64 protein-coding genes, 1 tRNA gene, 1 pseudogene and 2 CRISPR repeat arrays (1 of these 68 cut by a window edge) are annotated in these 57508 nt (G+C 33.9%); of the genes and pseudogenes, 56 read left to right on the forward strand and 10 right to left on the reverse strand.

Going from position 1 to position 57508, the window contains the following annotated elements; translation table 11 throughout:
* Nucleotides 1-273 precede the first annotated feature (273 nt).
* From ACQKMI_RS22740 to ACQKMI_RS22755, 4 genes are all read left to right on the forward strand, one after another.
* Nucleotides 274-609: a hypothetical protein gene (locus tag ACQKMI_RS22740; protein WP_427492631.1), complete on the forward strand. Its 336-nt coding sequence runs from the start codon at nucleotides 274-276 to the stop codon at nucleotides 607-609.
* Nucleotides 599-1102 carry a single-stranded DNA-binding protein gene (locus ACQKMI_RS22745; protein ID WP_427492633.1) on the forward strand — a complete coding sequence of 168 codons (504 nt, stop codon included), beginning with the start codon at nucleotides 599-601 and terminating at the stop codon, nucleotides 1100-1102. Before ACQKMI_RS22740 ends, ACQKMI_RS22745 begins: the two co-directional genes overlap by 11 nt.
* Nucleotides 1103-1161: 59 nt before the next feature.
* Nucleotides 1162-2208, forward strand: coding sequence for a DUF6094 domain-containing protein (locus ACQKMI_RS22750; protein ID WP_427492635.1), 1047 nt, complete (start codon nucleotides 1162-1164; stop codon nucleotides 2206-2208).
* A gap of 62 nt (nucleotides 2209-2270) precedes the next feature.
* Complete coding sequence (locus ACQKMI_RS22755) at nucleotides 2271-3008, forward strand: hypothetical protein (RefSeq protein ID WP_427492637.1); 738 nt, start codon at nucleotides 2271-2273, stop codon at nucleotides 3006-3008.
* Nucleotides 3009-3450: 442 nt separating this feature from the next.
* Here ACQKMI_RS22755 and ACQKMI_RS22760 read toward each other — a convergent pair whose 3' ends face one another.
* Nucleotides 3451-3939: a hypothetical protein gene (locus ACQKMI_RS22760; protein WP_427492639.1), complete on the reverse strand. Its 489-nt coding sequence runs from the start codon at nucleotides 3937-3939 to the stop codon at nucleotides 3451-3453.
* 452 nt (nucleotides 3940-4391) lie between these two features.
* On the opposite strand from ACQKMI_RS22760, the gene ACQKMI_RS22765 reads away from it, so the two are divergent.
* The 14 genes from ACQKMI_RS22765 to ACQKMI_RS22830 all read left to right on the forward strand — a co-directional run bounded on the left by ACQKMI_RS22765 (nucleotide 4392) and on the right by ACQKMI_RS22830 (nucleotide 14648).
* Nucleotides 4392-7655: a helicase-related protein gene (locus ACQKMI_RS22765; RefSeq protein ID WP_427492641.1), complete on the forward strand. Its 3264-nt coding sequence runs from the start codon at nucleotides 4392-4394 to the stop codon at nucleotides 7653-7655.
* A gap of 5 nt (nucleotides 7656-7660) precedes the next feature.
* Nucleotides 7661-8203 carry a hypothetical protein gene (locus ACQKMI_RS22770; RefSeq protein WP_427492643.1) on the forward strand — a complete coding sequence of 181 codons (543 nt, stop codon included), beginning with the start codon at nucleotides 7661-7663 and terminating at the stop codon, nucleotides 8201-8203.
* A gap of 225 nt (nucleotides 8204-8428) precedes the next feature.
* Nucleotides 8429-9103, forward strand: a complete 675-nt coding sequence (locus tag ACQKMI_RS22775) for a hypothetical protein (protein ID WP_427492645.1) — start codon at nucleotides 8429-8431, stop codon at nucleotides 9101-9103.
* Nucleotides 9104-9105: 2 nt separating this feature from the next.
* Nucleotides 9106-9609, forward strand: a complete 504-nt coding sequence (locus ACQKMI_RS22780) for a hypothetical protein (protein ID WP_427492646.1) — start codon at nucleotides 9106-9108, stop codon at nucleotides 9607-9609.
* Between the two features lie 160 nt (nucleotides 9610-9769).
* On the forward strand, nucleotides 9770-10117 hold the full coding sequence (locus ACQKMI_RS22785) for a hypothetical protein (protein WP_427492651.1): 348 nt from the start codon (nucleotides 9770-9772) through the stop codon (nucleotides 10115-10117).
* A 79-nt stretch (nucleotides 10118-10196) separates the two neighbouring features.
* Nucleotides 10197-10493, forward strand: coding sequence for a DUF2325 domain-containing protein (locus ACQKMI_RS22790; RefSeq protein WP_323650209.1), 297 nt, complete (start codon nucleotides 10197-10199; stop codon nucleotides 10491-10493).
* 15 nt (nucleotides 10494-10508) lie between these two features.
* Entirely contained in the window at nucleotides 10509-10646 is a 138-nt protein-coding gene (locus ACQKMI_RS22795; RefSeq protein ID WP_427492653.1) for a hypothetical protein, read from the forward strand.
* A 12-nt stretch (nucleotides 10647-10658) separates the two neighbouring features.
* Entirely contained in the window at nucleotides 10659-11375 is a 717-nt protein-coding gene (locus tag ACQKMI_RS22800) for a hypothetical protein (RefSeq protein WP_427492655.1), read from the forward strand.
* Nucleotides 11376-11696: 321 nt separating this feature from the next.
* A complete protein-coding gene (locus ACQKMI_RS22805) occupies nucleotides 11697-12845 on the forward strand; it encodes a S8 family peptidase (protein WP_427492657.1) in 1149 nt (382 codons plus the stop codon).
* Between the two features lie 163 nt (nucleotides 12846-13008).
* Entirely contained in the window at nucleotides 13009-13650 is a 642-nt protein-coding gene (locus ACQKMI_RS22810) for a sigma-70 family RNA polymerase sigma factor (RefSeq protein ID WP_427492659.1), read from the forward strand.
* Nucleotides 13647-13808: a YvrJ family protein gene (locus tag ACQKMI_RS22815; protein ID WP_427492661.1), complete on the forward strand. Its 162-nt coding sequence runs from the start codon at nucleotides 13647-13649 to the stop codon at nucleotides 13806-13808. Before ACQKMI_RS22810 ends, ACQKMI_RS22815 begins: the two co-directional genes overlap by 4 nt.
* 6 nt (nucleotides 13809-13814) lie before the next feature.
* Nucleotides 13815-14072 carry a helix-turn-helix domain-containing protein gene (locus ACQKMI_RS22820; RefSeq protein WP_427492663.1) on the forward strand — a complete coding sequence of 86 codons (258 nt, stop codon included), beginning with the start codon at nucleotides 13815-13817 and terminating at the stop codon, nucleotides 14070-14072.
* A gap of 98 nt (nucleotides 14073-14170) precedes the next feature.
* Nucleotides 14171-14241: transfer RNA gene (locus ACQKMI_RS22825), tRNA-Cys, on the forward strand.
* 161 nt (nucleotides 14242-14402) lie between these two features.
* Nucleotides 14403-14648, forward strand: coding sequence for a glutaredoxin family protein (locus ACQKMI_RS22830; RefSeq protein WP_427492665.1), 246 nt, complete (start codon nucleotides 14403-14405; stop codon nucleotides 14646-14648).
* A 286-nt stretch (nucleotides 14649-14934) separates the two neighbouring features.
* On the opposite strand, the gene ACQKMI_RS22835 is transcribed toward ACQKMI_RS22830, so the two are convergent.
* From ACQKMI_RS22835 to ACQKMI_RS22845, 3 genes are all read right to left on the reverse strand, one after another.
* Nucleotides 14935-15117, reverse strand: coding sequence for a hypothetical protein (locus ACQKMI_RS22835; protein WP_427492667.1), 183 nt, complete (start codon nucleotides 15115-15117; stop codon nucleotides 14935-14937).
* 91 nt (nucleotides 15118-15208) lie between these two features.
* Complete coding sequence (locus ACQKMI_RS22840; protein WP_427492669.1) at nucleotides 15209-15952, reverse strand: hypothetical protein; 744 nt, start codon at nucleotides 15950-15952, stop codon at nucleotides 15209-15211.
* A 127-nt stretch (nucleotides 15953-16079) separates the two neighbouring features.
* Nucleotides 16080-16232, reverse strand: a complete 153-nt coding sequence (locus ACQKMI_RS22845) for a hypothetical protein (RefSeq protein ID WP_427492671.1) — start codon at nucleotides 16230-16232, stop codon at nucleotides 16080-16082.
* 38 nt (nucleotides 16233-16270) lie between these two features.
* Between ACQKMI_RS22845 and ACQKMI_RS22850 the strand changes: the two genes are divergently transcribed.
* On the forward strand, nucleotides 16271-16672 hold the full coding sequence (locus ACQKMI_RS22850; RefSeq protein ID WP_427492673.1) for a hypothetical protein: 402 nt from the start codon (nucleotides 16271-16273) through the stop codon (nucleotides 16670-16672).
* 674 nt (nucleotides 16673-17346) lie between these two features.
* Entirely contained in the window at nucleotides 17347-17976 is a 630-nt protein-coding gene (locus ACQKMI_RS22855) for a hypothetical protein (RefSeq protein ID WP_427492675.1), read from the forward strand.
* Between the two features lie 206 nt (nucleotides 17977-18182).
* Here the strand turns inward: ACQKMI_RS22855 and ACQKMI_RS22860 are convergent, their stop codons facing one another.
* Nucleotides 18183-18770, reverse strand: a complete 588-nt coding sequence (locus tag ACQKMI_RS22860; protein ID WP_427492677.1) for a hypothetical protein — start codon at nucleotides 18768-18770, stop codon at nucleotides 18183-18185.
* Nucleotides 18771-18798: 28 nt separating this feature from the next.
* On the reverse strand, nucleotides 18799-20022 hold the full coding sequence (locus ACQKMI_RS22865) for a hypothetical protein (RefSeq protein WP_427492679.1): 1224 nt from the start codon (nucleotides 20020-20022) through the stop codon (nucleotides 18799-18801).
* A 192-nt stretch (nucleotides 20023-20214) separates the two neighbouring features.
* On the opposite strand from ACQKMI_RS22865, the gene ACQKMI_RS22870 reads away from it, so the two are divergent.
* The 3 genes from ACQKMI_RS22870 (at nucleotide 20215) to ACQKMI_RS22880 (ending at nucleotide 23182) form a co-directional block, all read left to right on the forward strand.
* Nucleotides 20215-21450, forward strand: coding sequence for an AAA family ATPase (locus ACQKMI_RS22870; RefSeq protein WP_427492762.1), 1236 nt, complete (start codon nucleotides 20215-20217; stop codon nucleotides 21448-21450).
* Nucleotides 21450-22097, forward strand: coding sequence for an HNH endonuclease domain-containing protein (locus ACQKMI_RS22875; RefSeq protein ID WP_427492681.1), 648 nt, complete (start codon nucleotides 21450-21452; stop codon nucleotides 22095-22097). Before ACQKMI_RS22870 ends, ACQKMI_RS22875 begins: the two co-directional genes overlap by 1 nt.
* Before the next feature lie 236 nt (nucleotides 22098-22333).
* Complete coding sequence (locus ACQKMI_RS22880) at nucleotides 22334-23182, forward strand: hypothetical protein (protein WP_427492683.1); 849 nt, start codon at nucleotides 22334-22336, stop codon at nucleotides 23180-23182.
* 409 nt (nucleotides 23183-23591) lie between these two features.
* On the opposite strand, the gene ACQKMI_RS22885 is transcribed toward ACQKMI_RS22880, so the two are convergent.
* Both ACQKMI_RS22885 and ACQKMI_RS22890 read right to left on the reverse strand, forming a co-directional pair.
* On the reverse strand, nucleotides 23592-24131 hold the full coding sequence (locus ACQKMI_RS22885) for a PadR family transcriptional regulator (protein ID WP_427492685.1): 540 nt from the start codon (nucleotides 24129-24131) through the stop codon (nucleotides 23592-23594).
* Nucleotides 24132-24213: 82 nt separating this feature from the next.
* Entirely contained in the window at nucleotides 24214-25395 is a 1182-nt protein-coding gene (locus tag ACQKMI_RS22890; RefSeq protein WP_427462954.1) for a YhgE/Pip domain-containing protein, read from the reverse strand.
* A gap of 642 nt (nucleotides 25396-26037) precedes the next feature.
* Here ACQKMI_RS22890 and ACQKMI_RS22895 point away from each other — a divergent pair.
* From ACQKMI_RS22895 to ACQKMI_RS22910, 4 genes are all read left to right on the forward strand, one after another.
* Nucleotides 26038-26352, forward strand: coding sequence for an ArsR/SmtB family transcription factor (locus ACQKMI_RS22895; RefSeq protein WP_291754431.1), 315 nt, complete (start codon nucleotides 26038-26040; stop codon nucleotides 26350-26352).
* Between the two features lie 41 nt (nucleotides 26353-26393).
* The gene (locus ACQKMI_RS22900; RefSeq protein ID WP_328203623.1) at nucleotides 26394-27077 is read left to right on the forward strand and encodes a DsbA family oxidoreductase; all 684 of its coding nucleotides are present in this window, start codon (nucleotides 26394-26396) and stop codon (nucleotides 27075-27077) included.
* A complete protein-coding gene (locus ACQKMI_RS22905; RefSeq protein ID WP_370048527.1) occupies nucleotides 27064-27711 on the forward strand; it encodes an MBL fold metallo-hydrolase in 648 nt (215 codons plus the stop codon). Before ACQKMI_RS22900 ends, ACQKMI_RS22905 begins: the two co-directional genes overlap by 14 nt.
* A gap of 203 nt (nucleotides 27712-27914) precedes the next feature.
* Nucleotides 27915-28151 carry a DUF896 domain-containing protein gene (locus ACQKMI_RS22910; RefSeq protein WP_427492687.1) on the forward strand — a complete coding sequence of 79 codons (237 nt, stop codon included), beginning with the start codon at nucleotides 27915-27917 and terminating at the stop codon, nucleotides 28149-28151.
* Nucleotides 28152-28500: 349 nt separating this feature from the next.
* On the opposite strand, the gene ACQKMI_RS22915 is transcribed toward ACQKMI_RS22910, so the two are convergent.
* Nucleotides 28501-29628, reverse strand: coding sequence for a tyrosine-type recombinase/integrase (locus ACQKMI_RS22915; RefSeq protein WP_427492689.1), 1128 nt, complete (start codon nucleotides 29626-29628; stop codon nucleotides 28501-28503).
* 359 nt (nucleotides 29629-29987) lie between these two features.
* Between ACQKMI_RS22915 and ACQKMI_RS22920 the strand changes: the two genes are divergently transcribed.
* From ACQKMI_RS22920 to ACQKMI_RS23045, 26 genes and pseudogenes are all read left to right on the forward strand, one after another.
* Nucleotides 29988-30365, forward strand: a complete 378-nt coding sequence (locus tag ACQKMI_RS22920; protein ID WP_427492691.1) for a hypothetical protein — start codon at nucleotides 29988-29990, stop codon at nucleotides 30363-30365.
* Between the two features lie 163 nt (nucleotides 30366-30528).
* On the forward strand, nucleotides 30529-31941 hold the full coding sequence (locus ACQKMI_RS22925) for a DNA cytosine methyltransferase (RefSeq protein ID WP_427492693.1): 1413 nt from the start codon (nucleotides 30529-30531) through the stop codon (nucleotides 31939-31941).
* The gene (locus tag ACQKMI_RS22930; RefSeq protein ID WP_427492695.1) at nucleotides 31931-32236 is read left to right on the forward strand and encodes a hypothetical protein; all 306 of its coding nucleotides are present in this window, start codon (nucleotides 31931-31933) and stop codon (nucleotides 32234-32236) included. Before ACQKMI_RS22925 ends, ACQKMI_RS22930 begins: the two co-directional genes overlap by 11 nt.
* Nucleotides 32237-32287: 51 nt before the next feature.
* Nucleotides 32288-32491: a hypothetical protein gene (locus ACQKMI_RS22935; protein ID WP_427492697.1), complete on the forward strand. Its 204-nt coding sequence runs from the start codon at nucleotides 32288-32290 to the stop codon at nucleotides 32489-32491.
* Between the two features lie 47 nt (nucleotides 32492-32538).
* Complete coding sequence (locus tag ACQKMI_RS22940; RefSeq protein WP_427492699.1) at nucleotides 32539-33000, forward strand: hypothetical protein; 462 nt, start codon at nucleotides 32539-32541, stop codon at nucleotides 32998-33000.
* Nucleotides 33001-33729: 729 nt separating this feature from the next.
* The gene (cas6, locus tag ACQKMI_RS22945; RefSeq protein ID WP_427492701.1) at nucleotides 33730-34467 is read left to right on the forward strand and encodes a CRISPR-associated endoribonuclease Cas6; all 738 of its coding nucleotides are present in this window, start codon (nucleotides 33730-33732) and stop codon (nucleotides 34465-34467) included.
* 12 nt (nucleotides 34468-34479) lie between these two features.
* Nucleotides 34480-36189, forward strand: coding sequence for a type I-B CRISPR-associated protein Cas8b1/Cst1 (cas8a1, locus tag ACQKMI_RS22950; protein ID WP_427492703.1), 1710 nt, complete (start codon nucleotides 34480-34482; stop codon nucleotides 36187-36189).
* A complete protein-coding gene (gene cas7i, locus ACQKMI_RS22955) occupies nucleotides 36182-37060 on the forward strand; it encodes a type I-B CRISPR-associated protein Cas7/Cst2/DevR (RefSeq protein WP_427492705.1) in 879 nt (292 codons plus the stop codon). Before cas8a1 ends, cas7i begins: the two co-directional genes overlap by 8 nt.
* Before the next feature lie 12 nt (nucleotides 37061-37072).
* The gene (cas5, locus tag ACQKMI_RS22960) at nucleotides 37073-37810 is read left to right on the forward strand and encodes a CRISPR-associated protein Cas5 (RefSeq protein ID WP_427492706.1); all 738 of its coding nucleotides are present in this window, start codon (nucleotides 37073-37075) and stop codon (nucleotides 37808-37810) included.
* 42 nt (nucleotides 37811-37852) lie between these two features.
* Nucleotides 37853-40069 (forward strand): CRISPR-associated helicase Cas3', encoded by a 2217-nt coding sequence (gene cas3 / locus ACQKMI_RS22965; protein WP_427492708.1) that lies wholly within the window; start codon nucleotides 37853-37855, stop codon nucleotides 40067-40069.
* A 98-nt stretch (nucleotides 40070-40167) separates the two neighbouring features.
* Nucleotides 40168-40983: a CRISPR direct-repeat array (repeat unit 29 nt; unit sequence GTTTTTCATCAACTAAGTGGAATGTGAAT).
* 185 nt (nucleotides 40984-41168) lie between these two features.
* Nucleotides 41169-41407: pseudogene (gene cas2 / locus ACQKMI_RS22970) on the forward strand (CRISPR-associated endonuclease Cas2).
* A 183-nt stretch (nucleotides 41408-41590) separates the two neighbouring features.
* Nucleotides 41591-42796: a CRISPR direct-repeat array (repeat unit 29 nt; unit sequence GTTTTTCATCAACTAAGTGGAATGTGAAT).
* A gap of 650 nt (nucleotides 42797-43446) precedes the next feature.
* Complete coding sequence (locus tag ACQKMI_RS22975; RefSeq protein ID WP_427492710.1) at nucleotides 43447-44547, forward strand: C39 family peptidase; 1101 nt, start codon at nucleotides 43447-43449, stop codon at nucleotides 44545-44547.
* A 704-nt stretch (nucleotides 44548-45251) separates the two neighbouring features.
* Nucleotides 45252-45476 carry a hypothetical protein gene (locus ACQKMI_RS22980; RefSeq protein ID WP_323650275.1) on the forward strand — a complete coding sequence of 75 codons (225 nt, stop codon included), beginning with the start codon at nucleotides 45252-45254 and terminating at the stop codon, nucleotides 45474-45476.
* Nucleotides 45477-45530: 54 nt separating this feature from the next.
* The gene (locus tag ACQKMI_RS22985; protein ID WP_323650276.1) at nucleotides 45531-45749 is read left to right on the forward strand and encodes a hypothetical protein; all 219 of its coding nucleotides are present in this window, start codon (nucleotides 45531-45533) and stop codon (nucleotides 45747-45749) included.
* 56 nt (nucleotides 45750-45805) lie between these two features.
* Nucleotides 45806-46537 carry a DUF2786 domain-containing protein gene (locus ACQKMI_RS22990; protein WP_323650278.1) on the forward strand — a complete coding sequence of 244 codons (732 nt, stop codon included), beginning with the start codon at nucleotides 45806-45808 and terminating at the stop codon, nucleotides 46535-46537.
* A gap of 74 nt (nucleotides 46538-46611) precedes the next feature.
* Nucleotides 46612-46881, forward strand: coding sequence for a hypothetical protein (locus ACQKMI_RS22995; RefSeq protein WP_323650279.1), 270 nt, complete (start codon nucleotides 46612-46614; stop codon nucleotides 46879-46881).
* A gap of 133 nt (nucleotides 46882-47014) precedes the next feature.
* Entirely contained in the window at nucleotides 47015-47293 is a 279-nt protein-coding gene (locus tag ACQKMI_RS23000; RefSeq protein WP_323650281.1) for a hypothetical protein, read from the forward strand.
* Nucleotides 47294-47340: 47 nt separating this feature from the next.
* On the forward strand, nucleotides 47341-48060 hold the full coding sequence (locus ACQKMI_RS23005; protein WP_427492713.1) for a thermonuclease family protein: 720 nt from the start codon (nucleotides 47341-47343) through the stop codon (nucleotides 48058-48060).
* Between the two features lie 18 nt (nucleotides 48061-48078).
* Nucleotides 48079-48297 carry a hypothetical protein gene (locus ACQKMI_RS23010; protein ID WP_323650282.1) on the forward strand — a complete coding sequence of 73 codons (219 nt, stop codon included), beginning with the start codon at nucleotides 48079-48081 and terminating at the stop codon, nucleotides 48295-48297.
* On the forward strand, nucleotides 48297-49265 hold the full coding sequence (locus ACQKMI_RS23015; RefSeq protein ID WP_427492715.1) for a hypothetical protein: 969 nt from the start codon (nucleotides 48297-48299) through the stop codon (nucleotides 49263-49265). The genes ACQKMI_RS23010 and ACQKMI_RS23015 overlap by 1 nt, the downstream gene beginning before the upstream one ends.
* A 58-nt stretch (nucleotides 49266-49323) precedes the next feature.
* On the forward strand, nucleotides 49324-49464 hold the full coding sequence (locus tag ACQKMI_RS23020; protein ID WP_427492717.1) for a hypothetical protein: 141 nt from the start codon (nucleotides 49324-49326) through the stop codon (nucleotides 49462-49464).
* Between the two features lie 169 nt (nucleotides 49465-49633).
* Nucleotides 49634-49846: a DUF2187 family protein gene (locus tag ACQKMI_RS23025; protein ID WP_323650286.1), complete on the forward strand. Its 213-nt coding sequence runs from the start codon at nucleotides 49634-49636 to the stop codon at nucleotides 49844-49846.
* A gap of 376 nt (nucleotides 49847-50222) precedes the next feature.
* Nucleotides 50223-50591 (forward strand): hypothetical protein, encoded by a 369-nt coding sequence (locus ACQKMI_RS23030; RefSeq protein ID WP_323650287.1) that lies wholly within the window; start codon nucleotides 50223-50225, stop codon nucleotides 50589-50591.
* A gap of 341 nt (nucleotides 50592-50932) precedes the next feature.
* Nucleotides 50933-51976 carry a hypothetical protein gene (locus ACQKMI_RS23035; protein WP_427492719.1) on the forward strand — a complete coding sequence of 348 codons (1044 nt, stop codon included), beginning with the start codon at nucleotides 50933-50935 and terminating at the stop codon, nucleotides 51974-51976.
* A gap of 778 nt (nucleotides 51977-52754) precedes the next feature.
* The gene (locus tag ACQKMI_RS23040; protein WP_427492721.1) at nucleotides 52755-53414 is read left to right on the forward strand and encodes an EcsC family protein; all 660 of its coding nucleotides are present in this window, start codon (nucleotides 52755-52757) and stop codon (nucleotides 53412-53414) included.
* A 364-nt stretch (nucleotides 53415-53778) separates the two neighbouring features.
* Nucleotides 53779-53943: a hypothetical protein gene (locus ACQKMI_RS23045; protein ID WP_427492723.1), complete on the forward strand. Its 165-nt coding sequence runs from the start codon at nucleotides 53779-53781 to the stop codon at nucleotides 53941-53943.
* A 336-nt stretch (nucleotides 53944-54279) separates the two neighbouring features.
* Here the strand turns inward: ACQKMI_RS23045 and ACQKMI_RS23050 are convergent, their stop codons facing one another.
* Nucleotides 54280-54831, reverse strand: a complete 552-nt coding sequence (locus ACQKMI_RS23050; RefSeq protein ID WP_427492725.1) for a hypothetical protein — start codon at nucleotides 54829-54831, stop codon at nucleotides 54280-54282.
* Between the two features lie 144 nt (nucleotides 54832-54975).
* On the opposite strand from ACQKMI_RS23050, the gene ACQKMI_RS23055 reads away from it, so the two are divergent.
* From ACQKMI_RS23055 to ACQKMI_RS23065, 3 genes are all read left to right on the forward strand, one after another.
* Nucleotides 54976-55416, forward strand: a complete 441-nt coding sequence (locus tag ACQKMI_RS23055; RefSeq protein WP_427492727.1) for a hypothetical protein — start codon at nucleotides 54976-54978, stop codon at nucleotides 55414-55416.
* A gap of 429 nt (nucleotides 55417-55845) precedes the next feature.
* Nucleotides 55846-56523 (forward strand): response regulator transcription factor, encoded by a 678-nt coding sequence (locus tag ACQKMI_RS23060; RefSeq protein ID WP_374967274.1) that lies wholly within the window; start codon nucleotides 55846-55848, stop codon nucleotides 56521-56523.
* A protein-coding gene (locus ACQKMI_RS23065) for a sensor histidine kinase (protein ID WP_427492729.1) crosses the window boundary here: on the forward strand, nucleotides 56520-57508 show its 5' portion. The gene runs 16 nt beyond the window's last position; 989 of the gene's 1005 nt are visible here — the first part of the coding sequence; its start codon is at nucleotides 56520-56522; its stop codon lies off the right edge, out of view. The genes ACQKMI_RS23060 and ACQKMI_RS23065 overlap by 4 nt, the downstream gene beginning before the upstream one ends.

Genomic DNA, 57508 nt, shown 5'->3' on the forward strand with positions numbered 1-57508 from the left:
ATTTTAATCGAACTTTATTCAAAAGCTACACTTAAATCGAAAACTACGATGATTTGTAGACAGAATAATCCACCTATGGTAACATGAGTGTATAAGTTTTTATGTATTTAATTAGTCAATTTGATTTCTCGAATTCGACGGAGAATGTATTGTACAAGCCTTTGGGCATTTCATGATTAGACGTATTGTGTCTACTCTTGCAAATGTTCAAAGGCTTTTTTGCGTTCATTAGATAAAAAAACTTTGAAACTTTGAAAAGAGGAGAGATTTATTATGTTACAAAAAATCGTATTTGCTTCAGAGGATATTAGAAATATTATTACAGGAGCAGAACAAAATTATCGAGTAGAACTACGTATAGGAAATGGACAACGAGAATTTTTCGCGTTAAAAGCCTGTACTAGGAATGATGCTATTAAGGAAGCGGAAGAAATCGCATGTGCAGTCGCTACAGCTAAACAAAAATCTGTTATGTACCGTTTGCCATCTGGTGATTGGATTATAGCTGGTGCTAATACAAATGGCTCAGTAAAAGGAATGCGAAAAATAAAAGAAATGATTAACAAATTCTTCTATGTTGACGAGGAGGACACTCAATATGATAAATAATAGATGTGTCTTCATAGGTCGATTAACTAAAGATGTAGAAGTTAAGGTAAAGAACAATAAAAAGTATGCAAAATTCCAATTGGCAGTAGACAATGGGAAAGAGAAATCAACAGGCAATAAAAGAAAGGCGACTTATCCTTCTATTACAGCATTTGATAAAATCGCTGAATTTTTAGGTCAATTTGGAAAGCAAGGAACAATGATTGCTGTAGAAGCCAAATTAGAAACTGGTTCTTACGAAGAAGGTGGAAGAAAAGTATATACTAATGATTTTATTGTTACTGCTTATCCGTTCTTAGCTGGCGGAGGAAATCAGGGACAACAATATAATCAGAATCAACCGCCATTACAGGGTAGTGGTAATCAACCACCTTGGGGTAATACACAACCAGGATATCCTGGCAATCCACCGCAGCAGCATTTTGCTAATCAGCCACAATGGCCAAATCAAAATCCGCCGCAAACATACCCTAATCCACAACATGGTTATTAATAAGACTTGAAGGGCTTTGCATAGCAAAGCTCTTTTTTTTATTTAAAGGAGGAGACAATATGTCGCACATTGGAAATAAATTAAGAGCCGGTTACTTTGCTACACCAATATCACAAGGTAAATTTGTTAAAGAATTATTAGAAATGCCAAATGAAACAACAATTTTTGATCCTACATGTGGAGAAGGGCTAATACTGGAGTATATTGCTGCAGATAAAGCCGTTCAAACATACGGAGTTGAAATAGACAAATCAAGAGCGATGGAAGCGGGAAAGCGTTTAGATGTTTGTCTGCAGGCGCCAATTGAAAGCTGTGTCATTAGTAATAATTTCTTTGGAGGTATATGGTTAAATCCACCATATGACTATTCCATCAAGGGATTTAGTGATGATACAACGGAACGGAAAGAGTACACAGAGTTGCTTCGTGGTACGCGTTATCTCAGAAGCGGGGGTGTAATGATCTATATCATCCCTAGTTACCGCTTCGCAGATGCAAAAATAGCAAGGTTCTTAGCTACTCAATTCGAAAAAGTAGCGTTAGGCCGTTTTAGTGATGAGGATTATTACGATTTTTCTCAATGTGTATTCATTGGAATAAAGAAACAGGCAAAGACTAAACTCTTTTCACAGAAAATGTTTGAATACTTACAAAGCCTGCAAGATGATGAGTTCGTACTAAACGAAGTACCAACTCTAGAGCAGTTAGTACAGAGCGGAAAAAGATGGATATTACCGCATACTCCACTAATTGCACCTACATTCTATACAAGGCTAGAAAGTAAAGAAAACTTTATTCCACTTATTCGTGAAAATAAAGGGTTTCAAGCTTTTAAAGAGCGTTCTAAACCGCGAGATATCCGCTTAAATGGGCAACCAATACTTAATATATCTCAAGGTCAGATGGCTTTGTTATTAGCATCTGGTATGGTTAATGGCGTTGTAGGCGAGGGCGAGCATTTACACGCTTTGCAAGGGTTAGAGAATGTTACTGTAGAGCATGAAAAAGAAGAGAGTGAAAATGGTGTTATGCATATCTCACGTACTAAACGTAGCGTGAGTATAAAGGTGCTTACTCCGTCAGGCGAAGTCTATAAATTACAATAGACTGTTCAAGTGATGCAGTGAATGACTTTAAAATGGATATGTATATAAAAGGAGAGTTAATTATGATCTTTTCACATGAAATTATTCCAGAGGCAGCAAAACAATTAAAATTAGGTGTTTTCAAAAGAGTTGCAGTTAGAGAAGAATTATGGGCTTTAAATAAAGTGAGATTCTATAACCGCCAACAAGAAGACAACGGATATGTTGAGATTATAACGTTTTATAACAATAAGCGTAACGAGGCAGGTAACTTCATAGAAAGTTTGCATGTATATTTCAGAGGGACTTTAGATGACTTAAAAGTTTGCGCATATGCTACATCTTCAAACGTAAGTGTTCACCAAGGTACTCGAATTAGTGATTTAAAGAATCCTACCAAAATCGGGGAAGTAACAACTACGTTTAATGAAATTGCCACAGTATTAGAGCAGTTTATATTAGATGCACAGAAGGTATTAAACATCGAATTGGATAGAAAAATTGATTCACGATTCGAATCTACGGTTCAATTTCTTATAGATACTTACGGTGGTAAAGATAATGATCTAGAATCTATGACAGTTCACTTTGCTGTACATTCACCGTCGGTTTCGATTATTTGTGAAACAGGTTGGGGAAATGATTTCCACTTTACAGTTAGTAAAGATAAGAAAAAAGCATCTATGAAGATTGTTATTGATGCACGTGAACTTTCTTCAGATGATCCAAAGACCTATAGAGAAACTGTAGATATCCAAGGAAATGACTTCATAACAGCATATAAAGAATTTTTTTATGAGTGTAATTTTATTAGGGAATGAACTAATAATAATTGCTATTAGAGAGAAATACTTAACAAAATAGTATTGTATTTTTTTATATTAAAAATCCTAACAAACCATTTTATTCCTATCGAAAACATGATAGAATAAGATTCTCCCTGGGCAAAACCCAGAGGAGGTGTATGCATGATGTGGAAAATCCGACTTGTGATTTACCGTCTTACAGTTCTGGCTTCTTATCTGAACGCAGACGTGCTAGGTGCCATTCTAATCACTGTATTAGAGTTGTTTTAACCGAGGGTACATAAAAAGGCACTGGAGTGTGCACATATTAGTAAAGATACCAGGAGACGTTCTGGTATCTTTTTTCTTATTTCCTAAATTGAATAGCTAGAATAATGTATCCATCTCATACGAGGTGGTCTTTTTTATTTAAGTTGTCATAACGTCCCCTACATTAATCATAACAGCATCACTATCTTCAAGACGTTGTTGCATTTATTAATTCCATTTCTTCGCACGAAGGTCCTTGTCCCTTGCATTTAAATTGATAAACCTCATTTTTAACTTTCAGTTCAATCCTATAACCAAATGGGTGATGGAAATCACCTTTCTTCGCATCTCCAACTATGTTTATTTTTTCAATATCTTCATAACTTAAGTTTAATTTTTGATAGTCAGTGGAATTCCCTAAAATGACTAACAAGCTATTTTGTTCATCTATTAAATGATTCGAATGCCTATCGTATGCATAATAACTAATAATCCCTATTTGTAAGATTAATGAGGCACAAATACTAATGCCAATCTTTTTAGAAATACCTTCTCGTGCTTTCCAAAATAAAAGGATTATCAATGAGCATGCTACGAATAAGATTGTAAATTCAATCGTTACATTATTTAATTCGATACCATTTCTGAACAAAATAAAACCATACACGAAAATTAATGCAATAATTATACCAACCATTTCATCCCCCCTCCTATTTAACTGCTCTAATATTAACTTAGATTATTCGTTTTGCTTTCACCATAGACTATAATTCTACAAACATTCCAAAAAATCCTATCGTACTCTTATTTTTGTTAGTGGAATTTCTGCGTTTACGTTTAGTTGATTTGAAATAAAGTCGTAAAAAATTAAAATTAAAAGTAATGCTTAACTAATAGCAATGTATGAAAACAGTCTATTTTTGGAGTAAAATAATTCACTTTGAAAATAATAGTAATTTCGTATATACTTAGGGAGATACTTTTTATTTTTTTTGATTGTCTTACTATATTAGTAACGACGGAGAGCGTATTGTACAAGCCTTTGGGCATTTTATAACACATACTTTTTGTATGCTGTTTGTGAAATGACCCAAAGGCTTTTTTGTGCTTTCTAGGAAGTGTCAAATAGCTTTGAAAAGGGGAATTTATATGACAGAGGTAGTTAACTACCAAGAACAAGAAAAACCTAAGATGTTGGATGTGTATGTAAAGCAGGCATGGCATAGTGCATTTTGTTATGCAGCTGCTTATAAAGAGGTACACAACCGTTATGGTCTTGAAAAGGTACTGCTGTTAGCTGTAGTATCCGGTGCAGATTCGGCACTTCAATCTATGAAAGCCTGTATTGACATGGGAACTAGCGGAGCGCTTCGTTTTGGACATGGAGTGAAAAGCAATACCGATTATCAGTTTCAGCAAGAATATGGCTTAGCTACTGAAAAAGGTCGGTATGAAAAGTTTCCAATGAATTTATCAGGAACTCGCAAAGGTTATATCCTTTTGCACGACGATCTACTTGATAAAGGGAAATACTTGATTTCTTTTGACAGTAATCCGGCGAATGATGTTGCCGCCTTGTTGGGAGGACCTCCATTTGGATTATGGATTGAGGAAGAATGGAAGGAAATCATTTATAAAGAGCTGCGTCAAAGAGGGCATCTTATACCAGTGGATTTCTACAAAGATCCGCTTCTTTTTGATGACGTCAATGAACATTTTCATTTATTTGAAGTTGCACTCACAGAAGAACAAGCAGATAGCTTGATTAGTGAGTTATTAAAAAATGGGACCATTAAATTTAAAAGGAATGGAAGCGGGAGTGCTCTAAAGGAAGTGCAGACGCTTGATAAATATGCGTTAGGCTATAACGACATGTTAATTGAGAAATTAGCGGAGCAAGTACAGCCAACACATGATGCTTCGAAAATGGTTACTCACCCAAAGTTTGAAAAATATAAACGTGAGCTATTCCCAGTACAAGCGCACGCAAGTACAGCCATAGCAAAACGTTTAAAAACTCAAAAATCAGTTATCTTACAGGGTGAAATGTCCACTGGTAAATCAACTATGATGACAGCAATCGCTGATGGTTTATTTAGTACGTGGGATCCTAAAGGCAAAGATAGAGGCTATCATGTTTGTTTAATGTCTCCTCCTAGCTTAATGGATAAGTGGCCAAAGGAAATTAGAAACACAGTGCCTGATGCGAAGGTTATCCTGGTTCGTAAAACCGAGGAATTAATTCGGTATCATACTGACTGGACTAATAAAGGCAGACCCAAACCGCAGCAACCTGTATTTTTTGTGATTTCATATACAACAATGAGAGACGGTGCTCGGATACAGCCAGGTGTTACGTGGGATTACCGCGCAACAGAAAAACAGAAGGGCGAGGATGACTTTTATCGTGCCGGTTACTATTGTCCATCTTGCGGGCAAGCACACCAAGCAATTGAGTCAAAAGAGACTTATATCGATGAGTCAGATGGATTAGAGAAAATCCGTTATGAAACTTATAACATGACTCCTAAAGAGTTCGGAAAAACTCGCCGGTTACATAAAACGGTTCATGATCCAAATGCTTTTTGTTTCCATTGTGGGGATTCTTTATGGACGAATAAGGTAGCGAATAGGTATCAAACATTTGCAGATTGGACGAAACATGAGAAGGCTCTACTAGAGGCTATTGTTGCAGGAGATACAATGCAGATATCTTCATTAAGTTCACTATCTAACAGTAAGCCAAAGTCTTCTAAAGGGCTTATACGTAAGGTAGCAGCTATTGAATATATTCGAAGAAAAATGAAGAATTTCTTTGATATAGCCATAGTTGATGAAGTGCATATGTGTAAGGCGGATAATACAGCGCAAGGTAATGCGTTAGGTTCTCTGGCTGCAGCTGCTAAAAAGGTTATAGCAGGTACAGGAACGTTGTTTGGTGGCAAATCAATGGACGTTTACTACTTACTGTGGAGACTGTTTCCATCTGATATGGCTAATAGTGGTTATCAATACTCAGAAGTAGGACGCTTTAACAATGAATTTGGAAACGTAGAAAAACGTACTTTTGTGTCTCATAAACCTACAAGTGAAAATAGTAATACTAATTCTCGTGGGGGAGTTACACGCTATCCAGATAAATTGTTACCAGGTATTAGTCCTTTTATCTACGGAAAATACATGCTTCATAATGTCGTGAATGTCAGATTAAAAGATGTATGGCCAGATCCAGTACCTCTAATCGACACACCGACAATATTTGTTCCGATGGATAAAGAAACAGCCGAAGTGTATAACGAGATGATGAGTACATTTGATAGGGTCGCAAGCGGTAGTCCAAACCCTGGTTCTATTTACCGAATAATGATGGACTACGGAATTGCAATGCCAGATAATCCATATAGCATTCCGCATGCAACTATCAAGAATCCTGAATCAGGTGAGTTATCGTTACTCTGGAAAGCTACTCATATAGATCCAGCTAGAACAACTCCAAAAGAAGCAAAACTTCAGGAGATTATTCGAACTGAGATGGCGCAAGGACGAAAATCCATTATTTATGTTCGTGATACAGGTTCTACTAACCCTGCACGTGATGTTCGACCAAGATTGAAACAAAAGCTTGAAGAAATCGGTGCAAAAGTCTGTATCTTAGATACAAACTCCGCTGGAACTGATAAACGTAGCCAATGGCTAAGTCAAAAAATTGAGGAAGAGGGACATGATGTATGTATAGTGTCTCAAGAACTTGTGAAAGTTGGCTTAGACCTTTTATGTACACCGACGCTTATTTTTTATCAATTTAGTTGGTCCCTGTTTACGATTAATCAGGCAGCAAGGAGAGCGTGGCGAATTGGGCAAGATCAGGAGTGTAGACTCTTCTATTTAGCTTACCAAGGAACAATGCAACAAGAGATGGCTTATATCATAGCTTCTAAAAATCGCGCGACAGCAGCCATTAATGGTGAATTATCCTCAGATGGTCTAAGTGCGATGCTTGGTGACGACGGAGACTTACGATCGATGTTATTAAAGTCCGTTAAGGAAGGGAACAAAACGCTTAAAGGATCCGCTGAGGATTGGATAAGCCAAACATCTGATAGAGCACGTGAGATATTAGCCAATATCGGACGTACAGATGTAGCCCCTACTGAACGTAAGCAAATATTGAATAAGCAACCTCAAGAAGAAGAGAGCAGCATGTTCATAGAAGAATTAGTAGTGAAGAAAGATGATGTAGCTGATGTAGTTAACCATATATCAGAAGGCGCTAAAACAACAAATGGAGCTCCGGACATATTTGATATTTTGGAAAAGAGCATCGTTTGTATAAATGTAAAAAGTCTAAAAAAGAAGGAAAAAAGTAACCGCTCAGTTACAGACGGTCAACTAGCCTTTGATTTATTCGAATAGAGAGGATGATTTTAATGTTAGCTATAACAGGAATTGTTTTATTTGCAGTGATGGCTTATATGTTCTATTCACCAAGACCAGAAGCGGAGACTGCCGCTCAAATTAGAAAGGTGAAGATTTTTGAACCAGTAGAAGAAAGATGCTATCAACCAATTGATTTAGCCTGTACAACGTTTACTTCACCTATTGCTGAAGAAGTTAACGTTAACTATGAAGCAAGTGCGATTTCGTTTTCAGATGAATTAGACATCACATCAATTTTTGGTGAGGGAACAGATATTTTCGTTGAAGAAGAGAATCCTATCGAATCATTAAAAGGAACAAGCTTCTATGAGCCTGTTGAACGAGGTATCGTTCAGTGGGAGGCTCAAGTCCTTGAAATCAATAAAGACTTTGTATATCTCTATATTATCCCTTATGAATGCAAAAGATGGTATGTAATCGATAATCTAGACCATTTAAATGTCGGTGAACGTCTAAATATCACTTTAGATTTAGATGTTTCAGAAGAACTAATTACAGATTATAAAAAAATTCACCTAAATTAAAAACCAATATAGAACAAGAGAACTATTTCATTTTACCTCTTGTTCTATATAATTATTATATTTTAATTGAAATGTACAAAAAAATATCAAAAACAATCATTTTTATACTAAATACTGACAAAATGATAGTTTTTTTGTACCTTTTAATTTTAACAACTAATCATTTACTATTAATTAGTAATCTATTGAAAAATAATGTAGAAATTATAGGTACTATTACATATAATGAAAAAATTGTGGGGTGTAAATAATATGAATTCCGTTCTTATAGATGACATTCGAAAGAACCATCTTTTAGTAAAACAATTAACGTATGAATATCGACAGTCAGATTCTTTATTGCAGAAAAAGTCGTCTGGTGCAGTTGCAAAAGCTTTATCGCCTGCATACTACACAAAGCTAGTAAGCGAAATTAAACAATTAGATCAGCTTGTAAGCACACTGTCATCTTTTGTTCAAACTAACTTTAAGCTTGAAGTTCGCGTAAACGAAACGGGTAGCATTAACTATGACCTCATAAAGGTCGTGTTTATAAGAAACTTTGATCGTGTATATCGAGATGGTCAGCTTAAACCGATGTCTGAATTGGTAAACCAGTTACAAAACATTCTTCCTTTTGCAGAATATATGCATGATGTGCATTTATACAGTTACAAATTTAAACTATGCAATTGCGAAGTGCATGCAACAATTACGCTAGAAGATATAGAGGATATATTTGAAAGACCTTTCGTGGCACCACGTGCGCTACAACAATGGCATGAAGCTATGAGGAGTTTTGATGATTATGCTCGAAATCATTATACTTGCAGTCGCTATTTCCCTGTAGTAGAAGGGGAGCTAGTGGAGGAAGGTGCATTGTATAGTCTGACACAACGAGAAGTGTTAGGGGGTAGTTAAGGATGTTGTTACAAACAGCAATTAATGTAATTGAACCTGAGAAGCTAGATACTCAAAAAATGGAATCATTTATCTTCAGCTGGATGGAACAAGAGAAGTTGCTGGGGATTTTTGATAAAGTATCGACAATTTTCACTGTTATGTTTTTAATCGCATGTTTCATCTTAATGATGGCAACTGTTTTTAAAGTAGGACAATGGAAAAAGTACTCACAATTGATGGCCTTATTCTCCATGTTTACACTAATAGGTGTCCGAGGAGCTCCATTTATATTCTTGGGATTAACTACAATTGCACAAATTGATAATTGGTTAGAAATTATTGTTCTTTTAGTAACGCAAGCAGTAATCTTTGCCTCTCTTATTGGTATTGTAGTTTCAATGACCTTTCAACACGGTTATAAATTAATTGAACATCCTGAGTTCCGCAAGAATCATAGAGCTATCTTAACAATGTCTGTATTAATGTTTTTAACCGCTACTTTTTTACCAGAAATTCTTGTTTGACAAATTGACGGTATCATGTTGGTTTGTTAAACTAAACGTAGTTATGGCAAAAATTTAAATAATATAATAACAAATAAAAGGGAGTACCCCTAACAACAAAGACATTTAATTTGTCTTTTTGTTAGGGGTGCTCTTTTTTAGTTTAGAAAGGAATTAAGAGATGAAGGTTATTTATGTATATACAAATGGGGAGGACACTTCTAGTTGGGAGGCTGCATTAGCAATAGCATCTCCTGTTGATACAATTGTTACTCGAGTTTCCGACATAAACGATCTCGTAACAACGGAACATTCTTGTATTTTTATTGAAGTACATCATATAACTCCAGAAATTATGGAACTGAATAAGGTCTGTCAAGACCATAGAATCCCTATTGTTTATGTGATAGAAGATGATGTCGAAAACCTATTGCCATTACTGCAGCAAGAAAACGTAATTGGGTGGATAAATGAAAACTTTACATTGAACGAGTTATCTTATGTCATGCAGAATGGAGTAAATAATTAATGTTATTATAACATTAATTATTTACAAAATTTAGATTCTCTTTTACAATGAGGTTATAACTTTGAAAAGGGGAATTTATATGATTACTAAAACAATTGGGATTATTGGTGGAATGTATAAGCAGCAACACATAAAAAAAATCGAGGAAAAATATGCGGTAAAGGTTATTAGTAATGATGGACGAAGTGTACGAAAAAAAGCACTTTTGAATATAGCTAACCAAGTTGATTGCTTAGTTATTGTTCGAAAATTTTGTGGTCATGAAGCAATGTATGGAGCTAAAGAAGCGGCCAATAACACTGATACTCCTATCATTTTCCCACTGGAGACAAATATGGATAAAATCATCCAGTCAGGTATGGCTGCCCTAATTTAAGAAGAGGGTGAACCTTTGAGAATTAAAAAATTTGCACTAACTGTCTTTATTATTATTGGTTGCATTATGTCTTTCCTGTTTATAGAGAAAATAGAGAAGGTTGAAGTTGCACCTGCAGATGAAATTTATATAGATAATGGCTTAACAGTTTAGGAGGTAACTAGATTGGAACATCTTAATAACATTAAAGGGCTGCCCCAAAGCATTCCGCTTCATCACTATGAGCAATTTATCGATGAAACTATTGTTAAATATGTCCGTGATTATGTTCTAAAAAACATAAATGAACCTATCGCTAGGCAGTTATTACGCAATAATTGTCAACAATATCAGTTGTTTGCTTCTGAATTGATCCTAGAGATTGCTAGGCAGCAACATCAAACGGCACATTTTTCAATAAGTGCTATTACACATAAAAATGCATTAATTGCGTTGTTAGCAGAGCAGGTTGTGTGTGTAGGGACACTAATGCAAAACGCTACTTCTTCAGAGGAATTTATATTGTTGACTGAACATTATCCCAGATTAGTAGCTGTATTACAGATGATGTACCTAAAAGAAGCGGAGTTACCATGTTTTGTTGAAACCAAGAATGTCTTGAAGGAATTAGAAAATGAGCTTTTTCCGTTATTACAACAAACGCTTTTAGTAAATGTAAATGACATTGAGGATGTACAATCAGACTCCCGAGTACCTGCAGACGTAATATCGCGAGATGAGTTTTATAAAATGGCACAGGTTGGTCGATGGGATACACTCCTGGCGTATGTACGACACCGCTTAAATCGCAACTTAACTAAACACGAGGAAGATACGCTCTTCAAAATAACAGAAGACGTTGAATTGACGTACCAAATGCTACAGATTATTGCTGGAAAATAAGGAGGATATAAAAATGAGCGCAGTTCGATTACAGGAGGCATTGGCATAATCAACATACTCAATTAGTTTGAATTGGCAAGCTGGGAGAGGTTTTATACGGAAAAATTTAATTGATGGAGATCCTTTTTTCCGTACATGAATGTAAGTGGGAAAGCCGAATTACATAAATCGGCTTTTTTTTTTGTCACTATATAATTTAGAGCAATTGTTTAAAAATTATTTACTAAATTTAGAAGAACTAAAAATTTTTTTAAAAAAAGGTTGTGATATTTCAGATTGGTTCTTCTATATACCTATAAATATAGCGGGGGTGCAGGAGAAATGAATGATACTCTAGTTAAATTAATTGGTTCTTCGAGTTCTTTTGTTAAAGAGAAATTAAAAGATGAAGTAACGAATAATATCTCTAGAATTGGAGCTGAACACTTTTGGAATCAAGGTTATACAGGTAAAGGTGTAGTTGTTGCAATAATAGATACTGGTTGTAACTATCATCATTTAGACTTAAAGGATCGCATTATTGGTGGTTATAATTTTACAAAAGAATCAAATGGAGAAGTAACAAATTTTGAAGATTTAAATGGTCATGGCACACATGTAGCTGGAACTATAGCGGCATCAGTGAATGATGTAGGGATAGTAGGGGTAGCGCCTGATGTAAGTTTACTTATACTAAAAGTCTTGGATTATAGAGGAAGTGGAACTGTTGATTCATTGGTTAAGGCCATTGAATATGCTATGAATTGGACAGGCCCAAATAATGAAAGAGTAAATGTTCTATCTCTATCATTAGGTATTTCGTCTTCAAATGAAATCCTTCATAATACCATAAAACAAACCGTTTCAAAGAATATAGCGGTTGTTGTAGCATCCGGTAACGAAGGTGATGGTGATTTATCAACTGACGAATATTCTTATCCAGCTGGGTATGAGGAAGTAATAGCTGTTGGTGCTATGGATAATAATAATGAAGTTGCTAACTTTACTAATACAAATAAAGAAGTAGATATTTATGCTCCTGGTGTTGATATTAAATCTACATATATAAATAAGGATTATGCCAATTTATCAGGTACTTCTATGGCTGCTCCGCATGTAACGGGAGCGTTAGCTTTATTGATTAACAAATACGAAGACTTAAAAAATTCAAAACCAAATGAATCTGAATTATTTGAATATTTAATGCAGCACACAACCAAAATACAAATTGGGGATTACCGTGAAATGATCTCTATTCTTAATTTATCTTTAGACGTTAGTATAGAAGATGATTCTAATGAACAATTTGAAACAAAACTAGATAAATCATTACTACTAAAATGTTTCTGTGAAGCGCGAAAAACACAAGCCTTTTTTACACAATGCTTGAACGAAGATTCCACAGAATATGAACGCAAATTTTTAATATCTTTGATCCAAGAATCCGCTTCTACAGCGATGCACATTAAAAATTTATGTAAAACCATTTAAATAAAAAAAATATAATGTTAATATAGCTAACGGACGGTAAAAATAGGATAATTTACAAATTTTTAAAAGGGCGTATGATCTTTTTTTTAGCTCAAAAAAGAACATACGTTCCTACATGGGTCAAAAAAGAACATAAAATTATGACAAAGGTAGGATTTGATTATTGAAAAATAAATGGAACGAAGAAAATATCAGGAAATTCGAAATAGAAAATCAAGATTTATTAGATAATGATTTGGTGGTTTCTTTTCTCAAAATACCAACTAACAAAGAAATTTATATGAAAACAATATCCAACCCTACCCCTGAGAACATGAAAGAATTGGATATATTGTTTAAACATTTTTATTTTAAAATCCGTTTTACTTCTCATATTTCAATAACACTTAAATATAATTCTATTAATTACGACAAACGAGTGAGACTTTTAAAATCCAGATTTTCTACTACTTTAGATGCCTCAATTAATTCTAGTGAAGGTGAAGAAACATTTCTTGATTTAATGGCTGACGAACAAGCAGAAGACCTTTTAGGTGAGGCTATTATAAGTGATGATCTAGATGAACATGTAACCAGTCCAATACTGTATGAAGCATTAAAATCACTAACTAAAAAGCAAAAGGAAATTATTAATTTAGCATATGCAGAAGGATTAAGTGATACAGATATTGGACTGATATTAAATAAGACACAGCAAGCAGTCTCTAAAACTCATAAGAAGGCTTTGAAAAATATGTTAACTTACATTGAAAATCAAAAGAAAAGTAGGGTCTACGATAATAATAAGGTGGTGGACTACCGATGATAACAGAACCCTCTGCATGGATTGTGATAATCGGAAATTTTGGATTTCCTATTGCAATAACAGTATATCTATTTATTAGATTTGAAAAGAAAATAGCAAATCTGGAACTAAGTATTAATCAGTTGTCAGAAGTTATAAAAGATTTACGAAGGGATTGAAAGTAAATGCCAGAGGAATTGATTGCACTTGTAGAAAAATCGAAACATGATGATACAGCTTTATTAACTGTATTAAATTACTTTGAACCTAAATTGAAACATTGCCTATATCAAACACATCCACATTATAGAGAAGATTTACGTCAAGATTTACTTATTAAACTAATTAATACTATAAAAAAGTATGATGTAGATTCTGTTCCTGGGTTCTGGGATATGAAAAACCTCTATAGTGACCAGCAAAACAAGAAAAAAATCAATTGATTTCAACAAAACGATCAAAAGGGATTCTTTTTGATCGTTTTAGTTTAAAAGGTTGTTATTTTAAACAATTTTTCTTCTTTAATTAATATAACCTACATGGTGGCATAGCCAAGTGGTAAGGCCAAGGTCTGCAAAACCTTTATCCTCGGTTCAAATCCGAGTGTCACCTTATTTAAGACAAACAGATGTTTCCGGAAGGTCATATTGTTAACAATATATAAGGGTTTTATAGTATGGCTTTTTATATAGAAATAATTTTATATAAAGGTTGTTATGTCGTATAGTTGGGTTTCTTTGTTACTTATATCTTAAATTAGGAGGATGAATTTAATGGAAGTTATAGTATATTCTAGTGAAGGTTGTGGGTTTTGCACTAAACAAAAGGAATTCTTAACAGAGAAAGGGATTGCTTTTGAGGAGAGAGATATTGATACTAACGCACAGCACTTTCAAGAATTTAAAGAATTAAAAGGTGCAGGTGTACCATTTACTATTGTGAAAGAAGCAGGAGAAATTGTTTCGACAATCACTGGATTCAAGAGGGAGAAACTATCTGAAATCTTAATCCAAGAATAAATAATGGTAAGGACGCAAAGTGACGAGTCTAGATGGGGATGAAACACCGTATAGATTATGGACTACATGTGGCATACGGTTCAATCAATTCACAATTGGCTGCAGAAACAGTGACGTAAAGCATAAATTTTCCGTTTGGAAAATTTATGCTTTATTTTATTTCAGGGTATTTTATGCTTACATATTTTTAAATTGGGATATGTACAGAATTTCCATGAAATAAATTTTTAGTTATACTAATAAGCAAACTGTTCCGAAATATTCTGCGGAATAGTTTGCTTTAAAATTAGTTTACTGTTACTACTGCCTGGCCATAAATATTATTTATATTATACTGTGCATATGCTTTAGCATAGTAATCAGTACCAGAAGTTGCTGTAAAAGTATCAGTAGCTGCTCCTTTTCCTGGATAAGATACTGCTCTGGCAACTGTTGGATCTGGCCAAATTCCATTATATCTAACTGCCAATCCATCTACAGAATAACTTGAACTCCCAGTTTCTACTTGTAATTTCCCGGTAAAATTTAAAATAGGCAGGAAATAAACTCTGCCTATCTACTTAAGCATTAATACCAGCTTTCTTTAATGAAGCAATCAATTTACCGTTTGAGGTTGCATAAGTAAATCGTTGCGGAGTGGTTTGATGAGTATAACCTGTTGGCCAGAAAACTTCATTTACTTTACCCGTTGGATCAAATAGTTTCCAAGCGCCTCCTCGTGTGGTCTGATATGCGATATTCTTCATTACAATATGGTTAGTAAATGTCCCCCATTCGGTAAGGAGATTACCTGGTTTTTTGGGGATATTACTTGTAGAATCAAAGTTCTGATCACATGCTCCAATTACAATACGAGCGTTAGTAATGCCATCGCTAGTATTGAAAGAACCTTCATTAAATGTTTTCTTCACACTGTAATTTACAATGAAATCCAACCCGCCGTTAGCGTTAATAGATAATTCAATTGGTACATCTGAACCCGGTTTCATATCAAATGGTTGTTTAGTATCTGATTGTCCATTGGGTGCTGCATACATCCAATGCCATAATCCGTCTCCTTTTTTAGATAACTCTCCCCAAAGATCTGCATAACCGACAAGTTGAGAAAGACCGCATTCATAGTGGAATACATTACCGTTTTTATTACGATCTAGTGAGAGGTAGGCATCAAGAAACCCATTTCCTCGATTTTTTACCAAGTAAGCGATCCACGTTTTACTGGGAATTGTAACGACAGCCCTAAGACCATAAATCTTCCCAGGAATGTAAGAAGTGAGAAGTTTTGCGTATTCTGTTGCACTCATATTGTCATAACCTCCATTATTTATATTGAGCTAATCTCTCTGCTAACTGGGAACCGTTATTTGATCGACTGCTTACATAATAAAGGGGAGTAAGTCATTTAAAAAACAGCCTTTTTTTGAACTTTTATTATTTAATATAATTCTTCCGATTGTTCTTTTTTTCCATTAGTTCAAAAAAGGATGGTAACTGCTGAAAATCTTTTTCTTTAATCGTTGCTAGCACCATTAGAATGAGTTCTTGCTCTAAATCCTCTCGATTTTGCGTATCAGTTTGTCTCAAAACAGATCTAATTTTAGGTTTCATTTAACGACTTAGGTTTGAATATTAGGGAGTATGAAGGTGGGGGAACAGTATGTTTATACGAACTTTGTGATTCTTTTAATGAGAGTAATGGATCTGATACAAAAGAAATCTTAACAAAAGATGAGTATATCCTTATTGGATTTCAGTGTGATCATTGTCATGAAATTTTCTTCACAACATTAGATGCTCGGGAGTATGATTCAACCTTTGACTACGATGCTTTAAAAAACGAGGGCATGTTTGATAATTTAAAATTCAATGACAAGTTATTTATCGCTAGTAACCGTAGTGGGTACGACTTTGATAGGGTTTACTTTGTAAGTCAATCGAGTGATAGTATAACAGATTTAGATTATGGACCTAATAGAGAGATTGAAATACCAAATGCTTATAAAGTTGAGATTTCAAAACGCTAGGAAAAATCACTACGGATCATTACATAAAAAGGGGATAAGATTAGTGAACGCATAATATTTTTGATTCTTATTTTATATATATTGTCGTACTTATGAGCTAATTGGATTAATAAACGTCTAGTTATAGCAAAAACTGATTTTAGCGGAAGTGGAATAAGTTTTGATTAACAAAATATAGAAGGGGACATATAAGCAGATTTGCTTTTATGTCCCTTTTTAAATGTTTTTGTTTTTAAATAGTAGGGATTCCTGAATGTTCAGGTGCTCATTCCATCCTACTAGAAGCTTCTTTACTAACTTTTGCAGTCGTTTTATTACTGACTCACGAAATAGCTTTTAGCTATGAAAGCATACCGTGCTTTCTTATTCTTTTGACTACTAATACCGTATCTTATTTTCTATCACTTCTAGGTTTTACTTTTTGTTTTTCCCAGAGCTTTCTTTCTTTTCTTGGGGAAACTATATTTTTCATTTTCTTTTCTTATCTCTTCAAGTAATCTTTTTTTCTTTTCGTTGATCATAATTATTAGCCACCTTTCACTTTCTATAATGGTGACCTATTTTTTCTTTTTTTATACACATATAATTTCCTTCTCCCCCATAGCATGTAGTATCCCATGTACAGTATGAAAGTGTCTCTACCTTAAAACGCAAAAATGGAGGTATCAAGAGAAATGAAAGTGAAGAAGAAGAAAAGAAAAGACGCCAAAGTGGATTACAAGCCTACTTTACCAATCCCCCTGAAAACTAGCATTGAACGTCTTTCAGTTATTACTGGAATTGTAGTAAAAGATGTTGCTAATCATTTAGTAGTTTCTGCACTTAATAGTGTTGATGTTATCAGTTACATATCAAAATGTTTTCAGCGCGATATCCGTTTTAACAACACTCTTTATTTTGGAAACTCTGATAATCCTACTGTTACAAAAAGGACTGCCCCTGGTACTAGCGATAGAATATCACTACGAGTCTCTCAACATACGGATCATCTAATAGGTTCAATCGCTTATGCTTTGAGATGTACCCCTCATAGAGCATGTGCAGCGTTACTTGAACAAGCTATGCTTAACTATGATATTGTAAATGACTTTATAAGAAATTATTTAATTAACGGATTAGATGAAGATAGATTAAATGAGCTTCAGAAAGTAATGAATTACATTAACAGCATGGATGAGACGTTTGAATATTCTTTTGCGGATCTCCTATCATTAATTGCAAGAGAGGTAAATGCTCCTATAACATCACCACAAGAAATGGTAGATGAATTTTTAGTAATTAATAATTGGCGAGATAATCAGTGAAATACTCACATGTATCTCTCCTGCAGCCTCTTATCGATTTGAATTAGAGAGAACAATATAGTTAGTTACTATTCTCTTGCTATGTAATAGAGGAACATTCGAGAGATCCTTGAATTGAAATAAATAAAGAGCAGATAGCTATGGCCATCTGCTCTTTATTTATTGGATTTTTGTAAAACACAATATAATCATATAAAATAATCGTCTTATTCTAGCAATCGAATCTGATTCTTCTTATATTCATGAAGAAGAGCTTCTCGTTCGTCTTTCGATAAATTCTTAGCAATAGTTTGGTATGATGGCAGCTTTATACTTTGTTCCTTTCGAAACTTTTCCCACTTACGAGGGGAAAATGAAAGCGGCGCATATTTTTTAACGACCTGTATAATATCGTCTTTTGTAAATACAGTAGGTCGATTGGACGGATGTACAGGCAAATTCATCACTTGCTTCATGCTATTCCAGGAACCAAAATATTCAATAAGGGCGTGAAAGTTTGGCAATTTTAATTCTGGATTTTCATTTACGAAAGAATCCCATATAAGGGTTGTACTTAAATGCTCTTTATAAGGCTCTAGGAGCACTATTACTTGCTCCTCAGGGAATGATTCTATATCTCGAATGGTTACGGTTCTTACGTATCCAAAATGAGCTTTAGCATCACTCCACGATCCGAAATGATAAATTAATGCAGAGACAGTGGGGAGATTTAACTCTGGCTTTTTTTTAATGAACTCCGTCCACTGCCTCACAGATGTTAGGTATTCTTTATAAGGTTCAATTTCTTCAAACACTCAATTCTCTCCTTCTAAGTTGCGCGATCTAGCTGTAAGTTCTCTGAATTTGTTTATATGCATTCTGAGCGCGGTAATCATCGGGATGTTGGCGTAAATGTGAAGCTAAAAAGGTTAATACATCGGCTATATATACCTGCTTCAATGCTGAATAATTTGATACTGCAGCAGAAGCAGTAACATAATTTCGTTCACCCAAATGGTATTTCTCAATCTCTTCAGGATAGTAGGCTGGTAGTGCATAAGCCAACACATGAAGTTTATGCATGATTGTTGTTAATACTAATTTATCCGAATTTTCCAACATAAACACAAATGGACCATCCATTACCATACGAATATCTTCAAAATCATCTATAGGTTGGACGCAAGTACGGAATGATAAGCGGTATCTAGGGTCGGCATCTTGTGGTTCCGTAAATGTAATAAATGAATTACTTTTTGAATCCCACTCGATATAGAGTCCTTGTGCAGGTACATAAAGTTTATCCTCAGCATCGAATGATCTATCGAGCGCTTCACCAAAAACGCTTAAATCTGTCATTGAAAAATTAACAGAAGAACTAGCATATCTCGGTAATGGTTGAGCCCCTATTATAAACCATCTCTGTAAAGTGCGAGAAAAGCCAATCAGGATATTAGATGTTGAATTAGCATGTGCGAATGCTTTATTTAAGAAGCGGGCCGCTTCTTCATTTGATAATGAACGATTAGTAAATTGATCTAAATAAGTTGCCCCGTATTGATAAATTACTCCCTTAGCTTCATGTTTCTTATATAAAGCGAGTTCCTGCTCTGTTAAATACGGAGAAATATCCTTTGATTCCTCTACATCTGAACTCTTTATTTCCTTTTTAGTAACAAATTTTCCAAAAATGCGCTCTAACAATACTAATGCTACTCCAATAATTAAAAAAGGCAATAGTAACATGATTCTAACCGGCACAGGTGCAGTTATAAACATGGATTGCAAAATTGCTCCTAAATACAATAACACAGATAAGAATGCGATTAGAATAACAAATAAAATAAAAGCTACAAGAAATGTCATGACAGAAGTACTTTGAATAAGTCCAATTTCATATGCAAATGTTGTAATGCCTAGCATATTTGCTAATGGTTGAAACCAATCGTTCCACTTTGCTAGTAATAAAATTATTAAAAAGAATACAAGCAATCCGAGTCCTTTTGATTTTTGTTGTATGCGATATTGTTGAAAACTACTTAACGCTGTACCGATAGCATTTAACATATGATTCACCCTCCTTCTCCTTGATTATAAATTATTTAATGTTATAATAACACTTATATTTTGCATTTACAATATAAAACGTTGTAAAAAATGTAGATATAAAGATTAGCGCTGCGACAGGAAAATTTATGATGTTATGAAGTATAATGGAATAATGATTTATAAAAGACAGAGGAGTTTGGAGTGGCAGTTATGATAATAAAAAGCATTAAACTAGAAGACTGGAATCAGTTTGAAAATGTAAACATTCAATTTCATCCTAACTTAACTGTATTAACTGGGGCTAATGGTGCCGGGAAAAGTACAATTTTAAGGATGTTTAGCCGTCTTATTGGGTGGGGAGTCGGTGAGACAGCTACCCCTTTTAAAAGAAATTCGAACGCTGGGTTTAAATATCGATTAGGTGGAAGAAGAGCCATACAGCCAAAGAGTCATACTGATTGGTTAGACATAGGAGACATTGAACTAGAAGACGGTCAGCACTCAAAAATTCATGTGCCAGATGTTGTTGAATCTCCGAATTATGGTACAAGTTTATCAACTAGTCTTTCTATAAGGGGCTTAAATATACCTTCACATAGGACAGCCTATACATATAGACAGGTGACGACTATACCAGTAAGACCTTTAACACGTACTGAAGCTTTTCATAATTTTAATTCATCATTAATAAATAGGTTGATGGGAAACTATACGGATACCACTCCAACTGTACAAATGAAATCAACTCTAATTAGTTGGGCTCTTTTTGGAAAAGGAAATGATCATGTTGTAGAAAATGAGGAAGCATATGAGTTATTTTTGGGATTTATAGAAATTTTGAAAATTTTATTACCTCCTACTTTAGGCTTTGAGGATATTTCTATTAGGGAGGGGGAAGTTGTTTTAGTAACAAACAGTGGTGAATTTTTATTGGATGCCGTATCTGGAGGAATAGGAGCTGTATTAGATTTAGCTTGGCAAATATACATGTTCAATGGAAATAAGATGGAACCTTTCGTTGTGTTGATTGATGAAGCGGAAAACCATCTTCATGCATCTATGCAAAGAAGGTTAATGCCAAGCTTAATACAAGCATTTCCAAATGTACAATTTATTATTTCAACTCATAGTCCCTTAATGGTAAATTCCATTAAGGATTCGTCAGTTTATGTTTTGAAATATAACGATAATAATTCCGTTGTAAGTGAATTACTTGATTTTGAAAACAAAGCTGCTAATGCTACTGAGATATTAAGAGATGTGTTAGGAGTTCCTGTAACAATGCCTATCTGGGTTGAAGATAGTTTGAAAGACATATTGGAGAGCTATAGGGGTCATGAAATAACAGCAGAAAGCTATATAAGATTAAAAGAAGATTTGTCTGCTGTAGGCTTAAATGATCATCTCCCTCAAGCATTGGGTATTCTCCAGGGAGGAACTTTTTAATGATTACTTTAACAAAGCGAAAAAAACCAAACGTATTAGTAAAAAATGAAACTAATTGGACCAATGAATTAATGGATTATTTAAATGCTTCTAAAAAAGTACCTGAGTCATTAAAAGGTAAGTATCGACACACAGAAATTAAAACAGAATTACTTAAAGAAACCAATAACAAATGCGCTTATTGTGAGAGTAAAATATCGCATATTGACTATGGTGATATAGAACACATTTTGCCTAAAAGTATAGTGCCAGATAAAACATTTTTATGGGAAAACCTCACTATTGGCTGCACAATATGTAATCAAAATAAAACTAATTATTACAATCCCAATTTTCCGTTATTGAATCCTTATACCGACAAACCAGAAGAAAAACTTCTATTTGCTGGTCCAATGGTAGTCGCGGCAGTAGGCAGTCAAAGTGCATCAATTACTATAAAAAAGCTAGATTTAAATAGACCAGCTCTATTTGAAAAAAGACACGATTTCCTTAACAAGATTGAACCCTTAATTAGACAATATGAATTAACAAATGATGCTACCTTAAGACAGCTGTTATTAGATGATTTAATTGCCTCGACTAAACCTGAACATGAGTATTCCTTAATGTTGAAACAGTTCCTTGCGCAGCTGGCTATTACAGCTTAACATTCTTTTTGTATAACGAAATCAATTGTAAGAAAGAGCTGCTGCGACGACCCCTGTATTTTCTATACTGACTGATAGAGTAGTTGTACAAGTTGGGAAACGGAAAGTGAAAATGATTGAATTGTAATGTTGTTGAAAGGTGTAACTAACTTTTGGTTGCACCTTTTAAATACTTCTTATTCCCTCTAACGGGGACGTAAGTTAAATACGGCTATTAAATAGGAGGTTTAGGAGAAATGGATAAAAAACAAGTTAAAGCAATTACATTCAGCCAATACGGTTCCAATTGTGGTATCTACGCACTTACATTCGCCATTAACCTTCATTTAGCCAATAATAATCAGGACGTATTGGATGAAAAAACAATGCGAAAATTCATTGGTGAGTTAACCAAGGAAGCGGTTGGAGAAAACAGGAAATATTCAATGGTAGGTGAATTTTTCAATATGAATAAATATAAAAAATTCATCAATTCTCCTGAAGCTAAGAAGGTTATTGAGGAATATGTGCCTGGATTAAACGTTGATGCTAAGGTGGTAGGTAGAAAACATTACCTTTCACATGATGCACCAGCCTCTGAAGACGAAGGGCTAATTTTTGCTTACGCACGCCCGGAAAATACGCATATTGTACCGATACTCGAAATTAAAAACAAAAAAGTTAAGTACATAGATTCTAGGAAGCTTTGTACCAAAGAATTAACGGATAAAGAGAATACTAATTTTGAAGCAAAGCCCTATAGATTTAAAAGAGCACTTTATAAAAGACATTCATTATATATACCTTCATTTCTAATACTATTGCTTTTAATATCGATGTCGATTTATTTTAATTTACTATATTTAAATGAAAGCTTACGTTCATGGTACCTCACACACTATTCTCTTATTTCATTTTCCATTCTATTTGTATCTGTTTTCCTAAGTTATAGTTTAATCTATGTTAGGATGAAATTTTCTAAACATGAAGAAATGCGTATTGAAATAAAGAACAATAAGTATTTAAAAGATATTCCAAACATTAATTTAAATAAGGTAGTAAAATTAAAGTTTTCATATCCAAACAAAAATATCAAAAGCAGCTGATAGTAAACATAATAGTTGTAACTTTATAAAAAAGTTTGATAATTTGTAATTAAGTTTGATTAAAAACATCTCACCTATATAGATTTTTAGAGATCGTGAAGAAATGTACTTAAACTAACGGGGCAGGATAGTTCAATAGTGTTGTTTAACTTGTGTTCAACAATCGGGCCATATTGTTGAATAAGACCCACTATTTTATAGCAACAATCGTTGAGAAAACAGCCTATTAAAATAATCAAGTTGTTGTAGTAAATGAAGTAATTTGTAGTACAAAAAAGGATAGATGGAGCAATTCCTATTATGCTCCTCTATCCCTTATTTTTTTACTATATAATGTCTGACATCAGAGTTGGTATTTTGCTTTGATCTTCGCTTATTAGATTGATAAATATAATTATGAAAAATGCCGTTATTCTTTAATGTCCTTCAATTTCCTAATAAGCTTTTCTAACCATTGAATTTCATTCGCAATGTTTTCTGAATAATATGATTGGATAAAATCTACGTTTTCTTTCATTAAATCATCTAATTGGATTTGGTTGTAAATTGCCTGTAATTGTTCTTGCTTCCCTTGTAAAGATTCTAGCTTTTTCTCTAAAATCGGGATAACTAGAGCATTTTCTACATGTCGTAAAAACATGATGCCTACAACCATTTCCGGAATATTTTTCGCCTTTTCAAATAGCTCATAAATCTTGTTCGGCAGCTGTTCACGGCCCTTGTCAGTGATCGCAAAAACTTGCTTGTCTGGACGATTTTCTTCCTTAATAATCTCACCTGGTTCGACTAGTCCTTGTTTTGTCAGTGACTCAAAATGGTAATAGAGCTTACTTTCAGTTAAGTTGCCCATTTTATCGAATGGAATAGGCTTTGATAATTCCTTTTTCAACTTATAAGGATAATTTTCCCCTTCTAATAACTTACTTAAAATATATATTTGGATTGACATGAGGCACCTCCTCCTTTACTGTACCGAACAAATAAGAAAGCTTCAACCTCTTGCGATGATTGAAGCCTTCAATTCTAGTCTTTTAAGATTGGTGTTGTATTTTTACAGGTACATTTACAGGTACATTTGCAGATGCTTCTACAGGTACTTTTTTGTGTACAAGTGTAACGATTAACGCATTAATCAGTACTGCAACTACACCTACTAATACTAAGCCCCATAGGAATGGTGCTTGTTCAGTTGAACCAAACATCACAGCAAAGTAAGATTGTACCGAATGATACATTGGTGTGATATAGCTTACTACATCGAAGTAGCTGTACATCATATCACGTGGCATTGTTGCACCGTTGGCAATAGTTTGTGACAGTAATACTGGAATATTTAAAATCATACCCGCTTCACCGATTAAGAATGTGAAGATTGCACAGAAGTTAAACGCTACCATGTATAACAATACTTGTTGACCGTAAACTTTGAAAATAGCATCTGTATCTAAGTCTGCAATTAAGAACGCAATACCTACTGCGAAAATAGATGAAACAATTGCAATGATAAGGGCTGATAATTGTACATAACCGAAAAGTTTCGCTCTTGATGTTTTTCCTTTGCTTTGATTAAAGGCTTGTACTAACTGCATCGCTGCAATCATTGCCCCTACGTAACAAGCCATCGTTAAGAACATTGGTAACATGTTGTTTTGCATTCCGTCTGGCACATCGTTCATGATAACGTAGTTGCCTACATAAGCTTGTTCAATTTGTGTTGCAATCGCATCTGCTTGCTCCTCAGGTACGTTCATATTTAAAAGAACGCCTTTCGCTGTTTGTGTTGAGAAGCTTGCACTTAATTGATTATTAATTTCTGTTACGACTGATTTCATTGAAGAAGATACCATTGTGGCGCTTGCTTCATTCACTGTGAAATCAATTTGAGCTGACTTACCTGATTGTGCATTCTCAGAAAAGTTTTCTGGAATATGAATCACTAACGAATATTTGTTGTCCCCTAATTTATCTAACGCTTTTTTATTTGAAATATTCGTTGTGATTTCAAATGGTAAGCTTTCTGCTAGTTGATCTGCAATTTGAGTTCCTGCTTCGCCCTTGTCATCATTCACAAGCGCAATTTTAAGCTCGTCCATATTTCCTGGTAATGCTGTGTAACCTAGTAAGAAGATTAATAGCATTGCGACCGCATAAAAAACACCCATAAAGATAGACGCACCAAAGCCTTGTAACTTTGTAAACTGTTTAAATTTCATTCTTTACATCCCTTCTCAAAATATACTCCATTCAATGTACTCTAATTAGAGTACTTAACTTTTACTATGTTATAGTATTATTTAAGGAAAGTAAAGAGGGCGTTTTTGTTGGTTTGGAATAAAGTTTGATTAAAAATTTCTCTAAACTTTTGATTTCACTGCATACGAAGAGCCGTGGTTTTGAATAAAGATTGATTAAAACGATGGTTTTCTTCTACTTGTAGGGACTACTTTTTATAAAAAAGTTTGATCAAAATTAAATATAAATGTTGATATAACGGTATTTTATTGATTTTGATAGGCTTAAAACGATTAAACTTTCTTCAAAATGGTGCGACTTTTTCAAAACAGTTCAACTTTGTTTTAAACCGACATAAAGAGCTGCTATCAAAATAGCTCCAACAAGCAGGAAATTCAAAAATACCTCTCGAGAGATCGAGGGGTGTTTTTGAATGGTTTTAATACTGAAGTCTTTCTGATCAATTGTTAATGCTTTATTTTTTTACCTCATTTATTATTTCTTTAGCCTATTTTTTTTTGATAACACCATGCAAAAAATCGTGAGCTTATATATTTACATATCGTAATATCGTGATATGATGATATGTATATAAATGATAGTGAGGTGAAGTCGTGACGAAAATTCAATTTGATCAGGTAGATTTATTTAAAGCATTATCTAATGAAGCGAGACTGAAGATTTTATACTGGTTAAAAGATCCTACAACGCATTTTGATACAAAGCGACAAGCGATAGAGGAAATGGATGAAATAGGGGTCTGTGTAAGCCTGATTAGAGATAAGCTTGAGATGAATCAGTCTACTACATCTCAATATTTATCAACTTTACAGCGTGCAGGTCTGGTCGAAGCAAGACGCATCGGAAAGTGGACGTACTATAAACGCAATGAGCAACTGATACATGAGTTAGCAAACTTTATCGAAACGAAGCTATAAATTTTGAGATAATACTAAAAATCGGAAAAGAGGAACTAGTAATGAAAATTGAAATATGGTCAGATTATGCATGTCCCTACTGTTATATTGGAGAAGCGAGATTGGAAAAAGCAATGAATGAGCTAGGAATTAAAGATCAAGTAAATATTGAAATGAGAAGTTTCGAATTAGACCCTGACGCTAGTTACGAAGTCGTATCCAATACAGAAGATCGTTTCGCAAAAAAATATGGTCTATCTAATAGTGCGGCGGCAGAAAGAATTAGACAAATAGAGCAGTATGGTAAAGGAGAAGGTATTGATTTCAAATATTATACTACACGATATACAAACACAATGGATGCTCATCGCTTAACACATTATGCAGAAAAACAGGGAAATAAAACGATTGCAAAAGATTTATTCAAAGCCTATTTCACTGATAATTTAGAGTTGAGCGATAAAAATGTACTAAAAGAAATTGCTGTAAAAAATGGACTAGATGAAAATGAAGTAGAAAAAGTCTTGAATTCCGATGAATTTGAAAGTGATGTACGTAAAGATGAAAAGCAGGCATATGTAATGGGAGTCCGAGGTGTACCTTACTTCTTGATTAATGGAGAAATGACTTTGAGTGGTGCTCAGCATGTCGAAACATTTAAAATGGCCTTAAAAGAAGCAATGCAGGATGATAGTCAGAATAATGATTTGTCAGGAATGAGCTGTGGTATTGATGGATGTAATTAATAATCGAAGCGTTGTACATCAATTAACAGTAAGAGATGTATTTTATGTAAATGCATTTTTATATATTGATCAGGATACGAAACATGGGTTTTTATTTGATCCCGGTGCAGAAGCAGAAAAAATATTACATGTGATAGAATCCAACGGTTATCATATCGAAAAAATATTATTAACACATGGACATTTTGATCACATAGGTGCAGTCGATAAAATTAGAAATGAATTAAATATTCCTGTTTACATGCACGAACTCGGAAGGGAATATACGCAAAATGCGAGAATGAACTTATCTGCTTTATGCAATAGACATATCATAGTTGATGATGTGCATTATGTACAATCAGGTGAAATATTCGAACTGTCAGCTAATTCAGATTTTAAAGTGACGATGACACATACACCCGGTCATGCAATGGATCAAGTTATGTATTATAATGCACAGGATAATGTAGCGTTTGTTGGTGATACAATCTTTAAAGGTAGTATTGGAACCGCTGAATATGAAGGTGGAAATGAACAGGACCTGATGCAAAGTTTAAATTTGATTCTATCATTGCCAGAGGACGTTGTTTTATATAATGGTCATAGTGGTAAAACAACTGTAGGTGATGAGAAGAAAAGACTCAGCATATAAAGGGTAAGTGACATATTTTCTGTTGAGTACAGGAAATATGTCATTTTATTATTGTTTATTGTAAAAAAGTAGGAACAGAATATAATGTCCATGTTTTAGAGGTCAATTGCTGTTGTTTAGATATTTTTGCACCAAAACCTTTAAAAGTGACTCATGCTATAAATTATAAGCAAAATTAATGAAGAGAATAGAGATGAAATAAGATGATAAATAACTTAGGGCGTATTAATGAATTAGCGAAAAAACAGCGTGAAGAAGGTTTGACAAGTGCTGAACGGATTGAGCAACAAGTATTACGCAAAGACTACTTACGCGAAATTCGCGGACAAATTCGCGAAACTTTTTCAAAAATGACTGTACTCGATCCACTAGGAAATGATGTAACACCGGATAAATTGCGTAGAGAAAAGGAAATGGATTCACGGGAAGTAAAAGCTTAGAAGAAGCACTTACATTCCATGTTAATGGTGATACGCAAATGTGTTGCCGCATGCATTCAACGTAAGCTTTGCTGGGATGTGTTGAATCGTTTTTAGTAAATCTTAATATGGCGGGTAATTGTGCATCAAGTGGATCGTCGTGCACGGAAGCTTCGATTGGCCCGTTACTTGTCTTGGTGTTGCTTTGAAATAAGGTTTGATCATAAAAATCCCACAAACCAGCATTTTACAATAAATAAAAAGAATCCATTTTGAAAAAAGATTGATCAAAATGGATTCTTTCCTTTAATCGAAGTTTATTCAAAAGCTACAACAGTGTCTATCATCAGCTGCTTTTATTTTATATTGTCTATAAATAATTACTAATGTTATTAGTCCATTGATGACTAGCATGTCGTTCCTGGGCAAATATCTTCTCTAGATAAATCATCGTTGTATCCAGTCGCTCATGACCAAGGGATCTCATAATATCATACGGCTCCACTTTATTTTCGTGCGATATAATCGCAAATGCATGTCGAAAGACGTGAGGGGTTATCCGATTAACATCGAACGGCAAAAGGTGTTGTATTTTGGCCATTTCCTTATGAAGTGTTTGAGTTAGATAAGATGCCGAAAAGAATGTTCCCATCTTCGTAGGAATCAACGGGCTATCTATAGCAGCACTTTCCATAGGTGAGACATTTCTTGCTTGCCTATAATAAACAATGCTTTGTTTGACTGATGACCTTAGTGGTACATCGCGTCTTTTATTTCCTTTACCCATTATCTCCAAATAATCTTCACCGTTTATATTACGCTTTATTGATTGGATTTGAAGTGTGCAGAGCTCCTCATTACGGATACCCGTCGCTACTAACAGCTGAACAATCGTAAACGCAAATATGTTTTTGGTTTTTATAAAAGCATCAAGCACTCGCACCACGTCTTCTGTACCCATATCACGATTCGGACGATCATCGCTTCTAACGGTTACTGACTTTAAACCTTCATGTAAAGGTTCTGATATATATTTATTCTGATATAGGAAGCGGAAAAACTGTTTTAGTACCGTCGTTTTTCTCGTTAAGGTTGACACCGAATATCCTGTCTTATCCTTCTCAGCATTCTCTTTAACATATGGACTACTTGTTGCTAACCACTCCTGGTATTTACGTATATGACGAGGCGATAGGGAACGCAAGAACTGTTGATCCTGCCATTCTACATCTAAATCCATCTCATCTTGATACAGTTGGATATATTGAATAAATTGTTTAATCTCACGTTCATAAGATTTTATTGTCCTTTTAGTACGTGAACGATCCTTTAATAGTTTATTTGATGTATAAAGGTACCACGTAACAACATCCGCATCGTTAAAATAAGCGAAGAGTGGCAAAGATTCTCTTTCAGCTCGATCCACTGCTGCTTGAAGTGTCGGTATAGTATCTACCGCCTGTATTGATACGCCATTTTCCCGAATAGCAATATCCATGATTATCCCCTCATTTCAAAGTTATAATTTAGTTATAGTTACTTCTTTTAGAATATGCAAGTTAAGAGTTTCCAAGTTTCTCTAAATGTAGTATAGTATTTATATTAAGTTTTAATTATTTGGTGGTCTTACTACTCTATATAGTAACGACGGAGAGCGTATTGTACAAGCCTTTGGGCAATTTGAATTCACGTACTTAATGTATGTTGTTTTCATATTGACCGAAGGCTTTTTTGCGTTCTTTCACCTTAATAGGAGGGTTAATATGGATAATATTTTTGTGTTAAATGCCTGTAAATACTGCTAGACATTGGAATGGGTATGATTTTTATGTAATGACTTTGAAAAGAGGAATGAATATGCAATTTTCTTATGTAAATCCAGAAACTAAAGCGTCTTACACTTACGGAATTGACCAATTAGGCGGCTTGTTTATTACGAGAGATTTAAATGATGAATATCTTAATTTCACTCATTTTTATCCATTTGACAAGCGTCTTACTTATCATGGTGTCATAGAAGCAATTCAGGAAACGGATTTGTCGGTAATAAAAGAGACTTCTATAGGAGGAGAACATCAAGTGTATTTTGAACTTGGTACTTCTAAAGATTTTAAAGGCCCACTTAAACCTGAACTAATTCATCATTATTCAGGAGAGTATAAATTCTTAGTAAATACTTGGGGCGAATTATTTGACTTAATGTCTTATTTTAACGAGGATGTATTTTTCTTCTAGATGACATTATTAAGTAATTCTCTAGAAGGCAAGTTCTCTGAACCTTACTGTTGGACTAATGATGCCGCTCCTTCTTATTTCTAGAAGTTAATTTAATGCTAATAAAGAACAGATACCTTTGAACAAATTGTTCATGGGTATTTTTTGTTTAAGGAGAGATTATATGAAAATAAAAACTATAAAAGCATCTGCAAGAGGAATTACATTTAGTGACATTTCATTATTTCCGATCGGTACAAAAGTTCGCTATCAATTGGACCGTACCGAACGAAAATTAATTATCTCACCTTCAATTGATGGCGAAAGAGAAGTCACAGTTTCCAGAAAGAAGTCCGGAAACAATTACATCCCGCTTCTAGACATAAGAAGCAAAGATGTATTAGAACTCTTTTCTGATGCAGATAAGTTAGATATATCGATAGCGGATGATCAAGTTATCGTTACTTCCACAGCAGATGATAATACTACATCGGTTTCATTTGATAAAACCGAGTTATTTGCAGCTGCAGGTGTAGACGCTAATACAGATTCCCTAGCCCAAGCTATTACAGTTGCTTCATTTTTTAGCGGAGCTGGACTACTTGATGCAGGTTTCGCAGCAATTAAGGATTATCGTATTGTTTTCGCATTAGAAAAGGACCCAGACGCGGCATTAACCTATAGGGTTAACCACGGTGACCATATTCATGTCGGTGATATATGTGAGTTAACTTGTGATGAGGTACCTCCTGTAGATGTGATTATAGGTGGTCCTCCGTGCCAAGGTCATAGTAATGCAAATAGAAGAACGAATTACCTCGATAACCCCAATAATTTACTCCTAAAAGAGTATTTAAGGATTATTAAAGGCAATCCGGCTACCAAAGTCTTTGTGTTAGAAAATGTTCCTGAATTACTAACAGGCGGGGATGGCCAATTTGCAGAGGAAATTTATGAAGCATTGAAGGATTTTGAAATTACAACAGGTGTATTGAATTCTGTTGACTACGGATCCGCGCAAAGTCGTAAACGCTGCATTTTAATAGGCTCACGTATAGGACGTATTGAACTGCCGGATGCAACTCATTCACCAGATGAATACAACACTGTAGCTGATGCTTTCCAAGGTATTCATGAAGCTATCGTTAATCAACAGGACGTGAGTGTTCCTAGACCAGAAACTAAGGAGCGGTTTGCTTATATACCTGCAGGTGGTAATTGGGAAGCGTTGCCTAACCATTTACGTGGCAAAATGCGAAAAGGATTGACTCATTCTAATATTCTCCGACGACTCTCATGGGATTTACCTTCAATTACGTTACCCAATGTACGTAAATCGAATATTTTACACCCTACAGAGAATCGAATTTTGAGTATTAGAGAGATAGCACGCTTGTTTGACCTTCCTGATTCATTTCGATTCGTTGGAAAGTTAGGTGCTATGCAACAACAGCTGGCTAATGGTGTACCTCTACGATTAGGGAAAGCTATTGCTTCACAAATCCTAAAAGTATTCCAAAAGATTCGTCCTTCTAAATCGAAAGCGATTCATAGCTATATTAATAGCTTACGAGAGGATGAATTATATGCAGCTTGAAGCAAGACTTCAAATACCAACGACTTGTTTTATTCGTGATCTCAAGATTCATAATGTCATGATTAATAATCAAGCCTGTATGTGCTCCGATACTGTGCAGTGGCATAGTATCATAGGCCGCGAGAAGGATGAGCAAGAATTAGTTATTGATTTACAGATTGTAGGTTGGATGGATTCGTACGGGTATTACCAGGAAGCTGCATCGCAAGAAATTCCTGTTGAAGCCTTATCTATTGAATACGAGTTATTCCCTTCATTTGTAGCTCAACAAATTCAAATGCAGATAATTAAATGAGTTTTCGTTAAAAACGGCTACTCTAAATACCGCGAAATAGAGGGATAACTTATGAAAAATTACAGCTTATTTTACAAGGAATTTGTCGTATTATTGCCTGATGATTTACAGATATATGTTCGAAATGCCCTGCTTACAGCAGGACTAACAGAAGATGAACTGGAAGATGCCATGAACAGTCGATTAGTTGATTTAGAAGATACATTACATCTTCCAAGTCTATTAGAAAGATATATTAATGGTAAAAGGAACTAAGAATAATTAAGTATGCAAATATAAATTATTCTACGGAGAGTGTAGTTATGAAAAAAACATATGAATATGAGAACAAATTTTTTGCTTTTGGTATAGATCCATTGTGTGGAGTTTTTCTACATTATCACAATGAAGTGGATAATTTTAAAATTACAAATTGGTCTGAATTTGAGCCATATACCCGACAATTCACTTATGATGCCATCCAAAGAGCTATTAAAAATGGAGAACTCTCAGAATCAGGGTTTAAAGAGATTTGTAATGTTCCTCTTGGAGATTACAACGTGTATTTCTCAGAGATTATGGTAACAGAGGACGCTCAGGCTGATTTTGAAATACCTAAGAGACTTATGCAAAAGTACGTCAATGGTAAACCGTTTCGTATCAAAACGTTAGGTGATTATTATAAGGTACTTAAACTGTTTAGACACCATGTAACCTTCTCAAAAGTAACCTGGTATCCATACTCTACACGTTCAACGGGGGTCCTTTATGAATTTTATAAATAATAAAGAACTAAGTGCGACTATTACATGCAACCCGAAATGAAAGACCCAGATGCAGTCCTTATCTATAGAGTTAACCACGGTGACCATATTATTGTCGGTGATATGTGAGTTACCTGTAAAGAGGTTCTACCAGTAGATGTAAACATAGGTGATCACCCTGTCAAGGTCATAGCAATGCAAATAGAAGAACGAACGTGTGACACAAAGCATAAATTTTCCATTCGGAAGGTTTATGCTTTATTTCATTTTAGGAAGTTTTATGGTCGATTGGATGTAAGGTAGCGGGGATAATCGTTAGTTTTTGTTGTAATAGTATTACCTTCCAAAAAAAATAATCATGATAAAAGCAAATCGACCGTGTGAAAGATAGTGAGATTAGTTGAATTGTAGAAAGGATTTAATTTTCTGATACTTTTCCTTTTGATGGACATTATGAGTCTAATCGGATCAGTACAATATAGGTAGTAATAGTAGCCAAGTAAAACACTTATACGATACGAGCGGATATCCCATTTTATTTTGTTTCCACGTAGTTAATTAAATGTACTAATATAAAGTAATTTACATTCCACATTGTTAAGACCTTATAAATATAACATAAATAATGATTGAATAAATAAGAGTTAGATTTTCAAGCCATACTTAATATTATGTAATTAATAAATTAAAATTGTAAAATCTTGGTATATAAAGTATAGTGGAATTAAACAAAGGAAAGGGGTGGTAAAAATGGAACTGTTGGTAGTTTTCAAGACAAAAAAATTGCCGAGACATCATCAGTTTTTGTTTGCGAGTGTTGTAAAATCAGCCTTATCAAATTCAAATCCTGAAATGCAGAAAAAGATGTATCAATATTCGGAGAACCAAGCCAATAAAATGATGCGTCCATTTACTGGAGCTATTTATTTGAATAAGTATATTTTAGAAGACGGAGAATTCTCAATTCAAGGGGATGTACGTCTTACAATTTCCTCTCCAGATGCAGAATTCATGCTTTATCTTTATAACGGTTTTGTTCAACAACAATGTTTTAAATATCAATCTTACAAACTAACTTTAGAAAAAATTCAAATACTTCCACAAAAGCTACCAAAGTCAAATAGAGCCCTAATGAAAACTAATTCACCGATTATCGTAAAAAATTCTTTAGGAAAATATCTTGAGATAGATGATCCATCATATGTAACAGAATTAAATTATGCTGCAAACGAATGCATGAAATCCATCATGGGCCGATCATTATATAAACCGATAACTTTTACACCGATTGCAATGCGTAAAAAAGTTGTGCAATTAAAGCACGATAAGTTCTCAAACTTAAATGATAAGGGAATTTTATATATGAATGCCTATGAAGGTAACTTTATATTAGAGGGGCATCCAGAAGATTTATCTATTCTTACACAGGCTGGATTGGGATTCAGAAGAGCTTTATTTTTTGGACATATCGAAATGATCAATGAATAGGAGGTGAGAGATATGATTGAATTGCAGTTAGACGACGTGCTTTACAATAGTGGAATATTGGGACTTTGCAGAGTATTTGACTCTGTAAAGCTACCGTACAAAAAAAACGGACAAACCATTACATTTGCTAAAAGTAACTTGAGCAACTTTGAAGAGCACTATTTTGCATCGCTTGTTGACCTTTATGGTTCTGAAACTAGTTATTATAAAATGGTAAATACCAACAGTAAACAGTTTGTTAAAAAATGTATAGAGGGGATAACCGAAGAAAAGGAGCTAGAACGATTTAATACACTTATAGACAACATGAAAAGATGGCTCACTTCAAATAGTTATAAAAATGTATATCCCTTTCTAACGGAAATTCCCTATGATTTTGAAGCTTCAGCAAAGGCATTTAAGAAAGTAAATAAGAAGAAAAAAGAAACGGTCGCAGATGTGCAACTACAAGTCACTGAAATGGCACGAGAATTATTAGAGTGTCTATCATTTTTAGAACATAAGCAAGCTAAACGCTATATTGTACCACGTATTCTCAGTTACCAAGTAATTCAAGGTTTCTGGTCAAATGTATCGCTGCTAAATAGAGATGCTAGTAAAAAAGATTTGTACGTAGAATATGAAAATCACTTTATTCAGGCAGCTGAGAACTATTTAGAAACGAAAAAAGATGAAAAGAAATATGCCAAAAATAAATTATCTTGTGCTTGTTGTGATAATAAGATGAAGTCGACAACTAAAAAGAAGTCGGCCACAGAAGCGTTTGATTTAACGTGGGTACAGAAAGTTGGAGTAGATGCTGCGAGAAAATCCTCACATTATTGGGATCACCAACGAGACATCTTTATCTGTCCAATCTGTAATATTGTGTATAGTTGTATACCACTAGGATTTACTTTGGTAAGAGGGGCTGGATTGTTTATAAATAACAACCGTTCTGTAGACGATTTAATTTCAATCAATTCTATATCATTAAAGGCAGGAAAAGTGGACTTATCAAGAGACGATTTAGAATCAATGGCTTATTATCAACTTCTAGATTTAATGGGACAACAGGCAGAAAACCAAAAGTTATTAGAAATTGATAATATTCAAATTGTTAAATTTGACCGGAATTCAGAGTCGAGACCGTATACATTTAATATGTTATCACGTGAAAAGGCACAACAAATGTATGATAGTCGGAAAGATTTTCAGTTCTTAGTAGGGAAATTTGCTAAGGAAAATGACGAGTATTTAAGTCTTTATCAAGAAGTGCTACAACGCTTTTACAATGGACAAGGTTTTGCAGATTTACTATACCGATTAATGCGTCTAGTTATTGATGACGATTTTAAAGGAATGGCTTCTATCTATAAAATACTGAATATTTCAAACAATAGATTTAAAGGGAGGGCGCATTTTATGACACAGGAAGAGTTACGTAAAATTCGTATTAGTGGTTATTACCTAAAGCAGGCGTATCGAGGGCAGGAAGCAAAGCTAAATGCAATTTCATATCGACTATTAAATGCGCTGAAAGTAAAAAATCCTAATAAATTTATGGATACGATTTTCCAAGCGTATAGCTATAAAAAGAATGAAAAACTAGCAATACCAACATTCTTTATTCAAGCATTAAATGACATTGAAAAATTCCAAACAATTGGTTATGCATTTTTGATAGGTCTAAACGGTTACGAAAAATCAGAAGATGAGAAGGAGGATACAACAAATGAATAAAAAAGGCTTAACATTAAGTATCATTTTTGAAGCAGAGAGCGCGAACTATGGTGAGGGTGTAGGTAACGTAACTTCGCTCAAAAAGATTTCACGTGGAGACCATGAAATGTATACATACCTTTCTCGTCAAGCGCTTCGCTACAACATCGTCGATCAAATGGAGGTTAATAATACTCCATTAGGAGTAGACCGCAGTGTAATACAATTCCATCCTGAAGCAACAATTGCAGACTATGCTGAAATTGATTTATTTGGTTATATGAAAACGGTCAAGCCTACTAAAACACGTGCAGCTGTGGTAAGACTATCAAATGCAGTAGCTCTTGAAAGCTATAATACAGATCTTGAATTTTTAACGAATAAAGGGTTATTTGATCGTTATAAAGCTGCGACAAATGATGACAATCTAAAAGGTGGAAATATTGCACAAAGTGAAATTCATAAGTCCTTCTATGCTTACACAGTAACAATTGACTTAGACAAAGTGGGCATAGATGCGAATGATAATATTGAAATTCCATTGGCTGAGCGTGCTGAACGTGTAACGGCATTACTGCAATCATTAAAGTTTTTATATCGTGACATTAAAGGTCGTCGTGAAAATTTATCACCGATATTTGCTATCGGTGGTGTCTATGATTATAAAAATCCATTTTTTGAAAATCGTTTAAAATTAAAAGAAAATAAACTTGCTGTGGCTACAATCGAAAGTGTATTAGCGCTTGATGAACATGTACAGAAAGAAACACACGTCGGTTTAGTAAAAGGCCTTTTAGCAAATGATGAAGAAATTGAGCAAGTACTTCAAGCTAAGTCAATGGCTGAATTTTTCAAAGAACTTGAAGCGGCAGTTATAAACTACTATCAATAAGAGGGTGAGGATATGAAAGGAATTCGTATTGAGGCCTATCAAAATTTGGTGAATTATCGTAAGCCGACAAGTTTTCAATTGAAGGAATCCTATCCGCTGCCACCATATTCAACGGTGATTGGTATGGTACATGCAGCATGTGGTTTTACAAGCTACGTACCCATGCAAGTGAGTATTCAAGGCAAATGCCACTCGAAAGTCAATGATTTATGGACACGCTATGAGTTTGCTGGGAGTACCTTTGAGGAAGATCGACATCAGCTGAAAGTAGAACTGACAGAGGGTAAAGCACAAGGTATTATTAGGGGTGTTTCGACAACAGAATTGTTAGTAGATGTAGAACTTGTATTGCATATAGTTCCAGAGGACGAAAGTTATATACCGATTATTGTTGATGCATTGAAATCGCCAGTAGAATATCTATCACTTGGTCGACGTGAGGACTTATTACAAATTAATGTAGTGAAGGAAGTAGAGATTGTAGGGGAATTTACAGATTCTGACGTTGGAGTTTTATATGATATTTATTTACCTCAGCACTTGACTAATGATGAGAAAATTTATAAAAAACTAGGTACTACTTATCGCTTGAATAAAGTGTATGAGCAACTGGAAATTTCTAAGGGGAAGAAAATTCGACAATGGCAAAAGGTGAATGTTTTTCATGTGCCTGCATCGGACACGAACCAGCTATATGCATGGAATGACATTTATTTTGACGCAGATGGTTATGTATTGTTTTTAGCTTAAGAATGGGAGTTATCCCATTCTTTTTTTAAGGAGATGAAAGAAATGTTTACGGAACTGTTGGCTAAATCAGGGGCAGATAAAAGTGTAACGGAGACCATTAGAGAGCATACTGACAAGTTATTAGACAGACATAGTAAACTTCAAGAAATATATCCGCAGGCATTAAGTAAAGAAGATTGGGCACTTTTAGCAGAAGCGGCCGAATATCATGATGTTGGGAAAGCGAATACCAAATTTCAAAATAAGGTACGAAAAATAGAGAATAAACAATTGGATTTATTAGAAGGTATAGAAGAAGTACCTCATGCCTATTTAAGTTGTGCATATATACCGTTGAAAGAATTGTTAAAACGATATGGTAAAGAACAAGTTCATATTTTGATGTTAGCCGTATACTATCATCATGAAAGAAGTGAAGAGAGATTAGAAGATTGTAAAAAAGTAATTGAACATGATTTGATAAACTATGTTTCGGCATTAGCGGCCGAAGGATTTAATGTAAATGAAATACCTAGACATAATTTTGGGAAGTTCACTGATAAAGAATTTTTACGAGTGCGTGAAAATTTATATCATTTCGTTCGTATCAAAGGGTTGTTAAATAAATTGGATTTTGCTGCAAGTGGTCATCTTGATGTAGAAATTGCTCCAGGGGACGTATTCGGTACATTGGATAAGTATTTTAAATCATTGGGCTATAGAAAAAACGAGTTGCAAGAGTATTTATCCCAACATCAAAATGATAATCATGTGGTCATTGCGTCAACGGGTATAGGAAAAACAGAAGGGGCTCTTTACTGGCTAGGACAAGATAAAGGTATTTTCACACTGCCATTAAAGGTTTCGATAAATGCGATATATGATCGAATTCATAAGGATTTGGGATATGAGCAAGTAGGGTTACTGCATAGCGATATGCGCTCGGAATATGCAAAACGAGCAGGTGATCAAGATTTAGATTTATTTGCAATAAATCATACGAAACAATTGGCACAACCGTTAACCATCACAACACTGGACCAAGTGATTGACTTTGTCGGATTATATCCAGGATTTGAATTGAAGTTAGCCATTTTTTCATACAGCAAGTTCATTATTGATGAAATACAAATGTATAGCCCTCGTTTAGTTGCTTTCATTTTAATGGGGTTAAAGTATATTACGGATATGGGTGGTAAATTTTTAATTATGACTGCAACTTTACCTCCATTGTTTATTGAAGCGATGCATAAATTAAATATCCCTTTTAAGCAACCAGATAATCCATTTTTAAAGTTGAATGAATATGGAAAAGTGATGAATCGTCATGTTATACAAATTATAGAACGAGATCTAACAGTGGAAGAAGTAGCTGCACATTCGCTAAATCAAAAAGTGCTAATTATCGTCAATACAGTTAAGAAGGCACAAGAATTATATGATGCATTTATTGATGCGGATTGTGAAGTGAATTTACTGCATAGCCGATTTATTAAGAATGATAGATACGAAAAAGAGAAGTCTATCAAGAAATTAGGTAAAAGGGATTGTGATGAGACAGGCATTTGGATTACTACTCAATTAGTAGAAGCAAGTGTAGACATTGATTTTGATATTTTATTTACGGAATTATCGGAAGCGACAGGGCTGTTCCAACGAATGGGGCGTGTGTATCGTGGACGAGACTATAAAGATACAACACCGAATGTCTATGTATTTACTGGTTATGAATTGCCATCTGGGGTATCTGAGAATGATAAGAGATCAGTTGTAGATTATACGGTTTATCAAAAATCAAAAGAAGTGTTACTGCAATATAACAATCAACTTCTAAAAGAAAAAACAAAGATGGATATTATTAATCAAATTTATAGTAGAGAAGCACTTGGTGATAATTGCAGCTATTTAAGGGAACTTGACGTAACGTTAACACATCTTGAAAATGTTTTACCATATGAAGCAAAAGAAAAGCCAACATTACGTGATATTGAAAATCAAACGATTATTCCTTTTGCGGTATATCAAGAAAAGGAAGAGGAAATACAAAAAATACAGGAGAGGTTGAAAGAGAAGCCTAGTTTACAACAACGAATAACGCTTCTTAATCAGTTCCAAGATTATACAATATCTATTCCAAAATGGGTGTTTAAAATGGCTGAAAAGGAATTTCAATATGATGTTATTGCAATTGATAAATTTATAAACTATCCGATAATTGCTTTTCGATATACAAAAGAAAAGGGTCTTATTTATGAAATAGCTGAAGGTGCTAATTTCTGATAAGGGGGATGATGTACTGCAAAAATGATAAATGATATAATAAATAAGACACTCTGAACCCTTGGTAATAAAGGTTTTTTAAAATGCCTTTAGGGTGGATTTTTCATCAACTAAGTGGAATGTGAATTTGCTAGAAAAAGCGAAAGAAACAGGAAAGGTATTCCGTTTTTCATCAACTAAGTGGAATGTGAATAAAGCGACTGAAATCATCGGTATTTTAGCAGATTATGTTTTTCACCAACTAAGTGGAATTTGAATGAACCAAAGGAAAATCCAAACTTGGACATGAAATTTTGTTTTCCATTAACTAAGTGGAATTTGAATGATGAAAGAGCTCTAAAAATCAATTGGGAGTTACCCGTTTTTCATCAACTAAGTGGAATGTGAATGGCATCATGATTGTTGTAGCTTTTTTTGCTGTTGGCGTTTTTCATCAGCTAAGTGGAATGTGAATGTATTTGTACTAGATTCGTAGTTTGATGTGCCCTGGTTTTTCATCAACTAAGTGGAATGTGAATTATGCCAACAGAGCAAAATATCGTGTATTGTGATTTAAGTTTTTCATCAACTAAGTGGAATGTGAATAAAAGACTGCAGAGCAACTACTAGCAGACGCTTGGGGTTTTTCATCAACTAAGTGGAATTTGAATATGGATTACACAGCAATCGAATGGATAGAACATGCAAGTTTTTCATCAACTAGGTGGAATGTGAATGTTATAAAACGGAACTTTAGATCCGCTGGATACTTTGTTTTTCATCAACTAAGTGGAATGTAAATTACCACATATCATCCATTGATAATTCAGGTAGAGTCGGTTTTTCATCAACTAAGTGGAATGTGAATGAACGAGCTACAGTTTTTGGTATTGGCAAGCTTAATCGTTTTTCATCAACTAAGTGGAATTTGAATTTAAATGCCCTTCGCAAAGTGCGCTGTGCGACGTTGTTTTTCATTAACAGAGTGGAATGCAAAGTGAAGATATATCGATTTTTAATTTGTTTAGAGTGTTGTAAGTTCATCAAGCATTTAATTGGAGATGAAGATTATACAGCTTTAAAGGCATGGTGGTAGGATGTTGTATTAGTTGCGTATGATTTGGGTGCGAAGCGTGTCGCCAAGTGCATAAAGTATTAAAGAAATATTTAACTTGGACGCAAAATTCATTGTTTGAAGGTGAAATTACAGAAGGATTATTAAAGAAATGCATGGCTGAAATTGCAACAAAAGCAAACCCAGCTGTTGATTCTATTTATGTCTATCGAATTGCAAATCCTAAGCACATTAAAAAGGTAATTTACGGCATTGAGAAAGATTTTGAAAGTATGTTTTTATAAATTGCAGTGAATCTGTTTTTATATAAAATTTGATAAAAGCCTTATATACCACAGTTTGTAATTGTTTTTATAATGATTTGAAAATGACCATTAGCGATGTACTGCAAAAATGATAAATGATATAATAAATAAGACACTCTGAACCCTTGGTAATAAAGGTTTTTTTAAATGCCTTTAGGGTGGGTTTTTCATCAACTAAGTGGAATGTGAATCAAAAAACGGAAATGCAAGCATAAAATTCATTTATCGTTTTTCATCAACTAAGTGGAATGTGAATACTTTGGCTATCTGTGCTTCAAAATCTGCAGCTGTATGTTTTTCATCAACTAAGTGGAATGTGAATTATTATTAATATACATAGGCTTATTATTTTCTGTTACGTTTTTCATCAACTAAGTGGAATGTGAATATATAAACATTTGTACCGTCAGTTTTAATTTTTTCGAAGTTTTTCATCAACTAAGTGGAATGTGAATTACGAAGGATCAGCAGAAATAGAAATTCTATATATAAGTTTTTCATCAACTAGGTGGAATGTGAATGTTATAAAACGGAACTTTAGATCCGCTGGATACTTTGTTTTTCATCAACTAAGTGGAATGTGAATTCACGTTGCAGAATGAACTTTTCGCATGAAGCGTAAGCGTTTTTCATCAACTAAGTGGAATGTGAATTATATGAGATTGTGGATGCCGAAAGGGAAGATAATGTTTTTCATCAACTAAGTGGAATGTGAATAAAGCGACTGAAATCATCGGTATTTTAGCAGATTATGTTTTTCACCAACTAAGTGGAATGTGAATGGATATTGCTGCGTTGGCTTATACTGCGTAAAACAAGTTTTTCATCAACTATGTGGAATGTGAATTCAAACATGCGAGATAAGAATGTCGCAAACTCAGCGCGTTTTTCATCAACTAAGTGGAATGTGAATATCATTCTAGCAGGGTCTTTTGTAGCTGTTGCTCTGGTTTTTCATCAACTAAGTGGAATGTGAATTGATTACATACTCTAGTAAATTACGAAAGTTGACGGTTTTTCATTAACTATGTGGAATGTGAATTAAATTAGGTTGACTAGTGTACGCCCTTGTATCTCAGTTTTTTCATCAACTAAGTGGAATGTGAATAGAGTATGGCGACACATGACGTTAAAGCAGAGGTTAGTTTTTCATCAACTAAGTGGAATGTGAATGTAAAAATGGTAAGAGCAATAGCTAAACAAATCAAGTTTTTCATCAACTAAGTGGAATGTGAATTATGAGGACGGAAGCACCTTAATCGATGTATTGCTAGGTTTTTCATCAACTAAGTGGAATATGAATAAAGGAGCATTTGCTACAGACGCAGAAATCAAGACAGGTTTTCATCAACTAAGTGGAATGTGAATATTGATATTACGTTTCTTATAGTTAATGAAAACGGCAAAGAGGTAGGTGCACGCACATGTTCAGAGTGTGAATTAGAGAAGGTATCCACACCGAGTGTAACGGCCAATATGCCAGCTCCTGCCTTTCCTAAAAGTATCGCTTGTTCTTACTTATTCGAGGACGTATATAAGTATCTGTCAACCGGGATAAAACCTTTCAAAATAAAAAATATATTAGAATCCGCTGATTACCTATCATCCAGTCGGAGTTGGCAATGATAGTAAAGGTAATCCAATAAACAAGCCGTATTCTTACATTAAGACAATGACTTTAAATCAATTAGAAAAACTACCTGTTCAGTGCGACATGTGGGACATTGGCGGTTGTGGATGTTTTGTAGATTACTAGAAATATAAGTAATGATGAATTGAAATTAAAAAAGGTACTCTAGAGTCTGTTTAACAGGCTCTTTTTTGTATCTCCATTAATTTTCTACTATGTGAGATTCGTAAATAGAGGGAGTGTAATTTAATGACAAACGAAGAAGAGAACATAAATATAGTAAATACCTATTTTACTTTTAACTGGAAAAGAAGTAACATTAAGGATATAACTATTTAAATTCGATTTTAGTTAAGGTTTAAAAAAACTATAAGACGGAGGGGTTAAAGTGTTTAATAATTCGAAGAGATTTATGGGAATATTTTTGGTTGTACTATTATTTTCAATGTTAACAGTATCTACTGTAAATGCTGAAGAAAATGAGAATACCTATGTTGAAGAACAAAATCAGTCAGTAGTTTCGTCTGAATCGAATATTGTATTGAATGATTATATGAAAGTTGGATATTCTTTAGAAGCTTCAGACTTCAATATTACGTCGGAAAGAGAAGTCTTTGATATTAATGGAACAAACTTTGCGAAGTATTATGGTATAGAAAGTTTAAGTGGTCAAGAATATTTCGCTATTATTTCCAATTCACAAGAAGATTCAACCGTTCTTTTAGGTGGAGAAGGTAATGGAGATGTCTTTGAATTAGGGGATGAAAATTATTACTATTTTGGTGGTTTTAGTATAGTTAGTGCTGATGATACAAATCAAATTATAGAGTATATTAAATCGGAAGATGAAGATCTCTCGACAAATGAAATTAAACAAGATTTAAGCTTTCCATTGATGAATACATTAGCTTCTACGGGTGATGGATACGGTTCGGCATTATTGTCATCTCCTATATTTTCTCAATATGATCCAGATGTTAAATCAGGTTACCAAAGTTCTGCATGTGGTCCAACTACTATGGCAGTAATATTACAGTACTGGCATGATAAGAAATTAAAATCTAAATTACAAGTTTGGAACAGTGGTTATACAACTAAAGGGGCATTTATTAATAGCATGTATGCTAATCGTGGTGGCGCTTTCTATGGTATGAGTGTAAATGGTGTGCGTTCAGGTCTAGAAAATGAAGCGATTGCAAGAGGATATTCAGCTACAACAAGTAGTTTTAATAATTTTTACTCATATAAGACTGAAATAGATAATAATAGACCGATTGCAGTAAAGTTTGATAAATGGTTTTCTACTTGGAAACCTGGTGCAAAATATGATTATGATTATCACTGGACACCTGGACTTGGATATATCTACTCTGCCTCAAGTACAATGTTAAGAGTTCAATCGTTAGAAGCTGGTAGTACTTCTGTAACAGATATAAGCTATGCCAAAAACTCAAATATTATAACGATGGTGAGTTTATCAATTAATTAATTGTATTATTATAAATAAAATTTCTTTATTGTTAAAAATTGATAGGAATAGACACTAAAATCGAATTTTTATAGTTTGAAAAATTGTAATATTTCGATAAAGATATAAAGTTTTACAAGACAACAATATAACCTGACTTATAAAGCATTCTTGAGAGAGTGCTTTTTTTTATGTTTAAAATTAGGAGGAGAGATAAATGAAACATCCATTGCACAAATGAACTGAAAATATAAAAATATTCGAGAGTGTTTAACAGATTCTTTATTCCATATAAGAAATGTAAAAGACATACGTTTAATGTATACAGAAAGAAAATAAAAAAATACTACATTTATTTATAATATTTCTATATTAGTTTTTATACATAATTTTATTTTTAGTAAATATAAATATATAACTATAATTCAATAAAAGTAAAAGCTTTAAAAATAAATACATAATATTTTATAAAGGAGTTTAAATATCGAAAATAAATTCCGATTTTTTAATTAATAAAACGATATCCCCAACACATTTCTAGTTGCGTTTCACAATTATCGATCGATGCCGGATTCAGATGAAAGAAAAGAAAATTACGATTTAACACTTGCATCTCCTAATACATAATTATATAATGTTTTCATAACATTAATTATTTATGTTACAGAAACTTAACTTGAGTTTCTTCTCTTTTTAATAGGAAGAAACTCGAAAGGATGATATTTATGATTAATAATATTTCAATTTACTCTCCTCATTTGCTGGGGGAAACATCTGATCCACTTTTTCAACAAATCGATTCTCAGAGTGTTGGCTCTACATTCAACATTGGTTGCTTTACAATTGAGCGCTGCGAAAATTGGTTTGAGGTGAAAAGTGCTGAGATACATGAGTTATTTCACACTGTAAAGGAGACTTATGATTTCTTGAAAAACTTCAGCTTCCATTAATCAACGGGGAGTATTATTGATCAATCAAACATGTTGTACAGGAAGGTGAGATAAATGCCTAATAAGCGATTTTATGAAAAAATTAAAGGCAATGCTCTAAATCCTCAGCCTATGAAATTAAATCTTATGAGTTTTACTATGGGTTATCAAACTGATGAAATTGTTATGAGATGTCGATTAAAAAATGGCGAGTACGGTGAATTAAGAGTTTGCGAAAAAGATATTAGAAGTATGTTTAGCTGGTTTGATTTAGCTAAACAGATGAATGAATAATTAAGAAAAATGTTCAGTATACATTCTGTTGAGCAATACGGAGGTGGGATTACTTTATGAAAGAGGAAAAGTTAGATGCGATTATTAGAAAAATCAAGGGTCTGTTAGCAACAGCAGAGGACAACGCAAATGAAGATGAAGCACAGGCAGCCTTTGTATTAGCGCAAAAAATGATGATGAAATATAACATTGAAACATCAGACATTGAAGATAAAGAGGATGTAAAGATTGTGGAAGGTCAAACGACTGCTTACAAAACATTGTATTGGTATGAAAAACGATTAGCTTCAATTGTATCGGATAACTTCAGAGTTAAATTTTATTATAACAACAAACGCAATAACGGCAGGGTGAAGCGAACAATTATGTTCTTTGGCTTAGATCATGATGTGAAAATAGCCAAAGAAATCTATGTATTAGCAAATGATGCAATGGACCATTATGTAAAACGCTTCATTGATGAATTTTATTTAGTAAACAATTTTATTCGTGAAAAGTCCTATACAATGCAACTTAAAGGTTCCTACTTACGAGGATTCTTAGATGGGCTCCAACAAAAATTAGATTCTCAACGAACAGCATTGCAAGAAGAATACGGATTAATTCTCCTAACACCTAAAGTTGTTGAAGATAGCTACAATGAACTTTCTAAATCCTTTGATGGAACACTCAGCTACAAAATGCCGAAAATCGAAGAAATCGTTGCTTATGCGGCTGGAGTGGAAGATGGAAATAAGATAGATTATTCAAAATCCACTATTGATGATGAAATTGAGGTTTATATATAGTTCGGAAATCAAAGTTGCTGAACAATTGAGGACCATGTCAGACAGAAATTGTCCAATAAGTGAGGTGAAGGAGTATGGAGTTTTGGGACGAGCACCGAACGATCGTTTCAAGATACGCAGATGGAGAGGATTTATTTGGTTTTCGATATATTCAGTATTATGTAGCTCATAGAAACAATAAAATTATGCGTACTCTTACTTTATATATTAATCCAAATTATACAAAGGGTAGCGAAGAGAATGAGTATACAAGAGCCACTATGTCAAATGAAGAAACTTCTTTATTTCAATCAAATCTTATAATAGAAAATTTAGGCGGACTATTACTTCCTTTTCATTATTGATTTGCTGCGACTAAAACAATATAAAATAATTAATTTTTCACTACTTTGAATTGAGGAAAACATACGAATTTCGATATAGAAAGTGAATATGCCAGTTTCAATCACTTTCTATATCAACTTGGGAGGATATAAAATGATAACTAAAACATTACCAGAACGTATTAAATTAACACCGAAGCAAAGTGCTCCAATTCAGCACCGCTGTATTTTGATCGCTTCAAGCGAAGCAGTACCCCACAAACTGATTGACATTGAATTTATGGATGTGGAATTGACATCTATAGATATACAGGAGCTAGTCGAATTGAATTATATGTCAATAAGATACCTTCACCAATCTGATATGCGCATATTCATAGGTATGGTTGAGCCTGAACAAACATTTTTTGTATATCAAGAAATCACTTTTTAAGACGCCCGTCAATTTATACGTAGTTTATTTATACGAGGAGGGCTTATATGAAAAAGTTATTTCTGTATGCTTCGATTATTGCAAATTTAAGTATATTTTTGATATTAGGTGGTTGTGAGGGTATTTCTCGTTTAAAGAAGTTAGTAACCGATGATCAGGATTTACAAATCCAATTAGAGGCACAGGAAGTTCCTATCTTAGAGGATTGGGAAAATATCTTAAATTATCCAGAGGGAATTTATTCCTCTACTTCGCAAACCGCTTCAAATGATAAAATTTTAATAGATAAAGTGATTGCTATAGACGGTGATACCTTAAAAGCACGTATTTCCAAAGCCGACCTACTAGAACACGATATCCCTGCCTCATTGTTTAAAAAAGGAGCTGGCGATTACACCGAAATGACAGTCCGCTATTTATTAATCGACACCCCTGAAAGTGTCCATCCAACAAAAGGAGAGCAACCTTATGGAAAAGATGCATCTAAGCGAAATACTGAATTGCTAAGGCAAGATCGGGTATCAATAATGTTCGATGTAGGTAATAAAGTTGATGATTATGGTAGATTATTAGCTTATGTATATGTAGGAGATTTATTGATACAAGAAAGCTTAGTCCGCGAAGGATATGCTCGTGTAGGCTATGTGTTCCCTCCCAACACATCTAAATTGACTGTGCTACAAGGGGCTGAAAAGAAAGCTAAAGCTGAAGGACTTCTAATTTGGTCTATACCTAATTATGTGACGTCTACAGGGTTTAAGGAATAATGAGAGGAGAAAGAGGCATTGTCTACAATCAAGATTCCTGTAACGTTGTATGATAAAACACAAACATTTATTGAGATACATTCCATTAAAGCATTTCGAGTTTCTCTGACATTTTGGTTACTTGGTGAAAGCATTCCCTTCACTGTTACCCTTGCTCAGAATTACACGATTTCTTTACCATTAATCCCAGAACCAATTTTTTTAGAATCTTATGTTAAAGGGGGACACAGTGAGTGATGACACATCCATTTCAATTTATCGATAAACAAGAGCCTTCTATTTCGATTTCACAAGCAGCTGAGGAACTCGGGCTCGGTCAAAGTACCATTTATAACTATATTAAAGAAGGATTACTTGAAGCTGTTGATACATTTGATGGACCGAAAACAGTGACAGTTGCAAGCATTGAAAAATTGAAACAAAGGGGCATTGATCAGTCAACTGGTACGAGTTTAGGGCAATTGGCTAAAGAACTGAACGTCACACGTTCTCGACTCCTAAAAACAGTCGAACAAGCCGGAATAACCATTCCAAAGGTAAAACACGGAAATCGAGAACAGTATAATATTACAACTGAAGTAAAAGAAAAAGTATTAGAAGCTCTAATGCATCAAAAAGAATTCCCTAAAACATCATTCTTCTATAGAAAAGATAATATTTGCTTACACCAGCCTTTTTATAGTGACCTGCAGGAGCAAGAATATAGAATAATTTATGAAGATGGGACATGGGGAATAGGGACGCCAGCCGGGATATGTGATTTTGAAATTGCTAAAGCAAGATATCAGCTAAGACCTTTATACAATGTCCATTCAAAGTTAAGGAATACTACACTCCAGGTAACTTTTCAAATCAGTCTGGTAAATCCTAAATTCTTTAAATTTATGGATACATTATATGTATTATGCGGCATTGAAAATTTATCCTTTCAATATGACCAAGAAAATCTTATTGTTAGAGCACGTGCAGGCAGATACAAACTACTGAAGGAAGAATTGGCTAGTCGCTGCATAGACTTACAACCATTCATGATTGACGGGGAAGTGAAGAGTTCCGAAGCGGGTATGATACTAACTAGCACCGATATTGTGGTACCAGTTACATTGACTAAACAACAGTATGAATACTGTTCATCACTAGCATCAAAAAAACAAATGAGTTGTGAAGAATATCTATTAAACCTAGTATTAGAAAATAAGGACTGATACCATGAGCATAATTTATACTTGCACTTGTGCAAAGTGTAAGAAATTAAAACCTACTGTGAAGCTTAATCGAATAGCAGACGTTATTGTATGTGAAAAATGCTTTAATGATGTACTTCTAATAGCGAGTCCGGCTGAATACTATACCTTGCTGTCAGCGAAGGAAGCTTTACAAAATGAGCCAATTGTTATTGAATAATATAAATTCCTACGGTATACTGTATTTGTTATTCTAAACCGTATATTTAAAACAGGAGTACCCTGAAGAATCAAGTCGTTTTTTCAAACGGCTTATTTGGATGGGTACTTTTTTGTTTTTAATTTGTAGTTTTAATGAAAAAACTTTCTTTATATAAAGGAGTAACAACATGGAAAAGATTTCAAAAACAGGGGACTTATTTAAATTTACTCGTAATAACATCCCGAAAGTTATAGCTGTTCGACCAGCGACAGTTATGGTGGAATTACCGACCGAATATGCAGAGATGCTTAAACTGCCAAACCATTTAACAGTTGTGAATCATAAAAATTACCGTATTCTTCGCAAATCTTCACTATCCCTTAGAGACCGGGTTTCTTAATTAGGGTTGCAAACCAAAAACATATTTATGTTTTATGGAAGCTCCTTTAAAAACCTCGTTTAAAGTAAATTAAGCGAGGCATCTGTTTGTTTTATGATAATAAAGTCGTTTAAAACATCTGTCATGCCATTCAACAATCTGGTACGAGTGTTGTAGAACTCTTAATTTCAAATGACTTTATTGTTATATTTTTTAGTGTATAGAAGCATCTTTCATCAAAATTAAACAACTATATTGTCGTCCCTTCTTATATTCTTTCGAAAAATTTGCCTAAAATAGAAAGAATACTTGTACAAACCTCGATTCATTGTTATATTTTTTATATATACGAATTTTAGTTTGGCTATATATAGAAAATTTGGAGGTGGAGGATACAATGCGTACGCCTATATTATTGAGACTGCCAAGCGATGTTGTGAAGTTATTAAATCTGTATATGGATGAAGAGTACATTCAACATTTAAATACCGCACTTGATCGGTTGCTGTTGGAATATACTCGTAAATATGATGGCTCCGGTCCGCTTTTCCAAAATTCATATACATGGCCGTCACCTAATGATGAAGATACAAGCTATCTTTACAAAGTACCAAACAAGGTGTTAACTCGTATCGATAACATGGTGACAGAAGCTTTTGATAAAGGCTATACTCGCCTTACAGGAGCTAATCGTAGCGGTATAATCTATAACCTAATCCGAGTGTATGTAAAAAGTTACTATCAAACATCCGCTCAAATATCTTAGAGCTAAGAATAACAGAAAAAAACCATCCTGTTGGCAGCAGAATGGTTGAGATTTAAAATTCTTGTCAAGGAAAATTGGCGTTTTCGTTGACAGTGTGTGAAAAGACGCGGCAAACGTTTTTCACATGGTCCATAGACTTGGTTGTGTAATTGAAGTTTTAAACTAAATAAATTTTTAAATCCTTCGAATGAGGACTCTTTAAAAAAGAGGACTTAACGAGGGCTGCTTTCATATTGTCTAAAACGACTTTTTAATTGACTTTATCATAACAATTATTAAAAACATTTTCAATAATTACATACATATTTTAAGAAAATACATATTAAAAGGAGGAGGAAGTCATGAGAGTAATAGATGGTATCCAGTTTTTTGATGCCGAGCAGCAATTTTTAAAACTCTATGAATACGAACAAGATCATGAACAACAAAAGAAACTTACCGCTTCCTCCGTTGTTACATATTTACTGATGCGTTCACAGTGTGATGAGGCTGGGCTGATTTATGAAACTGAATTTAATCTGAAGTTAGTATGTGAAAAATTGGGCTTACCATATAGCTCCATACATAATGGCTATCACCGTCTATTTGAAATTGGTCTATTAGCTATTACACGTATCGGTGAACGTACATACATTCAATTGCCAATGGTTGCTGCCCATGTTCCGAGCAAAGAGGATAATGAAATCAGTAGTTACTTCCGTATTCCAAATGCAATTTTTAATGGTACGTTTTTAAATACATTCATAAAAGCACGCGATGTACGAGGTTTACTGGGTGTATTTGATTTATTAAATGGTTTATTCCGTGAGTATTCAAATAAAAGGAACACTTCACTTAAACGTAAGAAAGCAACACTAATAAAAAAATTAAAGCAATCCAAATATGCTTTTAAAAGCTGGATACGCCGAGTATTCTCAAGCAAAGAGAGTCTTATTGAAATCAAAATAGAGCATGAGGATATGTATGAATTGAAATTTGCTGAAGCGGCATTTACCGAACGAAAGCAAGATGTGGCTTATGAAAAGTTCAATGCTGCAGTACGCAATACACTTTCTTCATTATTGAAATCTAGCAGTATTAAATACTCAACGAAGGAGTTAAAGGATATGCAGTTTGCATGTCAGCAGGAATTAACAGCTCCGTTATATCGCGCCATTCTAGTTAATGATCAAGCTGAGAAATTTGGAGCGTTAGTGGTACCAGATGTTATAAGTAACACAATTAGTAAAATAGAAAGTTCAAATGCTCGAGTACTGGGCGCGTACTTTAGAAGAACTATCAAGAGTCAGATTCAAGAAGTAATGAAAGAAGAGATTCCTTTACGAAGACTCATAGCAAGTACATACAGAGACGAAGGATTAGAAGTACCGGTTCAATTCCTTTAATAGCTTTTTTCGAAAAAATACATCGAAAAAGGCTATTTGTCGTTGTTTAAAAAAAGTATCATATATATAAATTTCTAGATTACACTGAAAGCTTTTAAATCGCAGCATTTAAAGCTTCTTTTTTTATTTTCCAATCCATTTCACTTTGTGGATAAATATCAACCCTAAAAATGAATTTAAATCATATTGTGAATAACTTTTTTTGTTTTTTCATTATTTCTGAATAATTTATTCTGTTAGGTTAATAATCTAAAAAAAATAAGCGTTTTCTATTAATAATTTAATTGTTTATTAATAGAACCGCTGTAAACGTTGATATAACAACGTTTATTTGTACTAGAATCTCTCTCTATTTATATTGACTACTATTATATTTACTATGTAATTGCGTTTCTTTCTAATTTATTTTCTATCTATTAATCCTATTACCATAATTTTTTATACATCTTATTTAATTTAATAGGATTAATTGCTTTTTCTTTTATCAAGGATGATGAAAAAAATAATTAAGATATAGTAGTTATATACTGTTTTTCACATTTTTAATCCTTTCCATGCGATAAGGGACTTATAGATTTTAAAGCGCTCATTAGAGTGAACGATTAGAACTTTTTTTTATAAAGGACATGTAGTTTATTGAAATGGGGGATAGTGGGTTATTTTGCAAATGGCCTGTATTGCGTCTATTTATGTAAAAGTTTTGGTCGCTGATGAAATAACACCTTTCTGATAGAATGTGGATATAACATAATTTAGAAATTTGAGCGGAGGATAGTGAATGGAGCTAAATGAAGTAAATGTTCAGAAATTCTTAGATTGGACATATGATAAAGTTCTCAATGGACTTCCTGGTTCTGCTTCAGTATATGAGCTTGCTAACAGTTATATTTCCAAACATGGTTCAAATGATAAAGCTATTGATAGTCTTATACGATGGCAACAAGGGAAAGCAGGGGCTAATGGATTTGCAGCTGGATTAGGAGGAATAGCAGCGCTACCAATCACTTTACCTGCAAATCTTGCATCGGTAACTTATATGCAAATGCGTATGATCGCTGCAATTGCACATATACGTGGTTATGATTTAAAGGATGATCAAGTACAAACCTTTGTATATGCATGTCTTACCGGCCAATCTGCAGCAGATGTAATTAAATCTATTGGTATCGATATAGCTACTAAATTCAGTAAAGCACAAATTAAAAGAATACCAGGTGCAGTTATGACAAAGATCAATCAAAAAGTTGGATTTAGATTGATAACAAAAGCTGGTGAAAAGGGTGCTGTAAATCTAGGTAAAATGGTTCCAATATTCGGTGGTTTTGTAGGTGGAACATTCGATGCTTCAACTACTTATGTAATTGGCAAAGCAGCTAAAAAAACATTTGTAGATGGTGGATACGATAGTGACCATAGAACCATTATAGAAATTAATTAAAGTGAGAAGAGCAGTAAAACCAGTTATAATACTAGTACCATATTCAAAGGAAGAACAAAAATGGATAAATCTGAAGTTATGTAACATAATCATAATGACATCCATGAACTGAATCGATTCGTTTCATTGACTAAAAAGCAGGGGCATTATTAATAATCTATGGTTTTTTCTTAACTGCAACAATAGAATTTGCAAAAGATTTAAAGATTATAACCTTGATAAAAAATATAGGTGGCTCGCAAGCAATCAGCTTAACATTCCTTTTAAACTCAAGAAGAAGTAGTGGGATTTTTTTCTATTCTGATTTTAAAGAAGTCATTGAAGTAAAACCCAAGGAGACAATTGAAAAAAGGGGGGGGAGGTTATGTCAGAAGATAAAAAAAGTAAACAAAAAAAGGTGCAGGGAAATTACAGAAGAAAAATAAATCAAAACAGGAGTAATAAGGATTTCGATAAAAAAGAGTTCATTATTCTTGCTATAATCGTTATTATAATTTACTTTTTGAATGCTATTATCCCAGAATTTTAGAAAAGTGCATTTTCCTCTAACATTTGAATAAAGGATGTCTTTTAGGCATCCTTTTTTCGTTATGATGGATGAGAACGAATCAAACTTTAGAAAGCTGAGAAGAAACGCATAATGTAGCGCAAGAGCGAAATAACAATATTATTCCGAGGATGGCGGGGAGAGGCCTTAGTCTAAAAATAAATACATTTCGTTCATCTGTTAGGAAGAAATATACTTAAAGTAAAGGAGAACTTTAGTGAAATTTTCGATTCACAAAATATAAAACCAAAAGGCAGATTTATCTAATCTGCCTTTTGGTTTTAACAGTAACAATCTTTGAGAAAATAGCCTTTATTTTTAATCAAAAAACGCCATAAAGTATCCATTTCCTTTGTGCGTTAGTTTTGCCATATAAAATTCAGCAGCACCTTTTACACCATCATCATCAACATAACCCGAAATACCTCGATATTCTAATGCGAAATATTTAGAGCCAGAAATCACGTATTGTTTCCCTACATTATCATCTATATACGGATCGCTTTCCCTTAATTGATAAATTACTGGACCGAAATCAGTTTGCTCTATTTCTACTTTAAAATCTCCTCCAGTAGAATGCCAAATGCTTGAGTTTGAGTAAACCGTTTCAGATCCAAGCAAATCCCATACGCCGTTATTTAGTGTATTTATTCCTAAACGACTTTTTAATGATTCTTCTGGCTCGATTGTTCTGATAATAACTTCATCCGTGATTAAAATATCTTGTTTATCAGTATCGTAATAAACGATATTCTCTTCAGCTTCTGATGGTTGACTTGTGGAATTGCTTAGTTCTGCTGCTAACGCATCATTATTAAATAATAAAAAACTACCTGCTAAAACAAGACCTGACAATAAACTTTTTTTCATCCTTATAACCCCCAATATTTGTGATACAATGTAAATAATAACATATATCCAAAAATATACATATAATTTTCGTATTTTCGTATAAGGATACTGAAGAACATTTACTATGATTGAGTCTATAATTTTATTTAAAGGAGTGTTGAAATGAAGAAAATATATATAATTTTTTCAATTTTGATTGTTACTCTTTTGAGTGGATGTAACGGTTTTCCAAACGGTACATTTAGCCAGCCAGAAGGCAAAATTATTCTGAACGGAGAACAATATACAATGATTTCAAGTAATTTCGAATGGGATGAAGACGATGTAAAAATAACAGAAATACGTTCTCGTGATCTAAATAAATTAGCCGATGATTTTGAAACAATAGATGTCGAAAAAAAAGATATATTAGATTTGGAAATTGAAAAAAATCCTTCTTTTATAACAATAACTAAACAGAATGAAGATGGTTCAATTGATAATGTTGAAATTAATGACCATAAAATAACAATGCCATCTAAAGAAGGCTATTATATTTATGAACTTAAGGTAGTATGGGATAAAGGAAAAGAGACTTTTGTTTTTGATGTTAATGTAAAATAAAAACAACAACTACAATGCTTGGATAGAGGAATCAAAAATTCAAAAGCTAAAACGTATCGATTGATAATAAATATAAATTCAACAGTTTGTTAAACAAAAATGCCCTTAGTCCAAAATATTTAAGGGCATTTTATTATGAGTTTATTAAAATTAAGTAGATGTGTGCATACAACTCAATTGTACCCCAGAAATGTTTCAAACCCGCATTTCTATGTCTCCAAAAATACCTTTATCAACAACTTAGTTGTACCCTAAAAATCAAAACTCTTTTTTATTCACACAACTCAATCACACCCTAAAGGATTCTCCTAGTTATGTCAGATTCCTCCACTGCTGTAGAGCAACGTGATACCTTGCGCACACAAAAGCATCCAATTGTTACTGTAAATGATGCAAGATAAATTTGAAATTTAGAGAGGGGGATGTTACTTGAAAAGAAGCGTGTTATATATTGAAGATAATGAGAAAATAGGCAGTTGGGTAAAAGGAGAATTGGAACAGCGAGGATTTTCTGTTCAGTGGCTGCTTTCTGGCGAAGGAGCTGAAAAAGAAGTAAATCAGCATGAAATAGTTATCTTGGATATCATGTTACCCGGTTTAGACGGATTTACTGTGGGAAAACGATTAAAAAAGGCAGCTCCTGCTGTTCCAATATTGCTGTTATCTGCTAGAACATCAATAGATGATAAGGTAGATGGTTTACAATTTGCTGATGACTATTTAACGAAACCATTCCATACGGATGAATTAGTTGCAAGATTAGAAGTATTAATCCGTCGAAGTGGTGGTATACATTCCGAACGAATTGCATTAGGAAATCATATTGAAGTAGATCCAGAAGTCCAAATGGTATATGACAAGTACACAGGAGAAGAAATTATATTGACAGGGAAACAACATCAAATTTTAATGTATTTCTTACGCCACCCTAATCAAGTGTTACCAAAAGAGCAAATTTATGAAGCGATTTGGAACGAAACTTACATAACTGGTGATAAAACAATAATGGTGCATATCCATCGATTGCGTCAAAAGTTGGAACGTCATCCAGATTCCCCAGAAATTATTGAAACGTTGAAGGGAATAGGCTATCGGGTGAAACTATGAAACAGAATAGATCATTATTTCGTCGTTTTCTAAAAGTGCATTTTCTATTTATCTTTTTTCCTCTTATTGTGCTTATTTTCTTCACTGCGTTCGTTCCTGTTAGCAATGAAAAAGAAATGAATATGTTAAATCTGTTTTACTTTACCGTACTTTTGTTTGGTTTTATTATTGTCGCATTTGTTGTAATATCTTGGCTGTTCTTCTTGAGACTTCGTAAACGTCTCACCCGCTTACAGGAAGTCATGTCATTTTCAGCTAATAATAATTCATTTCCTAAACCAATATCTGTTCAAATGGATAGTATGGATGAAATAGACCAGTTAGGAAGTTCTTTTAATTGGATGATTCAGCAGCTTGAAGACAGTCGCAAGCGAGAATATGAAGAGGAATTATTACGCCATCGACTCATTGCGAATTTATCGCACGACTTACGAACGCCACTTACCATTTTGAGAGGGCATATCACCAGATTAAATAAAGAATCAATGAGTTTTGAAGGGCAAGACTCATTAGGAGAGATGAACCATACGATTACAAGAGTCGGAGATCTAATGGATGATTTACTTTCCTATACATTGCTTACATCAGGGAAACATCCTTTTCATCCCACTTCAACAGATATTGTACGATTAGTAAGAGCATCTGTCGCTGAGTGGTATCCTGTATTTGAAGAAAAAGAAATTCAGTTAGATGTTGATTTACCGACAGAGAAGACTTTTTATTGGGAAGCAGATCCTAAATGGATGACACGAGTTCTGGATAATTTATTTCAGAATATTCTTCGCCATGCAGCAGAGGGAAAATATACAAACATTGTGGTTGATGTAGAAAAAGAACTGATCATTGTTGCAGACAGAGGTCCAGGTATGGATAACTCTTCCTATGAGGGTGGGGCGGGGATTGGTTTATCGGCTTCAAATTATATGTTGAAAAAAATGAAGCTGAAAGCTGACTTTACATCAAATGAAAATGGTACAAGAGTAGC

Origin of the sequence: Lysinibacillus sp. NPDC097214, from assembly GCF_050277945.1 — a bacterium.
In the GTDB taxonomy this organism is placed as follows: domain Bacteria; phylum Bacillota; class Bacilli; order Bacillales_A; family Planococcaceae; genus Lysinibacillus; species Lysinibacillus xylanilyticus_B.

What these genes read in the sequence shown, in the direction of transcription:
- ACQKMI_RS22755 (WP_427492637.1), top strand. Translation starts at nt 2,271, where the DNA reads ATGATCTTTTCACATGAAATTATTCCAGAGGCAGCAAAACAATTAAAA.
- ACQKMI_RS22900 (WP_328203623.1), top strand. Translation starts at nt 26,394, where the DNA reads ATGAAAATTGAAATATGGTCAGATTATGCATGTCCCTACTGTTATATT.
- ACQKMI_RS23045 (WP_427492723.1), top strand. Translation starts at nt 53,779, where the DNA reads ATGTCAGAAGATAAAAAAAGTAAACAAAAAAAGGTGCAGGGAAATTAC.
- ACQKMI_RS23025 (WP_323650286.1), top strand. Translation starts at nt 49,634, where the DNA reads ATGGAAAAGATTTCAAAAACAGGGGACTTATTTAAATTTACTCGTAAT.
- ACQKMI_RS22910 (WP_427492687.1), top strand. Translation starts at nt 27,915, where the DNA reads ATGATAAATAACTTAGGGCGTATTAATGAATTAGCGAAAAAACAGCGT.
- ACQKMI_RS22915 (WP_427492689.1), bottom strand. Translation starts at nt 29,628, where the DNA reads ATGGATATTGCTATTCGGGAAAATGGCGTATCAATACAGGCGGTAGAT.
- ACQKMI_RS22780 (WP_427492646.1), top strand. Translation starts at nt 9,106, where the DNA reads ATGTTGTTACAAACAGCAATTAATGTAATTGAACCTGAGAAGCTAGAT.
- cas3 (WP_427492708.1), top strand. Translation starts at nt 37,853, where the DNA reads ATGTTTACGGAACTGTTGGCTAAATCAGGGGCAGATAAAAGTGTAACG.
- ACQKMI_RS22875 (WP_427492681.1), top strand. Translation starts at nt 21,450, where the DNA reads ATGATTACTTTAACAAAGCGAAAAAAACCAAACGTATTAGTAAAAAAT.
- ACQKMI_RS22980 (WP_323650275.1), top strand. Translation starts at nt 45,252, where the DNA reads ATGATTAATAATATTTCAATTTACTCTCCTCATTTGCTGGGGGAAACA.
- ACQKMI_RS23040 (WP_427492721.1), top strand. Translation starts at nt 52,755, where the DNA reads ATGGAGCTAAATGAAGTAAATGTTCAGAAATTCTTAGATTGGACATAT.
- ACQKMI_RS22905 (WP_370048527.1), top strand. Translation starts at nt 27,064, where the DNA reads ATGGATGTAATTAATAATCGAAGCGTTGTACATCAATTAACAGTAAGA.
- cas7i (WP_427492705.1), top strand. Translation starts at nt 36,182, where the DNA reads ATGAATAAAAAAGGCTTAACATTAAGTATCATTTTTGAAGCAGAGAGC.
- cas5 (WP_427492706.1), top strand. Translation starts at nt 37,073, where the DNA reads ATGAAAGGAATTCGTATTGAGGCCTATCAAAATTTGGTGAATTATCGT.
- ACQKMI_RS22940 (WP_427492699.1), top strand. Translation starts at nt 32,539, where the DNA reads ATGAAAAAAACATATGAATATGAGAACAAATTTTTTGCTTTTGGTATA.
- ACQKMI_RS23000 (WP_323650281.1), top strand. Translation starts at nt 47,015, where the DNA reads ATGATAACTAAAACATTACCAGAACGTATTAAATTAACACCGAAGCAA.
- ACQKMI_RS22770 (WP_427492643.1), top strand. Translation starts at nt 7,661, where the DNA reads ATGATTTTAATGTTAGCTATAACAGGAATTGTTTTATTTGCAGTGATG.
- ACQKMI_RS22935 (WP_427492697.1), top strand. Translation starts at nt 32,288, where the DNA reads ATGAAAAATTACAGCTTATTTTACAAGGAATTTGTCGTATTATTGCCT.
- ACQKMI_RS22925 (WP_427492693.1), top strand. Translation starts at nt 30,529, where the DNA reads ATGAAAATAAAAACTATAAAAGCATCTGCAAGAGGAATTACATTTAGT.
- ACQKMI_RS22830 (WP_427492665.1), top strand. Translation starts at nt 14,403, where the DNA reads ATGGAAGTTATAGTATATTCTAGTGAAGGTTGTGGGTTTTGCACTAAA.
- ACQKMI_RS23030 (WP_323650287.1), top strand. Translation starts at nt 50,223, where the DNA reads ATGCGTACGCCTATATTATTGAGACTGCCAAGCGATGTTGTGAAGTTA.
- ACQKMI_RS22740 (WP_427492631.1), top strand. Translation starts at nt 274, where the DNA reads ATGTTACAAAAAATCGTATTTGCTTCAGAGGATATTAGAAATATTATT.
- ACQKMI_RS22890 (WP_427462954.1), bottom strand. Translation starts at nt 25,395, where the DNA reads ATGAAATTTAAACAGTTTACAAAGTTACAAGGCTTTGGTGCGTCTATC.
- ACQKMI_RS23015 (WP_427492715.1), top strand. Translation starts at nt 48,297, where the DNA reads ATGACACATCCATTTCAATTTATCGATAAACAAGAGCCTTCTATTTCG.
- ACQKMI_RS22775 (WP_427492645.1), top strand. Translation starts at nt 8,429, where the DNA reads ATGAAAAAATTGTGGGGTGTAAATAATATGAATTCCGTTCTTATAGAT.
- ACQKMI_RS22840 (WP_427492669.1), bottom strand. Translation starts at nt 15,952, where the DNA reads ATGAGTGCAACAGAATACGCAAAACTTCTCACTTCTTACATTCCTGGG.
- ACQKMI_RS22990 (WP_323650278.1), top strand. Translation starts at nt 45,806, where the DNA reads ATGAAAGAGGAAAAGTTAGATGCGATTATTAGAAAAATCAAGGGTCTG.
- ACQKMI_RS22865 (WP_427492679.1), bottom strand. Translation starts at nt 20,022, where the DNA reads ATGTTAAATGCTATCGGTACAGCGTTAAGTAGTTTTCAACAATATCGC.
- ACQKMI_RS22995 (WP_323650279.1), top strand. Translation starts at nt 46,612, where the DNA reads ATGGAGTTTTGGGACGAGCACCGAACGATCGTTTCAAGATACGCAGAT.
- ACQKMI_RS22820 (WP_427492663.1), top strand. Translation starts at nt 13,815, where the DNA reads ATGCCAGAGGAATTGATTGCACTTGTAGAAAAATCGAAACATGATGAT.
- ACQKMI_RS23050 (WP_427492725.1), bottom strand. Translation starts at nt 54,831, where the DNA reads ATGAAAAAAAGTTTATTGTCAGGTCTTGTTTTAGCAGGTAGTTTTTTA.
- ACQKMI_RS22855 (WP_427492675.1), top strand. Translation starts at nt 17,347, where the DNA reads ATGAAAGTGAAGAAGAAGAAAAGAAAAGACGCCAAAGTGGATTACAAG.
- ACQKMI_RS22750 (WP_427492635.1), top strand. Translation starts at nt 1,162, where the DNA reads ATGTCGCACATTGGAAATAAATTAAGAGCCGGTTACTTTGCTACACCA.
- ACQKMI_RS23055 (WP_427492727.1), top strand. Translation starts at nt 54,976, where the DNA reads ATGAAGAAAATATATATAATTTTTTCAATTTTGATTGTTACTCTTTTG.
- ACQKMI_RS23035 (WP_427492719.1), top strand. Translation starts at nt 50,933, where the DNA reads ATGAGAGTAATAGATGGTATCCAGTTTTTTGATGCCGAGCAGCAATTT.
- ACQKMI_RS22880 (WP_427492683.1), top strand. Translation starts at nt 22,334, where the DNA reads ATGGATAAAAAACAAGTTAAAGCAATTACATTCAGCCAATACGGTTCC.
- ACQKMI_RS22805 (WP_427492657.1), top strand. Translation starts at nt 11,697, where the DNA reads ATGAATGATACTCTAGTTAAATTAATTGGTTCTTCGAGTTCTTTTGTT.
- cas8a1 (WP_427492703.1), top strand. Translation starts at nt 34,480, where the DNA reads ATGATTGAATTGCAGTTAGACGACGTGCTTTACAATAGTGGAATATTG.
- ACQKMI_RS22930 (WP_427492695.1), top strand. Translation starts at nt 31,931, where the DNA reads ATGCAGCTTGAAGCAAGACTTCAAATACCAACGACTTGTTTTATTCGT.
- cas6 (WP_427492701.1), top strand. Translation starts at nt 33,730, where the DNA reads ATGGAACTGTTGGTAGTTTTCAAGACAAAAAAATTGCCGAGACATCAT.
- ACQKMI_RS22985 (WP_323650276.1), top strand. Translation starts at nt 45,531, where the DNA reads ATGCCTAATAAGCGATTTTATGAAAAAATTAAAGGCAATGCTCTAAAT.
- ACQKMI_RS22870 (WP_427492762.1), top strand. Translation starts at nt 20,215, where the DNA reads ATGATAATAAAAAGCATTAAACTAGAAGACTGGAATCAGTTTGAAAAT.
- ACQKMI_RS22885 (WP_427492685.1), bottom strand. Translation starts at nt 24,131, where the DNA reads ATGTCAATCCAAATATATATTTTAAGTAAGTTATTAGAAGGGGAAAAT.
- ACQKMI_RS22790 (WP_323650209.1), top strand. Translation starts at nt 10,197, where the DNA reads ATGATTACTAAAACAATTGGGATTATTGGTGGAATGTATAAGCAGCAA.
- ACQKMI_RS22745 (WP_427492633.1), top strand. Translation starts at nt 599, where the DNA reads ATGATAAATAATAGATGTGTCTTCATAGGTCGATTAACTAAAGATGTA.
- ACQKMI_RS23005 (WP_427492713.1), top strand. Translation starts at nt 47,341, where the DNA reads ATGAAAAAGTTATTTCTGTATGCTTCGATTATTGCAAATTTAAGTATA.
- ACQKMI_RS22765 (WP_427492641.1), top strand. Translation starts at nt 4,392, where the DNA reads ATGACAGAGGTAGTTAACTACCAAGAACAAGAAAAACCTAAGATGTTG.
- ACQKMI_RS22760 (WP_427492639.1), bottom strand. Translation starts at nt 3,939, where the DNA reads ATGGTTGGTATAATTATTGCATTAATTTTCGTGTATGGTTTTATTTTG.
- ACQKMI_RS22920 (WP_427492691.1), top strand. Translation starts at nt 29,988, where the DNA reads ATGCAATTTTCTTATGTAAATCCAGAAACTAAAGCGTCTTACACTTAC.
- ACQKMI_RS22815 (WP_427492661.1), top strand. Translation starts at nt 13,647, where the DNA reads ATGATAACAGAACCCTCTGCATGGATTGTGATAATCGGAAATTTTGGA.
- ACQKMI_RS22785 (WP_427492651.1), top strand. Translation starts at nt 9,770, where the DNA reads ATGAAGGTTATTTATGTATATACAAATGGGGAGGACACTTCTAGTTGG.